The organism is Streptomyces sp. CB01201 (assembly GCF_002803085.1).
In the GTDB taxonomy this organism is placed as follows: domain Bacteria; phylum Actinomycetota; class Actinomycetes; order Streptomycetales; family Streptomycetaceae; genus Streptomyces; species Streptomyces hundungensis.
In genome coordinates, this window is record NZ_NNBJ01000003.1 from 213,798 (window position 1) to 271,468 (window position 57,671).

General features: G+C 70.5%; 48 protein-coding genes, 1 tRNA gene and 1 pseudogene (1 of these 50 only partly in view). 30 read left to right on the top strand and 20 right to left on the bottom strand.

Features of this window, described 5'->3' with window-relative positions; all coding sequences use genetic code 11:
* From CG740_RS40825 to polA, 4 genes are all read right to left on the bottom strand, one after another.
* On the bottom strand, nt 1-239 hold a 239-nt coding region (locus tag CG740_RS40825), incomplete at its 3' end, for a porin PorA family protein (protein ID WP_234376154.1).
* A gap of 79 nt (nt 240-318) precedes the next feature.
* Complete coding sequence (locus tag CG740_RS39450) at nt 319-474, bottom strand: SPW_0924 family protein (RefSeq protein ID WP_107488360.1); 156 nt, start codon at nt 472-474, stop codon at nt 319-321.
* 136 nt (nt 475-610) lie between these two features.
* On the bottom strand, nt 611-2,320 hold the full coding sequence (locus CG740_RS08960) for a lytic transglycosylase domain-containing protein (RefSeq protein ID WP_100574471.1): 1,710 nt from the start codon (nt 2,318-2,320) through the stop codon (nt 611-613).
* Nucleotides 2,321-2,612: 292 nt separating this feature from the next.
* On the bottom strand, nt 2,613-5,327 hold the full coding sequence (gene polA, locus CG740_RS08965; protein WP_100574472.1) for a DNA polymerase I: 2,715 nt from the start codon (nt 5,325-5,327) through the stop codon (nt 2,613-2,615).
* A 259-nt stretch (nt 5,328-5,586) separates the two neighbouring features.
* On the opposite strand from polA, the gene CG740_RS08970 reads away from it, so the two are divergent.
* From CG740_RS08970 to CG740_RS09005, 8 genes are all read left to right on the top strand, one after another.
* The gene (locus CG740_RS08970; protein WP_100574473.1) at nt 5,587-7,878 is read left to right on the top strand and encodes an FdhF/YdeP family oxidoreductase; all 2,292 of its coding nucleotides are present in this window, start codon (nt 5,587-5,589) and stop codon (nt 7,876-7,878) included.
* 98 nt (nt 7,879-7,976) lie between these two features.
* Nucleotides 7,977-8,444 (top strand): PaaI family thioesterase, encoded by a 468-nt coding sequence (locus tag CG740_RS08975; RefSeq protein ID WP_100574474.1) that lies wholly within the window; start codon nt 7,977-7,979, stop codon nt 8,442-8,444.
* Nucleotides 8,445-8,572: 128 nt separating this feature from the next.
* Entirely contained in the window at nt 8,573-9,034 is a 462-nt protein-coding gene (locus CG740_RS08980; protein ID WP_159030258.1) for a hypothetical protein, read from the top strand.
* Nucleotides 9,035-9,445: 411 nt separating this feature from the next.
* Nucleotides 9,446-10,663 carry a branched-chain amino acid ABC transporter substrate-binding protein gene (locus CG740_RS08985; protein WP_100574476.1) on the top strand — a complete coding sequence of 406 codons (1,218 nt, stop codon included), beginning with the start codon at nt 9,446-9,448 and terminating at the stop codon, nt 10,661-10,663.
* 97 nt (nt 10,664-10,760) lie between these two features.
* Nucleotides 10,761-11,690 (top strand): branched-chain amino acid ABC transporter permease, encoded by a 930-nt coding sequence (locus tag CG740_RS08990; RefSeq protein WP_100574477.1) that lies wholly within the window; start codon nt 10,761-10,763, stop codon nt 11,688-11,690.
* A 5-nt stretch (nt 11,691-11,695) separates the two neighbouring features.
* Nucleotides 11,696-13,489 (top strand): branched-chain amino acid ABC transporter permease, encoded by a 1,794-nt coding sequence (locus tag CG740_RS08995; protein ID WP_100574698.1) that lies wholly within the window; start codon nt 11,696-11,698, stop codon nt 13,487-13,489.
* A complete protein-coding gene (locus CG740_RS09000) occupies nt 13,486-14,355 on the top strand; it encodes an ABC transporter ATP-binding protein (protein WP_100574478.1) in 870 nt (289 codons plus the stop codon). Before CG740_RS08995 ends, CG740_RS09000 begins: the two co-directional genes overlap by 4 nt.
* The gene (locus CG740_RS09005) at nt 14,352-15,068 is read left to right on the top strand and encodes an ABC transporter ATP-binding protein (RefSeq protein ID WP_100574479.1); all 717 of its coding nucleotides are present in this window, start codon (nt 14,352-14,354) and stop codon (nt 15,066-15,068) included. The genes CG740_RS09000 and CG740_RS09005 overlap by 4 nt, the downstream gene beginning before the upstream one ends.
* A 90-nt stretch (nt 15,069-15,158) precedes the next feature.
* On the opposite strand, the gene CG740_RS09010 is transcribed toward CG740_RS09005, so the two are convergent.
* Nucleotides 15,159-15,812, bottom strand: a complete 654-nt coding sequence (locus CG740_RS09010; protein WP_100574699.1) for an ANTAR domain-containing response regulator — start codon at nt 15,810-15,812, stop codon at nt 15,159-15,161.
* Nucleotides 15,813-15,908: 96 nt separating this feature from the next.
* On the opposite strand from CG740_RS09010, the gene CG740_RS09015 reads away from it, so the two are divergent.
* A tRNA-Leu gene (locus CG740_RS09015) sits at nt 15,909-15,991 on the top strand.
* 83 nt (nt 15,992-16,074) lie between these two features.
* Nucleotides 16,075-16,603, top strand: a pseudogene (locus tag CG740_RS09020) (hypothetical protein).
* 67 nt (nt 16,604-16,670) lie between these two features.
* On the opposite strand, the gene pyk reads toward CG740_RS09020, so the two are convergent.
* Nucleotides 16,671-18,107, bottom strand: coding sequence for a pyruvate kinase (gene pyk / locus CG740_RS09025; RefSeq protein WP_100574480.1), 1,437 nt, complete (start codon nt 18,105-18,107; stop codon nt 16,671-16,673).
* Between the two features lie 166 nt (nt 18,108-18,273).
* Complete coding sequence (locus CG740_RS09030; RefSeq protein ID WP_100574481.1) at nt 18,274-18,966, bottom strand: SIMPL domain-containing protein; 693 nt, start codon at nt 18,964-18,966, stop codon at nt 18,274-18,276.
* A 179-nt stretch (nt 18,967-19,145) separates the two neighbouring features.
* On the opposite strand from CG740_RS09030, the gene CG740_RS09035 reads away from it, so the two are divergent.
* A complete protein-coding gene (locus CG740_RS09035) occupies nt 19,146-20,966 on the top strand; it encodes a bifunctional metallophosphatase/5'-nucleotidase (protein ID WP_100574482.1) in 1,821 nt (606 codons plus the stop codon).
* Nucleotides 20,967-21,006: 40 nt separating this feature from the next.
* Here CG740_RS09035 and CG740_RS09040 read toward each other — a convergent pair whose 3' ends face one another.
* From CG740_RS09040 to CG740_RS09060, 5 genes are all read right to left on the bottom strand, one after another.
* On the bottom strand, nt 21,007-22,416 hold the full coding sequence (locus CG740_RS09040; protein ID WP_100574483.1) for a lysine N(6)-hydroxylase/L-ornithine N(5)-oxygenase family protein: 1,410 nt from the start codon (nt 22,414-22,416) through the stop codon (nt 21,007-21,009).
* Nucleotides 22,413-23,996, bottom strand: a complete 1,584-nt coding sequence (locus CG740_RS09045; protein WP_100574484.1) for a pyridoxal phosphate-dependent decarboxylase family protein — start codon at nt 23,994-23,996, stop codon at nt 22,413-22,415. Before CG740_RS09045 ends, CG740_RS09040 begins: the two co-directional genes overlap by 4 nt.
* Before the next feature lie 277 nt (nt 23,997-24,273).
* The gene (gene pepN / locus CG740_RS09050; protein ID WP_100574700.1) at nt 24,274-26,802 is read right to left on the bottom strand and encodes an aminopeptidase N; all 2,529 of its coding nucleotides are present in this window, start codon (nt 26,800-26,802) and stop codon (nt 24,274-24,276) included.
* A gap of 116 nt (nt 26,803-26,918) precedes the next feature.
* Nucleotides 26,919-27,227, bottom strand: coding sequence for a chorismate mutase (locus tag CG740_RS09055; RefSeq protein WP_100574485.1), 309 nt, complete (start codon nt 27,225-27,227; stop codon nt 26,919-26,921).
* A gap of 5 nt (nt 27,228-27,232) precedes the next feature.
* On the bottom strand, nt 27,233-28,120 hold the full coding sequence (locus CG740_RS09060) for a helix-turn-helix domain-containing protein (RefSeq protein ID WP_100574486.1): 888 nt from the start codon (nt 28,118-28,120) through the stop codon (nt 27,233-27,235).
* A 126-nt stretch (nt 28,121-28,246) separates the two neighbouring features.
* Here CG740_RS09060 and CG740_RS09065 point away from each other — a divergent pair, with 126 nt between their 5' ends.
* On the top strand, nt 28,247-30,007 hold the full coding sequence (locus CG740_RS09065; protein WP_100574487.1) for a glycoside hydrolase family 35 protein: 1,761 nt from the start codon (nt 28,247-28,249) through the stop codon (nt 30,005-30,007).
* A gap of 177 nt (nt 30,008-30,184) precedes the next feature.
* On the opposite strand, the gene CG740_RS09070 is transcribed toward CG740_RS09065, so the two are convergent.
* Complete coding sequence (locus CG740_RS09070) at nt 30,185-33,277, bottom strand: endo-alpha-N-acetylgalactosaminidase family protein (RefSeq protein WP_100574488.1); 3,093 nt, start codon at nt 33,275-33,277, stop codon at nt 30,185-30,187.
* A gap of 1,241 nt (nt 33,278-34,518) precedes the next feature.
* Here CG740_RS09070 and CG740_RS09075 point away from each other — a divergent pair.
* From CG740_RS09075 to CG740_RS09100, 6 genes are read left to right on the top strand one after another with little or no spacing between them, the layout of a single operon-like run.
* Entirely contained in the window at nt 34,519-36,114 is a 1,596-nt protein-coding gene (locus CG740_RS09075; RefSeq protein ID WP_159030259.1) for a pyridoxal phosphate-dependent decarboxylase family protein, read from the top strand.
* A gap of 40 nt (nt 36,115-36,154) precedes the next feature.
* The gene (locus CG740_RS09080) at nt 36,155-37,711 is read left to right on the top strand and encodes a hypothetical protein (protein ID WP_159030260.1); all 1,557 of its coding nucleotides are present in this window, start codon (nt 36,155-36,157) and stop codon (nt 37,709-37,711) included.
* 47 nt (nt 37,712-37,758) lie between these two features.
* Nucleotides 37,759-38,307: a hypothetical protein gene (locus tag CG740_RS40275; protein WP_199846382.1), complete on the top strand. Its 549-nt coding sequence runs from the start codon at nt 37,759-37,761 to the stop codon at nt 38,305-38,307.
* Between the two features lie 43 nt (nt 38,308-38,350).
* Nucleotides 38,351-39,151: a hypothetical protein gene (locus tag CG740_RS09090; RefSeq protein WP_100574491.1), complete on the top strand. Its 801-nt coding sequence runs from the start codon at nt 38,351-38,353 to the stop codon at nt 39,149-39,151.
* A gap of 39 nt (nt 39,152-39,190) precedes the next feature.
* Nucleotides 39,191-39,628, top strand: a complete 438-nt coding sequence (locus CG740_RS09095) for a hypothetical protein (RefSeq protein ID WP_100574492.1) — start codon at nt 39,191-39,193, stop codon at nt 39,626-39,628.
* A 23-nt stretch (nt 39,629-39,651) separates the two neighbouring features.
* Entirely contained in the window at nt 39,652-40,206 is a 555-nt protein-coding gene (locus tag CG740_RS09100; RefSeq protein WP_100574493.1) for a hypothetical protein, read from the top strand.
* Between the two features lie 92 nt (nt 40,207-40,298).
* Here the strand turns inward: CG740_RS09100 and CG740_RS09105 are convergent, their stop codons facing one another.
* Nucleotides 40,299-41,459: a sensor histidine kinase gene (locus tag CG740_RS09105; protein WP_100574494.1), complete on the bottom strand. Its 1,161-nt coding sequence runs from the start codon at nt 41,457-41,459 to the stop codon at nt 40,299-40,301.
* A 7-nt stretch (nt 41,460-41,466) separates the two neighbouring features.
* Complete coding sequence (locus CG740_RS09110; RefSeq protein WP_100574495.1) at nt 41,467-42,120, bottom strand: response regulator; 654 nt, start codon at nt 42,118-42,120, stop codon at nt 41,467-41,469.
* A 182-nt stretch (nt 42,121-42,302) separates the two neighbouring features.
* Between CG740_RS09110 and CG740_RS09115 the strand changes: the two genes are divergently transcribed.
* From CG740_RS09115 to CG740_RS09145, 7 genes are all read left to right on the top strand, one after another.
* Nucleotides 42,303-43,199, top strand: coding sequence for a hypothetical protein (locus CG740_RS09115; RefSeq protein ID WP_100574496.1), 897 nt, complete (start codon nt 42,303-42,305; stop codon nt 43,197-43,199).
* A 427-nt stretch (nt 43,200-43,626) separates the two neighbouring features.
* The gene (locus tag CG740_RS09120; protein WP_100574497.1) at nt 43,627-44,847 is read left to right on the top strand and encodes an ABC transporter substrate-binding protein; all 1,221 of its coding nucleotides are present in this window, start codon (nt 43,627-43,629) and stop codon (nt 44,845-44,847) included.
* A 10-nt stretch (nt 44,848-44,857) separates the two neighbouring features.
* Complete coding sequence (locus CG740_RS09125) at nt 44,858-45,751, top strand: ABC transporter permease (protein WP_100574498.1); 894 nt, start codon at nt 44,858-44,860, stop codon at nt 45,749-45,751.
* Entirely contained in the window at nt 45,739-46,614 is an 876-nt protein-coding gene (locus tag CG740_RS09130; RefSeq protein ID WP_100574499.1) for an ABC transporter permease, read from the top strand. The genes CG740_RS09125 and CG740_RS09130 overlap by 13 nt, the downstream gene beginning before the upstream one ends.
* On the top strand, nt 46,614-47,663 hold the full coding sequence (locus tag CG740_RS09135) for an ABC transporter ATP-binding protein (protein ID WP_100574500.1): 1,050 nt from the start codon (nt 46,614-46,616) through the stop codon (nt 47,661-47,663). Before CG740_RS09130 ends, CG740_RS09135 begins: the two co-directional genes overlap by 1 nt.
* Nucleotides 47,660-48,307 (top strand): HAD family hydrolase, encoded by a 648-nt coding sequence (locus CG740_RS09140; protein WP_100574501.1) that lies wholly within the window; start codon nt 47,660-47,662, stop codon nt 48,305-48,307. The genes CG740_RS09135 and CG740_RS09140 overlap by 4 nt, the downstream gene beginning before the upstream one ends.
* Nucleotides 48,308-48,317: 10 nt before the next feature.
* Nucleotides 48,318-49,070 carry a GntR family transcriptional regulator gene (locus CG740_RS09145; RefSeq protein ID WP_100574502.1) on the top strand — a complete coding sequence of 251 codons (753 nt, stop codon included), beginning with the start codon at nt 48,318-48,320 and terminating at the stop codon, nt 49,068-49,070.
* A gap of 31 nt (nt 49,071-49,101) precedes the next feature.
* On the opposite strand, the gene CG740_RS40830 is transcribed toward CG740_RS09145, so the two are convergent.
* From CG740_RS40830 to CG740_RS09165, 5 genes are all read right to left on the bottom strand, one after another.
* Entirely contained in the window at nt 49,102-49,665 is a 564-nt protein-coding gene (locus CG740_RS40830; RefSeq protein ID WP_234376156.1) for a phosphonate degradation HD-domain oxygenase, read from the bottom strand.
* Nucleotides 49,662-50,732 carry a 2-trimethylaminoethylphosphonate dioxygenase gene (gene tmpA, locus CG740_RS09150; protein ID WP_234376157.1) on the bottom strand — a complete coding sequence of 357 codons (1,071 nt, stop codon included), beginning with the start codon at nt 50,730-50,732 and terminating at the stop codon, nt 49,662-49,664. Before tmpA ends, CG740_RS40830 begins: the two co-directional genes overlap by 4 nt.
* 159 nt (nt 50,733-50,891) lie before the next feature.
* On the bottom strand, nt 50,892-51,326 hold the full coding sequence (locus CG740_RS09155; RefSeq protein ID WP_100574701.1) for a ribonuclease domain-containing protein: 435 nt from the start codon (nt 51,324-51,326) through the stop codon (nt 50,892-50,894).
* A 190-nt stretch (nt 51,327-51,516) separates the two neighbouring features.
* Nucleotides 51,517-52,431: an SDR family oxidoreductase gene (locus CG740_RS09160; RefSeq protein ID WP_100574503.1), complete on the bottom strand. Its 915-nt coding sequence runs from the start codon at nt 52,429-52,431 to the stop codon at nt 51,517-51,519.
* A 12-nt stretch (nt 52,432-52,443) separates the two neighbouring features.
* Nucleotides 52,444-53,217: an SDR family oxidoreductase gene (locus CG740_RS09165; RefSeq protein WP_100574504.1), complete on the bottom strand. Its 774-nt coding sequence runs from the start codon at nt 53,215-53,217 to the stop codon at nt 52,444-52,446.
* A 56-nt stretch (nt 53,218-53,273) separates the two neighbouring features.
* Here CG740_RS09165 and CG740_RS09170 point away from each other — a divergent pair, with 56 nt between their 5' ends.
* The 5 genes in view from CG740_RS09170 to CG740_RS09190 are tightly spaced (at most 34 nt apart) and all read left to right on the top strand, a layout consistent with a single transcriptional unit that may run on beyond the window.
* Nucleotides 53,274-54,125 (top strand): enoyl-CoA hydratase family protein, encoded by an 852-nt coding sequence (locus tag CG740_RS09170; protein ID WP_100574505.1) that lies wholly within the window; start codon nt 53,274-53,276, stop codon nt 54,123-54,125.
* Nucleotides 54,122-54,988, top strand: a complete 867-nt coding sequence (locus CG740_RS09175) for a CoA transferase subunit A (RefSeq protein ID WP_100574506.1) — start codon at nt 54,122-54,124, stop codon at nt 54,986-54,988. The genes CG740_RS09170 and CG740_RS09175 overlap by 4 nt, the downstream gene beginning before the upstream one ends.
* On the top strand, nt 54,985-55,740 hold the full coding sequence (locus CG740_RS09180) for a CoA-transferase subunit beta (protein WP_100574507.1): 756 nt from the start codon (nt 54,985-54,987) through the stop codon (nt 55,738-55,740). The genes CG740_RS09175 and CG740_RS09180 overlap by 4 nt, the downstream gene beginning before the upstream one ends.
* Nucleotides 55,737-56,813: an NAD(P)H-dependent flavin oxidoreductase gene (locus CG740_RS09185; protein ID WP_100574508.1), complete on the top strand. Its 1,077-nt coding sequence runs from the start codon at nt 55,737-55,739 to the stop codon at nt 56,811-56,813. Before CG740_RS09180 ends, CG740_RS09185 begins: the two co-directional genes overlap by 4 nt.
* Before the next feature lie 34 nt (nt 56,814-56,847).
* Nucleotides 56,848-57,671 carry the 5' portion of a tyrosine-protein phosphatase gene (locus CG740_RS09190; protein ID WP_100574509.1) on the top strand. Its footprint extends 100 nt past the window's final position, so only the first 824 of its 924 coding nucleotides appear in the window; the start codon lies at nt 56,848-56,850; its stop codon lies off the right edge, out of view.

The following is a 57,671-nucleotide window of genomic DNA, read 5'->3' on the forward strand; positions in this document are numbered from 1 at the left end:
TCCTTGGCCGCCTCGACATTGCCCTTGAGCGTCTGGACCACGGTCACCTTGGGGACCGTCTTGGACTGCATGGTGGCGTAGTCGATGAGGGTGGCGTTCTTCGCTTCGAGGACCGCCTCCTGGTACTGGCTGGGCGGGATCTTCGCCAGCCGCGGGAAGGCGTACCAGCGCAGCAGCGGTGACAGGGCGCCGAAGAACACGGCGAGGGCGAGCAGGACGAGACTGGCTTTGCGTCGCATGGACCTGCTCTCCTTCTATGTGCTCTGCGTGGCGTGTTCCATGTGCTCTGCGTGGCGTGGCGTGGCTCTCGGTCCGGCTCTACTTGGTCTGGGTGATCTTCCCGGGGGCGCTGGGCACGGTGGTCAGCAGAGGCTTCGGCGAGGTCTTGCCCTCGGGAGCGCCGATGGCCGAGACCGTCAGGACGATGGCGAGGGCGGCGGCCAGCCCGATCGCGGCGGCTATCAGGGCACGCATGCTCGGCCTCCGGGAGCTGATGGGTCGTCAGGAGTGGGCACCGTAGCAACGCCGGGCCGAGATGAGAACACGTCGAACAGCCCCTCTGCCGTCGGACGGCAAAGGGGCTGCTGGGGAGCGCGGGACCGGCGGGCGCCTAGGAGGCGGCGGCCACCGTCAGTTCGAGGGTCAGCGTGCCGCCGCCCTCGGTGGTGAGGCGGAGCAGGAACGTGCCGGTCTGGGCGTCCGCGTACATCTTCGGCAGCACCAGGAGGCCGTTGGCGTCGGTCTTGAGGTCCTTCAGTTCGCGGACCGGGTTGCCCTTGGCGTCCTTGAAGTACGGGCCCTTGTCGTTGGCCTTGGGCGCGGCCTTCGGGTCGGCGTCGGCGGCCGGGGTCACGATCATGGCCGCGGAGGCCGCCACACCGGAGGCGACGCCGGTCTTGTAGGTCGCCTTGACCGAGACCTGGTTGGCGAACTCGCCGGACGGCGTGGCCGTCAGCGCCTTGGTGTCGGCGCGGACCAGCCGGTCGGCCTGCCGGGCGACGACCGTCGCCTTCCACTCGACGGCGGCCAGTGTGGAGGTGGCCAGAGTGGCCCGCACGGTGAACGTACCGGTCTTCTCGCCCGCCTTCAGGGCCGGGGCCGCGGCCGTGCCGTCGGCCGCGGTGGGCACCGTCACGGAGCCGGCGCCGCCGGCGAAGCGGGTGTCGGTGTCACCGACGATCTCGAACTTCACCGAGACCTTCGCCATCGCCTTGCCGGACGCGTCCTTCACCCGCGCCGTCGGCTGCCCGCCGAAGGCACCGCCCGCGAACGCGGTGAGCTCGTCGGCGCCGGCGTTCTCGAACGTCGTCGCCCGCGGCACGGGCGGCTTGCTGGGGTCGCCGCCGGGCTTGGTGGGCGGCACGGGCGGCTTGACCGGCGGGACCGGCGGCTTCGGCTTGGGGGCCGGAGGGGTGGGGGCCGGCTTGGTACTGGGCGGCGAAACCGGCGGGTGAGGCGTCTGCTGGGCGGGGGTGTGACCGCCGGACGTCCGGTCGCTGCGGCGGCTGGGCAGCGTGCCCGTGCCGTCGGGGACCTCATGGGTGCCGCGCCGGTAGAAGTCGAACCAGTTGGTGACCGTGGTCAGGTATTCCTGCGACTGGTTGTAGCTCAGGATCGCCTTGTCCAGGTCGGCCTTCACCGCGACATCGCGGCCGTTGCCGCACAGGTAGAACCCGGCCGCGAGGGCCGCGTCGTAGACGTTGTTGGGGTCCTTGACGCCGTCGCCGTTGCCGTCCTTGCCCGAGGACGCCCAGGTCGACGGGATGAACTGCATCGGGCCGACCGCACGGTCGTGCACCTTGTCGCCGTCGTAGACGCCGCCGTCGGTGTCGGTGATGTTCGCGAACCCGGCGCCGTTGAGCACCGGGCCGAGGATCGGCGTGAGCGTGGTGCCGTTGACGCTGACACGGCCGCCGTTGGCGTGCCCGGACTCGACCTTGCCGATGCCGCCGAGGAGTTCCCAGGGCAGGTGGCAGTTCGGCCGGTCCGTGGCGAGCGTGGCCGCAGCCTTCTTGTACGCGTCGAGAACGGTGGCGGGTATGCCCTGCTGGTCACCGGTGGGCAGCGTGCCCGTCGAGGTGTTCGGCGGCGTCGGCGACACCAGCGGCGGAAGGTCGGTGTAGTACGGGGAGTTGCCGGAGGCCGGGGCTTCCGGGGTGGGAGCGGGCGTCGGCGTCGCGTCGGAGGCCGCCTGGTCGATGGGGGTGCTCGCGTGCACGATCCCCGGCGCCTGCGATGCGGAAAGCGCCGCGACCGCCAACGCGGCCACCGCCGTGGTGCCCGCTCCCTTGCGCAGTCGTCGGCCCATGTGCGGTGCCATACGTCAAGTCCCTCCCCGTACTCGGCTGTCCGCGCTCCCCAGCGCGAGACTCACGTGACACTACGGCAACCGATGGCGCCATGACACCGTGGGCTGACCGGTTTTCACTGATTCGCCACCAGCGCGTTGCCGACGGGTGGGGAGGGGGCGGGCGCCGAATACCGAACGCCGCTGGTCGCTGACGAACAAGTGCCGGACATCAGCCGAAAGTTGAAATCGGTCATCTGTCATCCCACACCCTCCGGCTAACGCCCCGCTAACGGCCGCCCCACCCCGCACCCCTCCCCCACCCCTAGTGGGCCGCCGACTCCCAGTCGTGGCCCGCGCCCACCGACACGTCCAGCGGGGCGCGCAGTTCCACCGCACCCGCCATCTCTCGGCGGACCAGCTCCTCGACCTGCTCGCGCTCGCCCGGCGCGATCTCCAGCACGATTTCGTCGTGGACCTGGAGCAGCAGGCGCGAGGTGAGACCCGCTTCCGTCAGCGCGCGGTCCACGTTCAGCATCGCGACCTTGACGATGTCGGCGGCCGTGCCCTGGATGGGGGCGTTGAGCGCCATGCGCTCGGCCATTTCGCGGCGCTGGCGGTTGTCGCTGTTGAGGTCCGGCAGGTAGCGGCGGCGGCCCAGCATCGTCTCGGTGTAGCCGGTCGCGCGGGCCTCTTCGACGGCGCGCTGGAGGTAGTCGCGTACACCGCCGAAGCGCTCGAAGAAGGTGTCCATCAGACCGCGGGCCTCGCCCGCTTCGATGTTGAGCTGCTGCGAGAGGCCGAACGCGGACAGGCCGTAGGCCAGGCCGTACGACATCGCCTTGATCTTGCGGCGCATCTCCGGGTCGACCTGGGTCTTGTCGACGCCGAAGACCTGGGAGGCGACGGTGGTGTGGAGGTCCTCGCCGGAGGTGAACGCCTCGATGAGGCCCGCGTCCTCGGACAGGTGGGCCATCACGCGCAGTTCGATCTGGCTGTAGTCCGCGGTGAGCAGCGATTCGTAGCCCTCGCCGACGACGAAGCCCCGCCGGATGGCGCGGCCTTCGTCGGTGCGCACCGGAATGTTCTGGAGGTTGGGGTCGGTGGAGGACAGGCGGCCGGTCGCGGCGACGGTCTGGTTGAACGTGGTGTGGATGCGGCCGTCCGTCGCGATGGTCTTGATGAGGCCTTCGACGGTGACGCGCAGTTTGGCCTGTTCGCGGTGGCGCAGCATGAGGACGGGCAGTTCGTGCTCGGTCTGGGCGGCGAGCCAGGCGAGAGCGTCGGCGTCCGTGGTGTAGCCGGTCTTGGTCTTCTTCGTCTTGGGCAGGGCCAGTTCGCCGAAGAGGACCTCCTGGAGCTGCTTGGGCGAGCCGAGGTTGAACTCGTGGCCGACCGAGGCGTGCGCCTCCTTCACGGCCTGCTGCACCGCGCCGGCGAACTGCTGCTCCATGGCTTCCAGGTGGGCGCGGTCGGCGGCGATGCCGTTGCGTTCCATGCGGGCCAGGAGGAGGGAGGTGGGGAGCTCGACGTCCGTGAGCAGTTCGGCGGCGCCGACTTCCTTGAGGCGTTCGGTGAACGCGCCGCCGAGGTCGAGGACGGCTCGGGCCTGCGTCATGAGGGCGGCGGCCTCGGCCTCGTCGTCCGCGCCGAAGGCGAGCTGGCCGTCGGCGGCGCCGGCCGGGGCCAGTTCGCGCCCCAGGTATTCGACGGACAGGGCGTCGAGGGCGAAGGAGCGGCGGCCGGGCTTGACGAGGTAGGCCGCGAGCGCGGTGTCCATCGTGACGCCGGCGATGGTCCAGCCGTGCTCGGGGAAGACCCGCATGGCTGCCTTGGCGTTGTGCATGACCTTGGGCCGCTCCGTGTCGGCGATCCAGGCGGCGAAGGCCCGCTCGTCGGCCTCGTCGATCTGGGCCGGGTCGAACCAGCCGGCCGCGCCGCCGGCCGCGGCCAGGGCGATCTCGGTGACGCTGCCGGAGCCGAGGGCCCAGGTGTCGACGGTGGCGACGCCCAGGACCTGGGTGGCGTGCTCGGCGAGCCAGGGGGCGAGCTCGCCGGCGCCGAGCACGGTGCCTTCGACCTCGACGCCGGCGGCGGGCGCCGGGGCGGTCTCGGCGTCGGCCGCGCCCGGGTCGACGGCGAGCAGGCGCTCACGCAGCGAGGGGTTGCGGATCTCCAGGACGTCCAGGACGCCGGTGACCGCACTGCGGTCGTAGGGCGCGCGTTCCAGTTCGGCCGGGCCCTTGGGCAGCTCGACGTCCTTGACCATCTCGGTGAGCCGGCGATTGAGCTTCACCGCGTCGAGGTGGTCGCGGAAGTTCTGTCCGGCCTTGCCCTTGACCTCTTCGGCGCGCTCGACGAGCGAGGCGAACGAACCGAACTGGTTGATCCACTTGGCGGCGGTCTTCTCGCCGACGCCGGGGATGCCGGGCAGGTTGTCCGACGGGTCGCCGCGCAGGGCCGCGAAGTCGGGGTACTGCTGGGGGGTGAGGCCGTACTTCTCCTCGACCTTCTCCGGGGTGAAGCGGGTCAGCTCGGAGACGCCCTTGGTGGGGTAGAGGACGGTGACGTTCTCGGAGACGAGCTGGAAGGAGTCGCGGTCGCCGGTGACGATGAGGACCTCGAAGCCGGCCGCCTCGGCCTGGGTGGCGAGCGTGGCGATGATGTCGTCGGCCTCGAAGCCGTCGGTGGCGAAGCGGTCGACGTGCATCGCGTCGAGGAGCTCGCCGATCAGCTCGACCTGGCCCTTGAACTCGTCGGGGGTCTTCGACCGGTTCGCCTTGTAGTCGGGGAACTCGGTGGAGCGCCAGGTCTTGCGGGAGACGTCGAACGCCACCGCGAAGTGGGTGGGCGCCTCGTCACGCAGCGTGTTCGCGAGCATGGACATGAAGCCGTAGACCGCGTTGGTGGGCTGGCCCGTCGCGGTGGTGAAGTTCTCCGCGGGCAGCGCGAAGAACGCCCGGTACGCCAGGGAGTGCCCGTCCATGAGGAGCAGGCGCGGTCGGTTGTCCGGGGTCTTCTTCGATGCTGTCTCAGCCATGCCCACGATCCTGCCACGCCCCACTGACAATCCCGGCCAGTCCCACCCCCGGCCGCCCGTCCCCGGCCCCGGTGCGACCTGCCCGGTGCGACCTGCCCGGCGCGGCTGTCGGTGGCGCGTGGCAGGATCGGTGGTGTACGCATCCCGCGGCCGCACGCCTGCCCGCGGGTGCCCGCACCACAGGTCCGCACGCCGTGCCCGCCCGCAGTGTCCGATCGGCACAGCCGCACGACGTGTTCGCTCGAAGGGGAGCAGCGCCATGGCCAGCAAGCCGCCCACAGGTGATCCGGTCCAGGACGCGCCGCAGGTCGAGGCGCCCCAGCACGCGGCGGCCGGGCTGCCCGCGATCGGGCACACGCTCTTGATGGCGCAGCAGCAGATGGGGGTGCGGCGCACCGCGCAGACCCTGCTGAAGGTCAACCAGAAGAACGGCTTCGACTGTCCGGGCTGTGCGTGGCCGGAGGGCGACAAGCGGCACACGGCGGAGTTCTGTGAGAACGGTGCGAAGGCGGTGGCGGAGGAGGCGACGCTGCGCCGGGTGACGCCGGATTTCTTCGCGGCGCATCCGCTGTCCGACCTCGCCGCCCGCAGTGGGTACTGGCTGGGCCAGCAGGGCCGTATCACGCAGCCGATGTATCTGCCGGAGGGCGGCGACCGGTACGAGGCCATCACCTGGGAGCGGGCCTTCGGGATCATCGCCGAGGAGCTGACCGCGCTGGACTCCCCCGACGAGGCCCTCTTCTACACCTCGGGGCGTACCAGCAATGAGGCGGCGTTCCTGCTGCAGCTGTTCGCCCGCGAGTTCGGCACGAACAATCTGCCCGACTGTTCCAACATGTGCCACGAGTCGTCGGGTTCGGCGCTGACGGAGACCCTCGGCGTCGGCAAGGGCAGTGTGTCCCTGGAGGATCTGCACCGGGCCGATCTGATCGTGATCGCCGGCCAGAATCCGGGGACCAACCATCCCCGGATGCTGTCGGCGCTGGAGAAGGCGAAGTCGGCGGGCGCGAAGATCATTTCGGTGAATCCGCTGCCGGAGGCGGGACTTGAGAAGTTCAAGAACCCGCAGACGCCGCAGGGCATGATCAAGGGCGCCGCCCTCACCGACCTGTTCCTGCAGATCCGCATCGGCGGCGACCAGGCCCTGTTCCGCCTCCTCAACAAGCTGATCGTCGAGACGGAGGGCGCCGTCGACGAGCTGTTCGTGCGCGAACACACCCATGGCTTCGAGGAGTTCGAGGCCGCGGCCAAGGAGGCCGACTGGGACGCGACACTCGCCGCGACGGGCCTGACGCGCCCCGAGATCGAGCAGGCGCTCACGATGGTCCTCGCCTCGCGCCGCACCATCGTGTGCTGGGCGATGGGACTGACCCAGCACAAGCACTCGGTGCCGACGATCCGCGAGGTCGTCAACTTCCTTCTGCTGCGCGGCAACATCGGGCGGCCCGGCGCCGGAGTGTGTCCGGTGCGCGGCCATTCCAATGTGCAGGGCGACCGTACGATGGGCATCTTCGAGCGCCCCGCGCCCGCCTTCCTGGACGCGCTGGAGAAGGAGTTCGGCTTCGCCCCGCCCCGTCACCACGGCCATGACGTCGTACGGTCCATCGAGGCGCTGCGCGACGGCCGGGCGAAGGTGTTCTTCGCGATGGGCGGCAACTTCGTGGCCGCCACGCCCGACACCGACGTCACCGAGGCCGCGATGCGCCGGGCCTCGCTCACGGTGCATGTCTCCACCAAGCTGAACCGCTCGCATGCGGTCACCGGCCGCCGGGCGCTGATCCTGCCCACGCTCGGGCGCACCGACAAGGACGTCCAGAAGAGCGGCCGCCAGTTCGTGACCGTCGAGGACTCGATGGGCATGGTGCACGCCTCGCGCGGCAACCTCACCCCGGCCAGTCCGCATCTGCTGTCGGAGCCGGCCATCGTGGCACGGATGGCGCGAGCCACGCTCGGCCCCAAGTCGGCCGTGGACTGGGCGGAGTTCGAGCGGGACTACGCCGCGATCCGCGACCGCATCGCCCGGGTGGTGCCGGGCTTCGACGACTTCAACGCCAAGGTCGCACACCCCGGCGGCTTCCAGCTCCCGCACGCCCCGCGCGACGAGCGGCGCTTCCCGACGGCCACCGGCAAGGCCAATTTCACGGCCGCCGCGGTGGAGGCGCCCGAGCTGCCCGAGGGCCGGCTGCTCCTTCAGACGCTGCGCTCGCACGACCAGTACAACACCACCATCTACGGTCTCGACGACCGCTACCGCGGCATCAGGGGCGGTCGCCGGGTCGTCCTCGTCAACCCGGAGGACGCCCGTCAACTGGGCCTGGCGGACGGGGCGTACACGGATCTGGTGAGCGAGTGGAAGGACGGGGTGGAGCGGCGGGCGCCGGGCTTCCGCGTGGTGCACTATCCGACGGCGCGGGGCTGCGCCGCCGCCTACTACCCGGAGACCAATGTGCTGGTACCGCTGGGTTCGACGGCCGACGTCAGCAACACTCCGGCGAGCAAATCGGTGGTCGTACGGTTCGAGCCGGCGGCCGGGGCGGGGAATGAGAGCTGAGCCCTAAGCGTTTGCTCAGTCATCTGGTATGACGGTGCGGACACAGCCATGACGGGTGTGGACACAGCACAGTGACGCAGATGAACGGAGCCGGGCCCATGGGCGAGCAGCACAGCGTGAAGTTTCCGCAGGAAGTCGTCGAGGAGTACGCGGCCCTCGGCGTCGATCTGCCCGCCATGTTCTCCGCCGGGGACCTGGGCACCCGCATGGGCGTGCAGATCGTCGAGGCCTCCGCCGAGAAGGTCGTGGGCACCATGCCCGTCGAGGGCAACACCCAGCCGTACGGGCTGCTGCACGGCGGCGCCTCGGCGGTGCTCGCCGAGACGCTCGGCTCGGTCGGCTCGATGCTGCACGGCGGCAGCTCCAAGATCGCCGTCGGGGTGGACCTGAACTGCACCCACCACCGCGGGGCGCGCAGCGGCCTGGTCACCGGGGTCGCCACCCCCGTGCACCGCGGGCGCTCGACGGCGACGTACGAGATCGTCATCACCGACGAGCAGGACAAGCGGGTCTGCACGGCCCGGCTGACCTGCCTGCTGCGGGACGCGGAGGGCCTCAAGGGCTGAGACCGCGCCGCCCGCGCCCCGGACCGGCCAATTCCGTTCACGGGCGGGCGAGTTGAGCACGGCATGGCCGGCGAGTCGGGGACTCGCCGGCCATTGTCACGCCCGGGGGCGCGTTCTAACGTCGAGTCATGAGGACCCGGGCGCGACCTTGGGCACACGCACGGATCGCGCTGGCATGCGTGCTCGCCGCGGCGGGAGGCCTCACGGGCTGCTCGTCCGCCGGCGACACCACCGCCCGCGACACCCCCGCCCCGGCCACCTCCTCCCTCAACTCGCCGTCACCGCACACCACTTCACCGGCCGAGCTGTGCACGCACCTGATCACGTACTGGGCGAAGCAGGAGCTGGACGAGGGGCAGGGCTCGGGGCTCGACTACCAGGAGAAGGGCCTGTCCGACGGGCAGAACGCGATCCTCCTGACCACGCTGGCCGCGGCCCGCACCGAGCGCGCGGCCCACGGCGCGGCCGCCGGTGACCGGCTCATCGAGCAGCGGGCGCAGCGGGGTTGCGCCGAGCGCTATCGCAACGGGACGCCCACGACCGACCCTTGGGCGCAGACCAAACTGCCCACCCCCTCCAGCCCGTCGTAACACAGCGTAACGATCATCGGGGTCGCGACGGGCGGGAACCGGCCCCGGGACAGCGCTCTCCCGGCCACTGCCCGACTTCCGGACGCACCCCGGCCTGTCAGCAGCATGATCCCCTCAAGCCCCTTAGCGGAACAGGGCGTTCTCATCATGCGAGAAATCCCGCCGCCCCGAAATGTGCACATTGCCCGCACTGCACCACCAAGGTTTGGCCTTGGCATAACAAGAAAGTCACATCCTGTCCCGGCTGCTCCCCACCCCCCTCGGCTGCGCTTAGAGTCACGGCCAGTCACCGCGCCGCCGGGTGCGACTGCTGCACGGCCCTTACCGATCAGTACGGCCCGGCGACCGACACGGCACCTCACTCACGAGGAGGCCGCGCCAGGGAAAGGACCCATCGTGCGACACCGTTCCTTGCTCATCCTCACTACAGTGCTCACCACAGGCGCACTCACGCTCACCGCCTGTGGTTCGCGCGACAAAAGCAGCGGCGACGACAGCAGCGGCAAGAAGCAGACCGTCGTCATCGGCGTAGACGCGCCCCTCACGGGTGACCTGTCCGCCCTCGGCCTGGGCATCAAGAACTCCGCCGACCTCGCCGCCCAGACGGCGAACAAGCAGAACCTCGTCCCCGGCGTCGAGTTCAAGACCCAGCCGCTCGACGACCAGGCCCAGCCCTCCGTCGGCCAGCAGAACGCCACCAAGTTCATCGGTGACAAGAGCGTCGTCGGCGTCGTCGGCCCCCTGAACTCCAGCGTCTCGCAGTCCATGCAGAAGCCGCTGAACGACGCCGGCCTCACCCAGATATCCCCCGCCAACACGGGCACCGAGCTGACCCAGGGCGACGGCTGGAAGACCGGCAACAAGGTCCGCCCCTACAAGACCTTCTTCCGCACCGCCACCACCGACCAGGTCCAGGGCGCCTTCGCCGCCAACTACCTGTTCAAGAACGCCAAGATCGACACGGTCTACCTCATCGACGACCAGAAGACCTACGGCGCCGGGCTCGCCGCGTCCTTCAAGGACACCTTCACCAAGCTCGGCGGCAAGATCGTCGGCTCCGACCACATCAACCCCGACGACCGCGACTTCAACGCCATCGTCGCCAAGGTCAAGACCACCGGAGCCAAGGCCCTCTACTACGGCGGCGAATACCCCGCCGCCGGCCCCCTGAGCCAGCAGCTCAAGGACAGCGGCACCAACATCCCGCTCATGGGCGGCGACGGCATCTACAGCGCCGACTTCATCAAGCTCAACAAGAAGGCCAACGGCGACCTCGCCACCTCCGTCGGCAAGCCCGTCGAACAGCTCGACTCCGCCAAGAGCTTCATCGCCAACTACAAGACGGCCGGCTACAAGGACGCCTACGAGGCCTACGGGGGCGGCACCTACGACGCCACCTGGGCCATCATCCAGGCCGTCAAGGACGTCGTCACCGCCAACAGCGGCAAGCTCCCCAGCGGCGACCTGCGCGCCAAGGTCCTCGACGCCGTCGGCAAGGTCAAGTTCGACGGAGTCACCGGCCCCGTCTCCTTCGACCAGTACGGCGACACCACCAACACCATGATGACCGCCTACAAGGTCACCGACGGCGCCTGGAAGCCCGAGCTCAGCGAGGCCTACAAGCCGTAACCCGGCGACATCCCGCCACACGCACACAGGACCGCGCGGGAGCGCCACCAGCGCTCCCGCGCGGTGCCATATCCGATCACTTCACGGAGGCCCCGCGGTGCACGAACTGCCGCAACAGCTGGCCAATGGACTCATCCTCGGCGCGATGTACGGACTGATCGCGATCGGGTACACGATGGTCTACGGCATTGTCCAGCTCATCAACTTCGCCCACGGCGAGATATTCATGGTCGGGGGCTTCGGGGCTCTCACCGTGTTCCTCGCACTCCCCTCAGGCTTCTCCCTCCTCGCCGCCATCCCCCTCATGATCATCGGCGGCGTCATCGTCTCCGTGCTCGTCGCCACCGCCGCCGAACGCTTCGCCTACCGGCCCCTGCGCAACGCGCCCCGCCTGGCCCCCCTCATCACCGCCATCGGCCTCTCCCTCGCCCTCCAGCAGGCCGTATGGAAGTGGTACCCCGACGCCAAGAAGGACCGTTCCTTCCCCCAGTTCAACGGCGACCCCTTCCACGTCCTCGGCGCCAACATCCAGCGCGGCGACCTCTTCATCCTCATCGCCGCCCCCGTCTGCATGATCGCCCTCGGGTTCTACGTCACCAAAACCCGCACCGGCCGCGGCATGCAAGCCACCGCCCAGGACCCCGACACCGCCAAACTCATGGGCATCAACACCGACCGCATCATCGTCATGGCCTTCGCCATCGGCGCCGCGTTCGCCGCCATCGCCGCCGTCGGCTACGGCCTCCACAACGGCCAAGTCGGCTTCCGCATGGGCTTCATCATGGGCCTCAAAGCCTTCACCGCAGCCGTACTCGGCGGCATCGGCAACATCTACGGAGCCATGCTCGGCGGCATCGTCCTCGGCCTCGCCGAAGCCCTCGCCGTCGGCTACGTCGGCAACATCCCCAGCATGGAACTCTTCGGCGGCGGCGCCTGGAAGGACGTATGGGCCTTCGTCCTCCTCATCGTCGTCCTCCTCGTGCGACCCCAAGGGTTGCTCGGCGAACGCGTCGCGGACAGGGCGTGAACACCATGACCACCAACACCACCCACCGCGACAGCGGCACCCCGCTCATCCCGCTGCCCACCAGCCTCGCCCGGCACACCGTCACCGCCGGCGCCGCCATCGCCCTCATCGGCACCTTCATGGCCTGGACCTGGACCAGCGACTTCCCCGGCGACCTCACCGTCGACGGCTACCCCGGCGGCCTCCAACTCCTCACCCTCACCGCCGCCGCCCTCACCCTCCTGTTCGCCCTCTCCGCCTACGGCGTCCAAGGACTGCGCTGGCTCACCCCCGCAGGCACCAACGCCCCCCTGCGCCTCCTCGCCCTCGCCACCTTCGGCACCACCGGCTACACCCTCGGCGCCATATCCGACGAACTCGGCGGCATCGTCAACCTCGAACCCGGCGCCTACGTCTCCGGCATCGGCGCCCTCATCGCCCTCATCGCCGCCTTCGCCCTCCCCGGCGACACCCCCGGCACCGACACCACCGGCGACAACCCCTGGCGACGCATCCGCCACACCCTCGCCGCCCCCAGCGCCCGCCCCGCCCAACCCATCCCCGACTGGGCCGGCATCCTCGTCATCGTCGCCGCCTTCGCCATCGGCCTCTACGTCTTCGCCTACGGCATCGACACCGCCTACACCGAACTGTTCATCGGCTTCCTCATCACCGCCGGATTCACGTTCGCCGCCCTCACCCAAGCAGGCCTCCTCACCCGCCTCTCCGCACTCACCGCACAACACCGCACCGTCACCCTCAGCGCCGCCTTCGTCGCCGCCATCTGCTTCCCCTTCACCCAATCCAGCGACGAATACGCCCTCATCGGCGCCAACATCCTCATCTTCGCCACCGTCGCCCTCGGCCTCAACGTCGTCGTCGGCCTCGCCGGCCTCCTCGACCTCGGCTACGTCGCCTTCCTCGGCGTCGGCGCCTACGCCGCAGCCCTCGTCTCCGGCGCCAGCACCTCCAGCCTCGGCGTCCACTTCCCCTTCTGGGCCGCCATCCTCGTCGGCGCCGGCGCATCCCTCGTCTTCGGCGTCCTCATCGGCGCCCCCACCCTGCGCCTGCGCGGCGACTACCTCGCCATCGTCACCCTCGGCTTCGGCGAAATCTTCCGCATCACCATGAACAACCTCAACGGGAACAGCGGACCCAACGTCACCAACGGCTCCCGCGGCATCCCCGCCATCCCCGACATCACCATCTTCGGATGGGACCTCGGCATCAGCCACGACATCGCCGGCTTCACCCTCGGCAAACCCGGCAACTACTACCTGCTGATGCTCGTCATCACCCTCGTCGTCGTCACCGTCTTCCGCCGCAGCGCCGACAGCCGCATCGGCCGCGCCTGGGTCGCCATCCGCGAAGACGAAACCGCCGCCACCGCCATGGGCATCAACGGCTTCCGCGTCAAACTCATCGCCTTCGCACTCGGCGCCACCCTCGCCGGACTCGCCGGCACCGTACAAGGCCACCTCACCAGCACCGTCACCCCCGAGCAGTACCAATTCGCCGGATCCGTACCCCCCAACTCCGCCTTCCTCCTCGCCGCCGTCATCCTCGGCGGCATGGGAACCATGAGCGGACCCCTCATCGGCGCAGCACTGCTCTACCTCATCCCGGCCAAACTCCAATTCATGCAGGACTACCAGCTCCTCCTCTTCGGAGTAGCCCTCATCGTCCTCATGCGCCTGCGCCCCGAAGGCATCATCGCCGACCGCAGGAAAAAGCTCGAATTCCACGAGACCGGCCAACTCGACACACCAGAAACCAGCCTCACCGACACACCCGTCGGCGTCACCAAGGCGGGGGCGTGACCAGCATGACCACCACACCCAACACCGTCCTCCACGCCAGCGGCGTCACCATGCGATTCGGCGGCCTCACCGCCGTCCGAAACGTCGACCTCACCGTCAACAGCGGCGAAATCATCGGCCTCATCGGACCCAACGGCGCAGGCAAGACCACCTTCTTCAACTGCCTCACCGGCCTGTACGTCCCCACCGAAGGAAAAGTGACCTACAAAGGCACCGTCCTTCCCCCCAAACCCCACCTCGTCACCCAGGCCGGCGTCGCCCGCACCTTCCAGAACATCCGCCTCTTCCCCAACATGACCGTCCTGGAAAACGTCCTCGTCGGCCGCCACACCCGCACCAAAGAAGGCCTCTGGTCCGCACTCCTGCGCCTCCCCGGATTCAAAAAAGCAGAAAACGCATCCCGCGAACGCGCCATGGAACTCCTGGAATTCACAGGACTCGCCGACAAAGCCGACCACCTCTCCCGCAACCTCCCCTACGGCGAACAACGCAAGCTCGAAATCGCCCGCGCCCTCGCCAGCGAACCCGGACTCCTCCTCCTCGACGAGCCCACCGCCGGCATGAACCCCCAAGAAACCCGCGCCGCCGAAGAACTCATCTTCGCCATCCGCGACCAAGGCATCGCCGTCCTCGTCATCGAGCACGACATGCGCTTCATCATGAACCTCTGCGACCGCGTCTCCGTCCTCGTCCAAGGCGAAAAACTCGTCGAAGGCACCCCCGACATCGTCCAAGCCGACGAACGCGTCATCGCCGCCTACCTCGGCACCCCCTTCGAAGGCGCACCCGGAGACGAAGAACTCGCCGAAGTAGAAGCCGCCGAAACGGCGCAGAGCACCACCAGCACCGAGGGAGACACCCAGTGACCGCACTCCTCGAAGTCGAGGACCTCCGGGTCGCCTACGGCAAAATCGAAGCCGTAAAAGGCATCTCCTTCAGCGTCGAAGCAGGACAGGTCGTCACCCTCATCGGCACCAACGGCGCCGGAAAAACCACCACCCTGCGCACCCTCTCCGGCCTCCTCGAACCCCTCGCCGGAACCATCACCTTCGACGGCAAACCCCTCAAAAACGTCCCCGCACACAAAATCGTCGCCCTCGGAATGGCCCACTCCCCCGAAGGCCGCCACATCTTCCCCCGCATGACCATCGAGGACAACCTCCGCCTCGGCGCCTACCTCCGCGACGACAAAACCGGCATCGAAAAAGACATCCAACGCGCCTACGACCTCTTCCCCATCCTCGGAGAACGCCGCAAACAAGCAGCCGGCACCCTCTCAGGCGGCGAACAACAAATGCTCGCCATGGGCCGCGCCTTGATGTCCCAGCCCAAACTCCTCATGCTCGACGAACCCTCCATGGGCCTCTCCCCGATCATGATGCAGAAAATCATGGCCACCATCACCGAACTCAAAGCCCAAGGCACCACCATCCTGCTCGTCGAACAGAACGCCCAAGCCGCGCTCTCCCTCGCCGACCAGGGCCACGTCATGGAAATCGGCAAAATCGTCCTCTCCGGAACCGGACAAGACCTCCTCCACGACGAATCAGTCCGCAAGGCCTACCTCGGCGAAGACTGAACCCCGCACCACACAAAAGCGGCCCGCACCCGGAACTGCCTCCGGATGCGGGCCCTTTGCGTGCGCGTCGAGCTACGTGCGCGTCGGGAACTACTCCCCCTTCGCCGCCTTCTTCTCCTCGGCGTCCTCAATAACCGCCTCGGCCACCTGCTGCATCGACATCCGACGATCCATCGACGTCTTCTGAATCCAACGGAACGCCGCCGGCTCCGACAACCCGTACTGCGTCTGCAACACCGACTTCGCCCGGTCCACCAGCTTGCGCGTCTCCAGACGCTGCGAAAGGTCCGCGACCTCCTGCTCCAGCGCCTTCAACTCCGTGAACCGCGACACCGCCATCTCGATCGCCGGCACCACATCGCTCTTCGAGAACGGCTTCACCAGATACGCCATCGCACCGGCGTCCCGCGCCCGCTCCACCAGATCCCGCTGACTGAACGCCGTCAGCATCAACACCGGAGCGATCGACTCCTTCGCGATCAGCTCCGCCGCGGAGATCCCGTCCAGGACCGGCATCTTCACATCCAGGATCACCAGATCCGGCTGGTGCTCACGGGCCAGCTCGACGGCCTTCTGCCCGTCACCGGCCTCGCCGACGACCGCGTAGCCCTCTTCCTCCAGCATCTCTTTGAGATCGAGGCGGATGAGGGCCTCGTCCTCGGCGATGACGACGCGCGTCGTCATCGGCGGGACGTGCGTCGCGTCGTCGTCTGCGGTGGGCTGGGGCGACTCGGGGGCGGTCACGGGGGGCTCCTCGGTGCGGGGCATGATGCTGCTCTTCAGAAGGGTACCTAGCTGCTGTCGCGGCGGATGAACGGGTACACTCCTGCCAGCACCCTTGCCGGGTTGGCGGAACGGCATACGCGGATGTCTCAAACACATCTGTCCGAAAGGGCATGCGGGTTCGAATCCCGCACTCGGCACTCTCAGTAAGCGGAGCTTCACGTTCGCGTGAAGCTCCGCTTTTTGCTACCTGGAGCGACGGCACGTGACCCAGGGTGCTCGTATGAACTTTCATGGCACAGAGGTACGACTAAAGGCACTCGGGCTGCTGCGGGCGGGTACGAGGAACGCGGACGTGGCGCGCCAGTTGAACGTGCCGCTCGGCACGGTCTCGTACTGGCTGCACATGGACCGCTCCAAACGGGGCGAATGCCCTGGCTCGCACGACCCGAAGTGTCCGCGCTGCGACGACCGCCCCTTGGATGCTGCGGCGTATGCGTACCTGCTGGGCCTCTATCTCGGCGACGGTCACATCAGTCAGTACGCCGCGCACCGAGTGCCGAACCTGATGATCACCCTCGACGACGCCTGGCCTGGTGTGCAGGCGGAGGCCGAGACGTCGATACTACGAATATCCCCGGTACTTCTTCACCAACAAGTCCGACGACATCCGCGCCCTCTGCGGCGCAGCACTCGATCTCGTCGGCGTCGAGTGGACCACCCTCGCGCGCGGCAGCGATCCGTTCAACATCTCCATCGCCCGCAAGGCATCCGTCGCCCTCATGGACCAGCACATAGGGCCCAAGTACTGAGCCGTGGGAAGCCAAGTAACCCAGGGGCCCCCTGCGAAGGGGTGGGGCAAGGGGCCGTGGCCCAGGGTTACTTGGGGCTGTCGTCCTCGCCGATGTGGTGGACGCGGACCAGGTTCGTCGAACCGGGGACGCCCGGTGGGGAGCCCGCCGTGATGACGACGACGTCGCCCTTCTGGCAGCGGCCGACCTTCAGGAGCATCTCGTCGACCTGCGCCACCATCTCGTCGGTGGATTCGACGTGCGGGCCGAGGAACGTCTCCACGCCCCAGGTGAGGTTGAGCTGGGAGCGGGTGGCCGGCACGGGGGTGAAGGCGAGGAGCGGGATCGGGGAGCGGTAGCGGGAGAGGCGTTTGACGGTGTCGCCGGACTGGGTGAAGGCGACGAGGAATTTGGCGCCGAGGAAGTCGCCCATTTCGGCGGCGGCTCGGGCGACGGCGCCGCCTTGGGTGCGGGGTTTGTTGCGGTCGGTGAGGGGCGGGAGTCCCTTGGCGAGGACGTCTTCTTCGGCTGCTTCGACGATGCGGCCCATGGTTTTGACGGTTTCGATGGGGTATTTGCCGACGCTGGTTTCGCCGGAGAGCATGACGGCGTCGGTGCCGTCGATGACGGCGTTGGCGACGTCGCTGGCTTCGGCCCTGGTGGGGCGGGAGTTGTCGATCATCGAGTCGAGCATTTGGGTGGCGACGATGACGGGTTTGGCGTTGCGTTTGGCGAGTTTGATGGCTCGCTTCTGGACGATGGGGACTTGTTCGAGGGGCATTTCGACGCCGAGGTCGCCGCGGGCGACCATGATGCCGTCGAAGGCGGCGACGATGTCGTCGATGTTGTCGACGGCTTGGGGTTTTTCGATTTTGGCGATGACGGGGAGGCGTCGGCCTTCTTCGTCCATGATGCGGTGGACGTCGTGGATGTCCTGGCCGCTGCGGACGAAGGAGAGGGCGATGATGTCGGCGCCGGTGCGCAGGGCCCAGCGGAGGTCTTCTTCGTCCTTGTCGGAGAGGGCGGGGACGGAGACGGCTACGCCGGGGAGGTTGAGGCCTTTGTGGTCGGAGACCATGCCTCCTTCGATGACGAGGGTGTGGACGTGGGGGCCGTCGACGCCGGTGACTTGGAGGGTGACTTTGCCGTCGTCGACGAGGATGCGTTCGCCGGTGGTGACGTCGGCGGCGAGGCCTTGGTAGGTGGTGCCGCAGTGGTGTCGGTCGCCTTGGGTGTCGGGTTCGACGGTGATGGTGAATTCGTCGCCGCGTTCAAGGAGTACGGGGCCTTCGGTGAAGCGACCGAGGCGGATCTTCGGGCCTTGAAGGTCGGCGAGGATGCCGATGTTGTGGCCGGTTTCTTCGGAGGCTTTGCGGACGTGGTGGTAGCGCTGTTCGTGTTCGGTGTAGGTGCCGTGGCTGAGGTTGAAGCGGGCTACGTCCATTCCGGCTTCGACCAGGGCTTTGATCTGGTCGTATGTGTCGGTGGCGGGGCCCAGGGTGCAGACGATTTTGGCTCGGCGCATGGTTCGAGCCTAGGGCTTACCGGTGGGTAGAGATTTGGACTGGGGTTACTGCTCAACAACCTTTGCGTGAAGGGTGGTTGACAAGTGTTGAATTGTGCGCGGGGGCGCTCCGATGAGCGTGTCGGGGCGCCCGGCGCGGGTGGGCGTCACTGGCTGTGTTCGGGGGTTACAGCTTGGGCGGGGTCATGAGGAAGCGGGCGTTGACGCGGGCGTGGACGGATTGGCGTTGGGGTTCGAGGTCGAGGGTGGGGGCGGGTTCGGGGGCGCCGGGGGCTGCGGCGCGGAAGGCCATGCCGCCTGCGGCGGGGAGTCCGTAGGGGGTGGGGTTTTCGGCGCCGGGGTCGGAGAGTTCGACGAGGGCGGCGAGGGTGGTGCCGAGGGCGTCGGCGTATTCGCGGGCGCGTGCGACGGCTTGGTGGACGGCGCGGCGGCGTACTTCGCTGTGGGCGGGTGAGTCGGGGCGCAGGGACCACCAGGGGCCGTCGACGCGGGTGAGTTCGAGGTCGGCGAGGCGGGTGGTGAGTTCGCCGAGGGTGGTGAAGTCGGTGAGTTCGGTGGTGATGTGGACGGTGCCGTGGTAGGTGCGGACGCGTTCGCCGCGGCCGTGGCGGGTGAGTTCGGGGGTGAGGGTGAAGGCGCCGGTTTCGAGTTTTTCGATGGTGTCTCCGTAGCTTTTGATGAGGTCGATGACGTGGGTGTTGCGGCGGGTGAGGTCGTCGAGGGTGGCGCGGCGGTCGGTGCCGCGGGTGGTGATGGTGATGGTGATGCCGGCGATTTCGGGGTCGACTTCGAGGTGGGCTTCGCCGTGGACGGCGAGGCGTGGCTGTTCGGGGGTTCCGTAGGGCTGGGTGTCGGTCATGGGTCCACTGTGGCATCGGTGGGCGTGGTCGGCGGGGAGCTTGCTGTCAGGGTCCGGTCATCAGATCGCAACCTGCGGGGGGTGTTGCGGGTGGCCGGTTCTGGGTCAGAATCCCTGGGTCTACGCGCGTCACGGTTCGCACAACTGCCGCGCGTGTCATACGACTTCAGGGAGAGAGCATGCCGCTGAACCGCAGGACGTTCCTGGGCACTACGGCCGCCGCCGGGGCCGGTGTGGCCGTGGCGGGGGGTGTGGTGTCGCCCGCCGAGGCGGCGCCCCGGGGTCAGGATCCGGGTCATGGGCACGGGCGTGAGCCGAAGCGGTACGCGTTCTCGGTGATGGGCACGACGGATCTGCACGGTCATGTCTTCAACTGGGACTACTTCACGGACGCGGAGTACGACGACGCGGCGCACAACGACGTGGGTCTGGCGAAGATCTCGACGTTGGTGGATCAGGTCCGTAAGGAGAAGGGCCGTCACAACACGTTGTTGATCGACGCGGGTGACATCATCCAGGGCACGCAGCTGTCGTACTACTACGCGCGGGTCGAGCCGATCACGGGTTCGGGCGGCAAGCGGGGTCCTGAGCATCCGATGGCGCTGGCGATGAACCACATGCGTTATGACGCGGCGGCGCTCGGCAATCACGAGTTCAACTACGGCATTCCGACGCTGCGGGCGTTCCAGGACCAGTTGGACTTTCCGCTGCTGGGTGCGAACGCGCTGGACGCGAAGACGTTGAAGCCGGCGTTTCCTCCGTACACGGTGCGGCGGTTGAAGGTGCCGCACGGTCCGGATGTGAAGGTGGGGATCCTGGGGCTGACGAATCCGGGGATCGCGATCTGGGACAAGGCGAACGTGCAGGGGAAGATGACGTTCCCGGGTCTGGTGGAGCAGGCGAAGGTCTATGTGCCGAAGCTGCGGGCGCTGGGGTGTGACGTGGTGATCTGTACGGATCACTCGGGTCTGGACGGGGGCACGTCGTACGGGGACGCGTTGCCGTATCCGGAGAACGCGTCGTCGTTGGTGGCGGAGCAGGTGCCGGGGATCGACGCGATTCTGGTGGGTCATACGCACAAGGAGGTGGCGTCGCGGACGGTGGTGAACAAGGAGACCGGTAAGTCCGTGGTGCTGTCGGAGCCGTACATGTGGGGCATGCGGCTGAGTGTCTTCGACTTCGCGCTGGAGTTCTCGCGGGGCCGCTGGCATGTGACGTCGGTGACGGCGGATGTGCGCAATGCGAACGCGGTGGCCGAGGACCCGGTGGTGAGGCGTCTGGTGAAGGCGGAGCACGACAAGGTCGTGGCGTATGTGAACCAGGTGGTGGGTACGAACGCGGCGGAGATGCGGTCGACGGAGGCTCCGTACAAGGATGTGCCGATCATCGATCTGATCAACCGCATTCAGACGGACACGGTGAAGGCGGCGCTGGCGTCGTCGCCGTATGCGTCGTTGCCGGTGCTGTCGCAGGCGGCGTGTTTCTCGCGGACCGCGGTGATTCCCGCCGGCAAGGTCACGATCAAGGATGTGGCGGGTTTGTATGTGTACGAGAACACGTTGGAGGCACGGCTTCTGACGGGTGCTCAGGTGAAGGCATATCTGGAGTTCTCGGCGAACTACTACGTGCAGACGACGGGTCCGGTCGACCCTGCCAGGATCACGAACGCCAACAACACGCCGGACTACAACTACGACGTGGTGAGCGGTGTGTCGTACGAGGTCGACATCGCGAAGCCGGCCGGTTCGAGGGTGTCGAAGGTGTTGTTCGACGGGAAGCCGTTGGACGACGCGGCGCAGTTCGTGCTGGCGGTGAACAACTACCGGGCCAATGGTGGCGGCAACTTCCCGGGGGTGGCGACCGCCAAGCAACTGTGGGCGAACTCCGATGAGATCCGCAACACGATGATCGCGTGGGTGAAGGCGAAGGGTGTCATTGATCAGGCGGAGTTCGCTTCGGTGGACTGGAAGCTGACGCAGAACGGTGTGGCCGTGTTCTGAGTCGTGTCCTGGGCCTTGCGGCCCTGGTTCTGACGGTGTGTCACGGTTGTTCGACGAGTGGGATCAGGCCCTCCGGTTGCTGTGGGACCGGGCGGGCCTGGTTCTTTTTGTCGAGGCCGAAGGTGGTGAAGGCGGTGCGGGCCGGCTGGGGGTAGGGCTCCTTGCCGGTGAGGGAGTTGAGGATGGTGGCGCTGCGCCAGGCGGCGAGGCCGAGGTCGGGGGCGCCGACGCCGTGGGTGTGCCGTTCGGCGTTCTGGACGTAGACGTTTCCGGTGACGGAGGCGTCGAGGACGAGTTTGAACTCGGCGTCGATGCGCGGGCGTTCGGCGCTGTCGTAGCGCATGTAGGGGTCGAGTCCGGCGAGCATGCGGCCGAGGGGGCGTTCGCGGTAGCCGGTGGCGAGGACGACGGCGTCGGTGGTGATGCGGTCGCGTACGCCCTGCTGGGTGTGTTCGAGGTGGAGTTCGACCTTGGTGGTGGCGACGCGGCCCGCGGTGCGCACCGAGACGCCGGGGGTCATGGTGATGTCGGGCCAGCCGCCGTGCTGGGTGCGGCGGTAGAGCTCGTCGTGGATGGCGGCCATGGTGTCGGCGTCGATGCCCTTGTGGAGCTGCCATTGCCGGGGCAGGAGCTGGTCGCGTACGGGTTCGGCGAGGGCGTGGAAGTAGCGGGTGTAGTCGGGGGTGAAGTGTTCGAGGCCGAGTTTGGAGTACTCCATGGGCGCGAACGCTTCGGTGCGGGTGAGCCAGGCGATCTTCTCGGCGCCGGCGGGCCGGTTGCGCAGGAGGTCGAGGAAGACTTCGGCGCCGGACTGGCCGGAGCCGATGACGGTGATGTGCTCGGCGGTGAGCAGTCGGGCGCGGTGGTCGAGGTAGTCGGCGGAGTGGATGACGGGGACGGTGGGGGCGTCGGCGAGCGGTTTGAGGGGTTCGGGTACGTGGGGCTGGGTGCCGACGCCGACGGCGAGGTGGCGGGTGTAGGAGCGGCCGAGTGCTTCGGCTTCGCCGTGGAGGTCGAGCTGGGTGAAGTCGATCTCGAACAGGGCGCGTTCGGGGTTCCAGCGGACGGCGTCGACCTGGTGGGAGAAGTGGAGGTCGGTGAGGTTTTCGCTGACCCAGCGGCAGTAGGCGTCGTATTCGGTGCGCTGGATGTGGAATTTTTCGGCGAAGTAGAACGGGAAGAGCCGTTCGCGGTGCTTGAGGTAGTTGAGGAAGGTCCAGGGGTTGGCGGGGTCGGCGAGGGTGACGAGGTCGGCGAGGAAGGGGACTTGGAGGGAGGCGCCTTCGATGAGGAGGCCGGGGTGCCAGTGGAAGGCGGGGCGTTGTTCGTAGAAGGCGGTGTCGAGTCCGCCGGGTACGCCGTGGGCGAGGGCGGCGAGGGAGAGGTTGAAGGGGCCGATGCCGATGCCGACGAGGTCGTGGGGTTGGTCTTCGGGGGTGTGGGTGGTCATCGGTGGGTGCCTTCCGTGGGGGGTGGGGTGGTGGCGCGGGCGGTGGTGGGGCGGACGCTGACGGCGTGGAGTGTGCTGTCGAGGAGGGTGTGCAGGTCGTGGGGGGTGAGGTGGGGGTTGAGGAGGGTGGCTTTGAGCCAGAGGCGGCCGTCGGCGCGGGCGCGGCCGAGGACGGCGGTGCCGTGGTGGAGCAGGGTGCGGCGGATGTCGGCGACGGTGGTGTCGTCGGCGCCGCGGGGACGGAAGAGGACGGTGGAGATGGCGGGGGTGGCGTAGAGCTCCAACTGGGCGTGCCGGTCGATCAGTTGGGCCAGTTGCCTGGCGTGGTCGCAGACGCGGTCGACGAGGTGGGCGAGGCCGTCGCGGCCGAGGGCCCGGAGGGTGACGGCGATTTTGAGGGCGTCGGGGCGGCGGGTGGTGCGCAGGGAGCGGCCGAGGAGGTCGGGCAGGCCCGCTTCGGTGTCGTCGTCGGCGTTGAGGTAGTCGGCGCGGTGTCCGAGGGGGGTGAGGCGGCTGGGGTCGGCGACGGCGATGAGGCCTGCGGCGACGGGTTGCCAGCCGAGTTTGTGCAGGTCGAGGGTGACGGTGTGGGCGCGTTCGAGGCCGGCGAGCTGGGGGCGGTGGCGGTCGCTGAACAGGAGGGGCCCGCCGTAGGCGGCGTCGACGTGGAGTTCGGCGTGGTGGCGGGTGCACAGGTCGGCGATGGCGGGCAGCGGGTCGATGGCGCCGGTGTCGGTGGTGCCGGCGGAGGCGACGACGAGGGTGGGCCGGGCCCGCAGTTCGGTGAGGGCGGCGTCGAGGGCGGCGAGGTCGGTGGTGCCGGTGGGGGCGGGGACGACGACGGGGTCGGGCAGGCCGAGGAGCCAGGCGGCGCGGTGGATGGAGTGGTGGGTGTGGGCGCCGCACACGATCTGGACGGGTCCGTGGTGTTCGCGGGCGAGCAGGAGCGCGAGCTGGTTGGATTCGGTGCCGCCGGTGGTGACGAGGGCGTCGCCGCCGTGGGGCCAGATCTCGTGGGCGATGGCGCGGGTGAGGAGGGCTTCGAGCGCGGAGGCGGCGGGGGCCTGGTCCCAGGAGTCCAGGGACGGGTTGAGCGCGCCGGCGGCGAGGTCGGCGGCCGCGGCGAGGGCGAGCGGCGGGGTGTGCAGATGGGCCGCACAGCGGGGTTCGGCGGGGTCGGCGGAGCCTTCGGCGAGGGCGCGTACGAGGGTGGTGAGCGCCTCTTCGGCGCCGGTGCCGTGGCTGGGGAGGAGGGTGGCGGGGGGCGCCTCGGTGCGGGGGCCGCGCTGGGCGGGGCAGGTGCTGGTGCGGGCGCCTGCGCTCGTGCCGGTGCCGGTGCCGGTGCCGGTGTCGGTGTCGGCGACTGCGTCCGTGCCTGTGCCTGCGCCTGTGCCGGAGGTCTGGGTGGGGAAGGTCGTCGCGGCGTGGTGGACGCGCTGGGCGACCGCTTCGGGTCCGCCGGGCGGTAGCGGTCCGCCTCGGGTCTTCGCCCCTTGGTGGAGGGCGTCGAGTACGACGTCGAGCAGGGGGCGCAGGGCCGCGGGTCCTGCGGTTCCTCCGGCGAGGGGCGGGCTGTGCATGGGGTTCCTTCGGGGGTGCGGGCAGCGACTTCACCAGCGTGATCCTGGTTGGGCCGGTGAAGCCGCTGTGCACAACGATCTCAACCCGAAAGTGGTACTGCCTTGCGGTGGGGGCGAGTTGGGGAGGGCGGTTGCTGGTATGGCGCCCGGGCCGGTTCCCCAACTCGCCTGCCACCAGGCGGAGTTCGGCCGCTCCCCAGTGGACTCGGTCGAATGTGCGGTGGGCGGACGCTCGGCACCCGGGCGCTCAGCACGCGGGTGCCTGGCACGCGGGTACTCAGCTCGTGGTGCGGCCCCTTACGTACAGGGCGCGGCGCAGGTCGTCGACCTGGTCGGTGAGCTTGCGGCGCAGGGCGGGCAGCAGGTCGGTGCGGGTGAGGGCGGCTTCGCCCTGGTGCAGGGCGTCGGTGTCGACGGGGCCGGGGAAGGCGTGGCGGCCCACGGCGTCGGCGATGGCGGGGCCGCGGCGGTCGGCGAGCGGGGGCGCGTCCTGGTAGTAGCGGGCGGTGTAGGGCCGCAGGAGTTCTTCCTGTTCGGGTTGCCAGAAGCCCTGGGCGGTGGCGGTGAGGAGATAGTTGGACAGGGTGTCGCCGTGGAACATGGCGTTCCAGGCGGCTTCCTTGGCGGCGGGGGTGGGCAGTGCGGCGCGGCAGCGGGCGGCGCCCTCTTCGCCGGTGGCGCTGGGGTCGGCGGTGAGGTGGGCGGCGATGTCCTGGTCGTCGGTGGCGCCGAGGACGGCGAGTCGGGTCAGGATGCGCCAGCGCAGCTCGGGGTCGAGGGCGGGTCCGCCGGGGACGTGGCCCTCTTCGAGCCAGCCGCGGATGGTGTCGGGCTGGGTGGCCGCGTCGATGAAGTGGCGTACGGCGGTGAGGCGCAGCCCCGGGTTGGTGCCGTCCTCGGTGCGGCGGATGAGGTCGCGGGTGAGGTCGCCGAGCAGGGCGAGGGCGGCGGGGCGTTCGATGGGGGTGAGGTAGCGGTCGGTGATGTGGGCGGCGGCGAAGGCGAGGACGCCCTGGACGATGGCGAGGTCGGCTTCTTCGGTGAGGTGGGCGCGGGCGGTTTCGAGGTAGGCGGCGGGTTCGAGTTCGCCGTCGCGGACCATGTCGCGCAGGGAGTTCCACAGGACGGCGCGGGTGAGGGCGTCGGGGATGCCGGACAGGGAGCGCAGGGCGGTCTCGGTGGAGGTGGCGTCGAGGCGGACCTTGGCGTAGGTGAGGTCCTGGTCGTTGAGGACGAGGAGTGCGGGGCGGCGGCCGGGCCGTACGGTCGTCTCGTCCTGGGGTACGTCGATGTCGATGTGTTCGCGCGGGACGAGGGTGTTGCCGTGGCCGGGGGCGTGGTCGTAGGCGCCGACGGTGAGGCGGTGGGGGCGCTCGCCCTGCCGGGTGACGGTGAGGTGCCAGGCCCCGTCGGTTTCCTCGACGGTGGGGGTGAGGGTGTCGACTCCGGTGGTGCGCAGCCATTGTTCGGCCCAGGCGTGGACGTCGCGGTCGGTGGCGCGGGCGAGGGAGTCGATGAAGTCGGCGAGGGTGGCGTTGGCGAACTTGTGCCGGGCGAAGTGGGTGTTGATGCCGGCGAGGAAGTCCTTCTCGCCGAGCCAGGCGACGAGTTGGCGCAGTGCGGAGGCGCCCTTGGCGTAGGAGATGCCGTCGAAGTTGAGCATGGCGGACGCGGTGTCGGGGACGGCGTCGGCCGGGGGTGCGACGGGGTGGGTGGAGGGGCGCTGGTCGGCGTCGTAGCCCCAGGATTTGCGGGTGATGCCGAAGTAGACCCAGGTGTCGGTACTGCTCCAGGCGGGGAGTGCGCCCGAACTGGCTTGCTGTGCGGCCTCGTTGAGGGTGTGGTAGCCCATGTATTCGGCGAAGGACTCGTTCAGCCAGATGTCGTCCCACCATTGGAGGGTGACGAGGTCGCCGAACCACATGTGGGCCATTTCGTGGGCGATGACCATGGCGCGGGTCTGGCGTTCGGTGTCGGTGACGGCGGAGCGGTAGACGAACTCGTCGCGGAAGGTGACGAGTCCGGGGTTCTCCATGGCGCCGGCGTTGAATTCGGGGACGAAGGCCTGGTCGTAGGAGTCGAAGGGGTAGGGCTCGTCGAACTTCTCGTGGTAGCGGTCGTAGCAGTGCCGGGTGACCTCGAAGAGTTCGTCGGCGTCGGCGTCGAGGTGGGGGGCGAGTGAGCGGCGGCAGTGCAGGCCGAAGGGAAGGCCCGCGTGTTCGGTGGTGACCGAGTGCCAGGGGCCCGCGGCTACGGCGACGAGGTAGGTGGAGATGAGGGGGGTGGTGGCGGCTGTCCAGCGGCCGTCCTCCTGTGGGGTGGTGATGCCGTTGGCGAGGACGGTCCAGCCGTCGGGGGCGCGCACGGTGAGGTCGAAGACGGCTTTGAGGTCGGGCTGGTCGAAGGCGGCGTAGACGCGCTGTACGTCGTCCATGAACAGCTGGGTGTAGGTGTAGGTCTCGCCGTCGACGGGGTCGGTGAAGCGGTGCAGTCCCTCACCGGTGCGGGAGTACGCCATGTCGGCGTCGACCCGCAGTTCGTGCGGGCCTTCGGTGAGGCTCAGTGCGAGCCGGTTCTCATCGAGGGCCTCGGGGTCCAGGGGCGTTCCGTCGAGGGTGACCGAGCGCAGCACGGCGGGTTTGAGTTCGACGAAGGTGTCGCCGGCGGTGTGTGCGGTGAAGTGGATGGCGGTGCGGGAGGTGAAGGTGTCGTCGCCGCCGGTGGTGAGGTCCAGGTCGATCGCGTACCGCTGTACGGAGAGGAGTCGGGCTCGGGTCTGCGCTTCGTCGCGCGTCAGTACGGACATGGGGCCATGCTGCCCGATGCGCTGCGGGGCGCGGGCCGGGGTCACGGGGTCACTGTCCAGCGCGGCTGGTCGCTCGTGCAGTTCCCCGCGCCCCTGGCCCTACCGGTGCTGGGGCATCACGCCGACTTGGCGATGGTTTCGTGGTGCCTGATGACCTCGGCGATGATGAAGTTCAGCAGCTTCTCGGCGAAGGCCGGGTCGAGCTTGGCGCTCTCGGCGAGCCGGCGCAGGCGGGCGATCTGTTCGGCCTCGCGCGAGGGGTCGGCCGGGGGCAGGCTGTGTTCGGCCTTGAGGTGGCCGACCTGCTGGGTGCATTTGAAGCGCTCCGCCAGCATGTGCACGACGGCCGCGTCGATGTTGTCGATGCTGTCGCGGAGCCTGCCCAGCTCAGCCTGCACGGAGGGGTCGATCGTGGTCATGGTCATCGAGCTTACGTGGCCGGGCCCGCGATGGTCGGAGGGTGTTCAGGATCCGGAATCCGGTGGCTCCAGCCGCCGGGTACGGCCCGGCCCTGCTGGGCGCGGAAGCGTACGGGGGCGATGCCGACGCGGCGGGTGAACAGTCGGGAGAAGTAGGCGGGGTCGTCGTAGCCGACGCGGCGGGCTATGGCCGCGACCGGCAGTTCGGTGGCGGCGAGGAGTTCCTTGGCGCGGCCGAGGCGGATGCCGAGCAGGTAGTCCTTGGGGCTGCATCCCGCGGACCGGCGCACGGCGGTGCGCAGCTCGGCGGGGGTCATGCCGTGCCGGGCCGCGTGTTCGGCCACCGAGAGGGGCTGGAAGGCGTCGCGGGCCAGGGCGTCGAGCACCGGGTCGCCGTCGGGGGCGACGTCGGCGCGGGCGCGGCGCAGCGCGACGAGGAGTTCGTGGACGGCGGCGGCGGTCTCGACCTCCAGGAGGGGGTTGCCGCGGCGGGCGGCCCTGGCGATGCGGCCGACGGCGGCGCGGGCGCCGACGGTGTCGCTGAGCGGCACGACGGGGTGGTCGGGGTCGATGTAGCCGAGTTCGGTGTACGTGGTGGTGGCGGGCCCGTCGAAGTCGACGAACGACTCGTCCCAGCCGGTGGCGGGGTCGGGACCGTAGTGGTGGGGGACGCCGGGGGTGAGCCAGAGCAGGGCGGGTGCGGTGACGGTCTGCCTGCGGCCGTCGGGGCCGCGGAACCAGCCGCTGCCCGCGCCGATGACGACGGCGACGTGGTGGTCGAGGGTGCGGGGTCCGACGGTGGGCAGCAGGCCGTGCTGGAGGCCCACTCCCAGGCAGACCAGGCCGAGGCGGTGGTGGGCCGGGCTGGGGGTGAAATACCGCATCCAGGTGTGATACATGCCCATGTCCGTTCTGTGCCGTCCCCCTTGCGTCCAATCAGCGCCGATCTTTGTCCATGGACCGGCGGCGCGCCAGGGGCGAGAGTGGCCGGGCACAGTGACCGAGACAGATGGGCGGGGCGGCCGGTGGGCGACTTCACCGTGGGGGACGAGGACTTTCTGCTCGACGGGCGGCCGGTGCGCCTGCTGTCGGGGGCGCTGCACTATTTCCGGGTGCACGAGTCGCAGTGGGGGCACCGCCTTGCGATGCTGCGGGCGATGGGCCTGAACTGCGTCGAGACGTACGTCCCGTGGAACCTGCACGAGCCGCGGCCGGGGGTGCACGAGGACGTGGCGGCGCTCGGCCGGTTCCTGGACGCGGCGGACGCGGCCGGGCTGTGGGCGATCGTGCGGCCGGGGCCCTACATCTGTGCCGAGTGGGAGAACGGCGGGCTTCCGCACTGGCTGACGGGTCCGCTCGGCCGGCGGGCGCGCACGAACGACGCGGAGTATCTGGCGCACGTGGACCGCTGGTTCGGGGTGCTGCTCCCCCAGGTCGCCGAGCGCCAGATCGACCGGGGCGGGCCGGTGCTCATGGTGCAGGTGGAGAACGAGTACGGCAGTTACGGCACCGACCGGGGCTATCTGGCGCACTTGGCGGGGCTGCTGCGGGACTGCGGCATCACGGTGCCGCTGTTCACCTCGGACGGCCCCGAGGACCACATGCTGACCGGGGGTTCGCTGCCCGGGGTGCTCGCCACGGCGAACTTCGGCAGCGGGGCGCGCGAGGGCTTCGAGGTGCTGCGCCGCCACCAGCCGTCGGGGCCGTTGATGTGCATGGAGTTCTGGTGCGGCTGGTTCGACCACTGGGGCGCGGAGCACGTGGTGCGGGACGCGGGGGACGCGGCGGCGACGCTGCGGGAGATCCTGGAGTGCGGGGCGTCGGTCAACATCTACATGGCACACGGCGGCACCAACTTCGCCGGCTGGTCCGGGGCGAACCGGGCGGGCGAGCTGCACGTGGGCGCCCTGGAGCCGACGGCGACGTCGTACGACTACGACGCGCCGATCGACGAGGCGGGGCGGCCGACGGAGAAGTTCTGGCGGTTCCGTGAGGTCCTCGCGGAGTACCAGGACGGCCGAACGCTGCCCGAACTCCCGCCCGCGCCGGTCGAGTTGACGGGCTCGTACGTGGTCGGCGCGGACGGCTGGACGTCCCTGCCGGAGGTGATGGACGTCTTGGGCGGCGAGGAGCGGGAGGGGCCGGTGCCGCCGACGTTCGAGGAGGTGGGCGTCGATCGGGGGGTGGTCCGCTACCGGGTCGACGTCCCCGGGCCGCGTCAGCCGTACGCCCTCGGGGTGCTCGGGCTTCGCGATGTGGCGACGGTGTACGTCGACGGCGTACGCGCCGGGGTCCTGGACGCCGAGGACGCGACGCTGCCCGCGCCGGTGCCGGGGGGTGTCGCGGTCGAGCTGTGGGTGGAGTCCCTCGGCCGGGTCAACTACGGGCCGCGCGGCGGGGAGTCGAAGGGGATCACGGGCGGGGTGCTGCACGAGCGGCAGTACTTGCACGGGGTGCGGGCGCGGGGCCTGCGCCTGGACGCCCTCTCCGTCCCCGGGGTGACGAAGGTGCCCTTCGGGCCGGCGGGCTCGGCGGGTTCCGCCGGGCTGCACCGGGGTGCCGTGGACCTGCCGTCGGCGGGGGCCTCGTTCGCGTGGCTTCGGCTTCCGGGGTGGGGGCGGGGGTTCGTGTGGGTGAACGGGTTCTGTGTGGGCCGGTATTGGGAGGTCGGGCCGCAGCGGGGGCTGTACGTGCCGGGGGCGGTGTTGCGGGGTGGGGGCAATGAGGTGTGGGTGCTTGAGCTTGCGGGCGCGGAGGGGGCGGGGCCCGTCACTTTGGGCGCGTGACGCGTCCCGCCCCGGCGGGGCCGGTGCGGCCTCGTTCGGCTGCGGGCCGGGTGTGCTCGCGCGGTTCCCGGCGCCCCTAGCGGCGCCGGGTGCTGGGGCATCTTCAGCCCGTCCGGCGTTTGAGGACGAGCGCCCTTAAGGCGCGAACGGGGGTCTGGGGGCGGAGCCCCCAGGGGGTTACAGTTCGCGGGCCTCGAACGTGTCCAGGACGCATTCCGCCGACCCGTCGTCCCCGACCTTCCGCAGCCCCACCCACGCCACCCCCGCATCCGGCGCCGTGAACTCGTACGCGAACAGCGACGGCTCCGACACCGGGGCAAGCGCGACGCGGTTCAGTTCGCGGGGAGCCGGGACGTCCACCCCGGTGATCCAGGCGTACTGGCCGGCCCGTTCGCACTCGTACCGGAAGGACACCCGGTACCGGCGCCCGGGCAGGAAGCGGACCGTGTGGTCCACCGTCCGGTAGACCAGGCCCTCGTTCTCGCCCCGCGACTTCAGCGACTGCGTACCGTCGACGACGTCGTCGATCGCCTTGCCGTTCCAGCCCCGCTGGGTGAACCGCCCGTGCCGCTGCGCGATGTGGGTGCGCGGGTCCGTGGAGCCCCCCGCGTCGCCCTTGACGAAGACGCCCCAGCCGGACGGCACGTCCTGGAAGTCCTCGTGGGCGAGCACCCCCGGCCTCGCCGCCCCCCGCGCCCGTACGACGCGGACGTTGTCGAAGCGGACCCGGGCCTGCCCCGCGTCCGCCCGCAGCGTGAGGGTGACCGGGCCGCCGCCGGCCGGGACCGTGAAGGGCACCGACATGCGCTGGAAGCGGGTGTCGTGCTTGCGGTCGGCGGCGACGTAGTTGCCCGCGGTGGAGGCGTCCGTCCAGTTCGTGGCGGTGGCCCCGTCCGCGGTGCGCACGTCGAGCGCGGCCCGGCGCCGCTCCCCCGCCCGCTCGCCGACCTCGACCTGCACGGAGGCCGAGTACGTGCCGGGGGCGAGCCGGGCCAGACGCTGGGCGACGGCGGCCGCTCCGCCGCCGGGCAGGACGAGTTCGTAGTCGCCGAGCGTGCTCGGGACGACCTTCGCGGAGCCGCTGACCTGCCACCCCTCCAGCGTGCCCGAGTTGAATCCGGGGTCGCGGACGGGCGTGAACTGGCCCCAGACGGGGTCGCGTTGGGGGCGGACCCGCTCGCGGTAGATCACATACGGCCGGCCCGCCGCCGCGTCCGGGACGGTGACCGCGCCGGCACGGACCGGGAGGTCGGCGACGTGTACGCGGCCCTGGTCGGTCAGCCGGTAGAGGGCGACCGTGCGCAGGCGCGACCAGCCGCGGGGCAGCCGCCAACTGGTGCTGCCTCCGGCCGGGTTGTAGTGGTAGAGCTTCGCCGGGTCGGTGGCGTCGCGGGGCTCCCAGGGCAGGAGGTAGGTGCCCGCGTCGTACACGAGACGGCCGTCGGTGGTGATGCGGCGCGCGCCGGTCGCGTCGGAGACCGAGGTGGGGACGGGCCCGGCGAAGGTGATCTCGTTCTCGCTCCAGCGGGCGACGGGGTGGGCCTGGAGGTATTTGGCGGGCAGCGACTCCGTCCAGATGAGGTCGTAGAACGTCTTCCAGTCCGTCTTGCCGGTCCAGCCTTCGAAGTTGCCCATGTGGGCGTGGCCGAGCAGGGTGGGCCACTTGTTGGCGAAGACGTCCTTCTGGTGGTGCCGGACGAAGCGGATGAGGCGGGAGTTGATGCCGCGCGAGGTGTCGGGTCCGTAGTCCGTCTCGTTGGCCCAGTGCGACCACAGCGAGGAGCGTTCCAGGCCGTGGCCCCATTCGGAGGCGACGAGCCAGCCCTGGTCGCGCAGGGCTCGCTGGAGGCGGTCGGAGGTCCAGCCGGATTCCCGGAACACGTCGAGGTAGATCGCGTTCAGGCCGCGGTCGGTGTCGCGGCGCAGATCGGCGAAGCGCTTGATGATGTCGCCCGAGACCAGGTCACGGCGCTGGTCGATGCGGTAGGACTGGTCGAGCCAGTCCCACTGCCGGTTGGTCTTGTCGACGAGGGTCTCGGAGAAGGCGTTCGCGACCGGGTAGGACTCGGTGGCGTTGACGTGGACGGCGAAGTCGCTGTTCCACTTCCTGCCTTCGCGGACAAGGGAGTTGAGGTCTTCGAGGCCGCCGGCCCGCTGGTTGTAGTTGCCGGCGTAGTCGGGGTGGGCCGAGTCGTGGCCCTCCGACTGGTAGCCCTTGAGCAGGGTGTACTGGCGCAGTCCGTCGGTGGCGAGCGAGATCCGCTTGACGTTGTCGAGGGTGGCCAGGAACGGGTTGGTGGCCTGGGACGCGAAGTTGAAGGGGATGTGCGGGACGACCCGCAGGTGCTGGTCGTCGGCGCCGAGCGGGGTGACCATGATGTCGCGGAACGCGATGGCCGCGTCCTGCCAGTCGACGGTGCCGTCGCCGTTGCGGTCGCCGGTGACGATGACGGTGGCGTACGGCAGGGGCTCGGTGGCGCCGGTGGGGGCGGTCGCGGCGCGGTGGGTCCACTGGCCGGGTGCCAGCTGCGCCTTGACGTAGCCGTCGCGCTTCAGGGTCTGGCGCCACAGCCGGCCGTTCTCCCAGGTGGCTCCGGGAGTGGTGTCGGGCCTGTCGTAGACGGTGTTGGTCTCGATGGCGCCGCCGAGGCCGTGGTGGGCGAGGACCGCGTAGGCGCAGCCGGCGGGTTTGGCGTCGGGGGCGGTGTCGGCGGTCGGGGTGATCAGGGTGTCGCCGCTCTTGGCCTTGTCCAACTGGATCTGCGCGGCGAGGAGTTGGGCGCCCGGCTGGTCGCTGCGTACGGACAGCAGGGCCAGTCCGGGGATCTGCAGGGTGCCGACGCGCAGGGCGGGGGTGTCGTCGATGCGGGTGATGCGCCAGTCCACGCGGTGGCCGCTCACCCGGATCTCGGCGCCGATCTCGGTGCCGCCGTCGAAGGCGAGGGTGTAGGTGATGCGGTCGCGGGCCGTGCGCGAGGTCACCTTGGGGGTGTGCGGGGTGTTGTCGATGAGGACGTCGGTGACGGGGTCCTCCTGGCCGTGCAGGACGGCGCCGCTTTCGCGGTCGGTGTACGACGCGATACGGGGGAAGGCGGTGTCGACGCGGACGTCGAGTGCGGTGGAGCGCAGCACCGCCTCCCCCGTCGGCCGGGGGGCGGCGAGCGCCGCCGAGGGGATGCCCAGGGCGGCTCCGGCCCCCGCGAGGGCGGTGGCCGCGACCACCGTCCTGCGGTTCGGTCCGTGCTGGTCCCCGTGCTGTTCGGCGTTCACGCTCGCTCCTTGTCGTGGGGGCTTTCGGTGCGGGCCACGATGTTCCGCCGGGTGCGGGTGGGCCCATGGACAAAGGGGTGGGAGGTGTTGGACTAACGGGTCACGGTGGCGGGTGGGACCGGGCCCGTCCGGGGCGGGCCGACGGATACCGGCCGCACCGGTGGCGTCCGGCGGTCGCGCGGCACGGCGTAAAGGATCTGCCGTTGGCCTATGCCACCGGCGAACCGCCTGCTTCCCGCCGCGCACCCCGGACAATTGCGGATTCGGCGCCGTCCGTAATGCGTTGCGGGCGTCATCGAGCGCCTTGCTCCTTTTCGGACAGACTCCCCGAAACGACACGACTGGCGAATGCGAGCCCCTACTGTTGTTTCTGCGAAGCGCTGACCAGGGCAGGATCAGGGCGCGGTCGGACCACCGCACACCTGACCGAACAAGAATTCGGTAAACGGCCGTGGAGTACTTCGCCTTCGGCGAGCGCTAGGGGGTGGGAGCCGGTGGTACGGGTGAAACGGAAGGGCACGAATGGGGGCGTTGCCCGGCAGGGCGCAAGGTGGCTCGGGGTTCGCGAATGCCCCACGGACAGATGTCGCACCACGGCACTGCCCGGTCCGGCCGCCTGTAGGTGAGTGCGAGGACTTTCCACCTCATCAGGCCGTGATTTCCTCCGCCGCACGAGCAGCACGAGCAGCACGAGCAGCACGCCCCGGACGAACTACCTGACCTGCCCGGCCTGTCCGACCTTTCGCGCCTGGACGCAAGGCGCGCCCCGTGCGAACTGCACAGCGCCTACGAGCCGCACAGAATTCACCGGCATGTGGCCCGTCGCACCATGGACACGTGACGGTCCACCGGAGCGGACCGACCCTTTCTCCCCGGCGGGGCACCCGCCGGATTCCACAGATTCCACGGATACCACGGACTCGACGGCGTCATTTGCGCCGCCCAACGACCCTCCGCTTCCGTTCGTTCTTCCGTTCCGTTCCCGCTCTCCCGCTCCTCCTCCCCTTCCTCTTTCCCTGCCAGCCGCTTTCCCTTTCCCTTTCACATTCCTGCCGCGCCGTGCCGGCCCGCGGTCCCGCCTCCACCCCGCGGGCCCCGCGCATCGTCCCGCGACCGCGTCTCGACCAGACGCGCCCGGACCTTCCGGCCCTTTCCCGCGATCCTCGACGTTTCTCATTCGTCCCGTCAGTCTCTGGCCATCGCCATGCCCAAAAACGTCACCTTCTTCAGAGGAGATCCCGTTGACGGAATACCGGTCGGAGTATCCCTTCGGTGTGCGGCACGACGGCACGGAGCCCGCTTCCGCGCAGGCGGAGCCCGGGTCCTCGCCGCCGTGTGCGACCGGAACGCTCGAAAGCGGCCTGCTGCTCGACGCGTTCGACGCCCAGCTCTTTCGCGAGCAGTCCGAGACGGTCGTGGCCAAGCTGGAGAAACATCTGTCCGACGTGTCCATCAGAGGGCTCGACCTGACCGATCCCGCGGCGCTCACGGACGCGGCACGGGCGCTGATGACGACGGAGCGCACCAGGATCGCGGCGTTCGACGAGCGCAAACTCGCCGGGATCGTCGACCTGTACATCAAGACCGGCATCCAGGTGCATTCGCCCGGCTACATGGGGCGGCAGTTCTCGGGCGTCGTGCCGCTGTCCGGGGTGATCGACTTCGTGAGCTCGGTCGTCAACCAGCCGTCCTCGTTCTACGAGGCCGCCCAACTCCCCAGTGTGGCCGAGCGGATCATGGCGGAGGAGCTGAACGCCTTCATCGGCTGGGAGCGGGACGGCTTCGCGATGGTGACCACGTCCGGGGGCTCGCTCGCCAATCTCACGGCACTGCTCGCGGCCCGCAACCAGGCCTTTCCCGGATTCTGGTCCGAGGGCGGGGCGGGGCTCGCGGGCCGGCCGAGGCCCGCCGTCGCGGTAGGGGACGACGTCCACTACAGCGTGGCGCGGGCCGCCGGCGTGATGGGCATCGGCGATGCGGGGATCGTGCGGCTCCCCCTGAACGAGCGGCACCAGATCTGTGTGGAGCGGGCGCCCGGGGTGCTGGACGCGGCCGAGCGGCGGGGCCTGAAGGTGTTCTGCCTGGTGGCTTCGTCGGGCACCACCGCGATGGGCGCCTTCGACCCGCTGGACGAGCTCGGTGACCTCGCCCGCGAACGGGGCCTGTGGCTGCACGTGGACGGCGCCCACGGAGCGAGCCTGCTGGTGTCCGACGAACTGCGGCACAAGCTGCGCGGGATCGAGAAGGCGGACTCCCTGACCTGGGACGCGCACAAGATGCTGTTCACGCCCGCGCCGTGCACGCTGCTGTTCTACCGGAACAAGGAGAACAGCCTCGGAGCGTTCCGCCAGCGGGCGAGTTATGTGTTCGACGAGGAGCCGGACGTCTATACGGCGCTCGACAGCGGCGAGAAGAACTTCGAATGCACCAAGCGCCCGATGATCATGCCGTTGTGGACGCTGTGGGCCGTATACGGCAGAGCACTGTTCGCGCGGAAGATCGAGTATCTGTGCCGGCTGACGGCCGACGCCCATCACCTCCTCGTACGGGAAAGCGACTTCGAGACGCTGCACCGCCCGGAGGCGAACATCCTGTGCTTCCGCTTCCGGCCCCCGGGGCTCGCCGAAGAGGACGTGCACGCATTCCAGGTGGAGATCCGCAACCGGATCAAATCCGAGGGGAACTTCCTCATCTCCAAGGTCGACGTGGGCCAAGTCGCGGCTCTGCGCGTCGTGATGATGAACCATCAGATCACTTCCGAGCACTTCGGCATGCTGCTCGGCGAAATCCGCAGGGTCGGACGGGATCTGCTCCGCCAGAACCGGCCGCCCCGGTGAAGAGGAACGGAAAGGCAACCGCGAGGAAGGAAGGCCGTCAATGACATCAGTGTACGAGCCGCAGTCCCAGGTGGCGCCCTCGGATGCCGCCGAGCTGGCGGGCCGGCTCATACCGGACTGGGAAGTGAAGCCGGGATCCGCGGCGGTCGTTCCGCATCTCGACTCGTTCGCCGGGAAGATCCGCGCATGCGAGCAGATCTGCCGGACCCCGTACAGCGAGATCTCGCACGATGTGCAGAACGCGTTGACGCTGCGCCGGCTCCAGCAGATGGTCAACACGTGTCTGCTGAATCCGCTGTGGCGGGACCGGCTCACCGAGGGCGGGGTCACGGGCGCGCCGGCCACCTTCGAGGAATGGCAGCGCATTCCGCTGTCCGACAAGGACACCCAGCGCGACTTCTTCATGGGAGAGCGGCCGGGAATGGTGGTTCCGCTCGGCCACGGCGGATTCGAGGTCGTGGCGAGCGGCGGCACCAGTGGCGGCCGCCCGCTGGAAATCGTGTACTCCTTGAGGGAGTTGCGCGACACCTATGAGATCGCCGGCCATTTCATGGGGACCTATCAGCTCGCCGCACATCTGCGGGGCACCGACCCCAAGTGGCTGTACACCACGCTGGCCGACTACCAGATGTGGAGCAGCGGCACCATGGTCGGCGGTGTTCTGCAGAACGTGCCGGGCGTCAACTACATCGGGGCGGGGCCGGTCTCCGCCGGGGTGCTTGAGCACATGTTCTCCTACCCCGGGCCCAAGGCCCTGATGGGCATCACGGCGGGCATCGCGATCCTCGCCGAACTGGGCGCGGGTCTGAGCCGTGAGGCCCGGGACAGCTTCCGGGTGGCCCTGTACGGCAGCGGGGTGCTGCCGCAGCGCAAGCGGGCCGAGCTCCAGGCGATGTATCCGAACCTGGCGATCCTCAGCTATTTCGCGGCCACCCAGGCCGAGACCATCGGCCTCCAACTGCGCTCCGAATCACCGTACTTGGCGTCGGTCCCGGGCCTGCACCTGGTGGAGATCGTGGACGAGGAGGGCCGCTGTGTCGGCGACGGCGAGGAGGGGGAACTCGTCGTGACGCGGCTGCACGCCCATGAGGCGCCGCTGCTGCGGCTCAAGCTCGGCGACCGGATGATCCGCCGGCCCCGCCTGGACGGGCCGGGGCTCAAAACGTCGCAGTTCGAGTTCGCGGGGCGCACCGGTGACGTGCTGCACCTGGCCGACAGCCAGTACTCGGCGGCCCGCGCCTATGACGCGCTGTGCGAGGAGCTGAGTGCGGCGACCGGGGTCGACCTGGACGAGGCGGCGCACGAGGTGCAGTTCGTCAACCACCGCGAGGAGCGGCTCATCACGCTGTTCGCCGCGGTGGACGACGTGCCGGGGCTGAGCTTCCGGTTCGACCGGGCGCTCGGGCCGTACGGGCTCCAGCGCGTGTTCGTCACCGCGGTGCCGCGGGCGCTGTCCCTCTTCAACCAGGGCGAGGCGAACCCGCTGTCGGTCGAGCGGACCGGCTACCGCTTCCAGGTCGTGTTCGTCCCGCGCTCCTCCCCCGAGATCGAGCGGACGGCGGTCGGGAAGGTGCCGCTGGTGCGGGACCGGGGCTAGGGCGCGGCGCACGGACGTATCGGCAGGACACGAGAACAGGAGTGAGGATGAACCCGAAAGTCAGCATCGTCGTGGTGGTGGACGTCATCGGGGCGCTCTCGGACGGCACCCTGCGCAACGGCAACCTCTGCATGATCGACGACGGTGAGCAGAGCACCGGTCAGGGGACGCCCGAGCTGTGCACGGTCGTCCAGCCCGGCCAGGTCGTCACCTGGTCCGCCCTCGCGGTCGACCTCCAGACCCCGGTCGAGATCAAGAGCATCACGTTCCTCGACCCGGATGCGGAGGCCGGGGATGCGGAGGCCGGGGATGCGGAGGCCGGGGATGCGGAGGCCGGGGACGCCGCCCATGCCCCGGAACGCACGGAAGGCGCGGCGGGCACCGGGAACGCGGGCGCCCGAAGCGAGCGGAACGGGCCCGGCCCCGAACGGAACGGGCACGCCCCCGGGCGGCACAACCCCGAGCTGGAGGTGTGGAGCGGGGTGGTGCCCCATCTGGCGCCGGGGGTGGCCCACCAGTACCGCCTGGAGGTGCAGATGTACGAGGGCGAGCACAGCACCCTGCACATCGCGTCGCCCGCACTGATGTGTCAGTGACCGAGGGCCCGGCGAGCGGAAACCCAACGAGGAAGGTGGGCTCATGCCCCAGCAGTTAGCGGTCATCGTGCTCGTGGACGTCGGCAACGCGCTGGAGTCCAGGACGCTGGAAGGCAACACGTACCTGTTCGACAACATGAAGTTGCAGGGCTCCGAGAACCAGGGCACCGGCGAGCTGGTCACGGCGATCAACGGCTCCTACTGGAGCGACGGTTCACAGGCCAGTGAGCAGGTCCTCAACTGGCTCCCCTACAGCCTGGGTTCGATCCCGCCGACCGTACCGCGCGGCTACGAGGCGGAGCGGGCCCGGCAGACGGACGAGCAGGCGCTGACCGAACTCGACCACTTGGCGGCCACCTCGGGCACGACCGGTGTGGACGCGGCGAGCGAGCTGAGCCGGATCCGGCAGAGCGCGGGCCGGCGCGTGAAGACGACCCGGCGCACCCGGGGCCGGCTCTCGGGCCAGAAGGTCCTGGACGTGACGGGCAACGTGGTGTCCGACGGGGGCACGCAGGCGCACAGTTACCCGGCTCCGGTGATCACCGACATCTGCGGGCAGGCCGTCGACGAGAAGGTCATCTATCCCGCCGAGTACGGCTCCCCGGACCTGGTGACCGACGGCTGGTACTGGTCGGCGACGGTCGACACCTCCCGGCCGGGCACCTACGCGTACACGATGCGGATCCAGCTCCACCAGCTGGTGGAGCAGGGCGGCGAGTCGCTGTGGGAGCCGGTGAACCTGACGTGCGAGTCGAAGATCCGGGTCACCACGGAGCCCAAGCGCAACGCCTTCACCCAGGCGGGCCTCGGTCTGCTGCCGGTGCCGCCGCGCGCGTTCTCGTAGACACCCCTGACCGGCAAGGACGAGTACGAGGAGGAGCGGATGACGACGAAACCGAGGCCGCGGCAGAGCCTGGCCACCGCCGGGCGGCCGATCTCCATCACCGCCGTGGTGGACTGCGTGGGGGCGCTGGCCTCCCACAGCGTGCACGGCCACCTGTATCTGTACGACACCAACAAGGCGGGCGGCTCGACCGGGTTCGGCACCGAGGAGCTGCGCACCAAGGTGCGCCGCGGTGACCGGCTGCTGTGGAACGTGCTGGCCCTGGAGTGCGAGGCGTTCGTCAGCATCGACGACATCGTGATCGACCGTGCGGTGGTCGAGCCGGAGCGCAGGACCTATCCGGGCACCGATGTCGCGTACTGGATCGGCACGGTGAAACGGGACGCCGTCCTGGACACGCCGTACCGGATCAAGTTCCGGGTGGGCACGAGGACCGAGCCCATCACGACCACGCTGTCGCCGGCCCTGTTCGGCTGAACGCCGTGTCCGAAGGAGGAGCGTTGAGCACCAGTACGCGCACCAGCGAGGTGGAGAAGCAGAACCCCGGCCAGCTGAACTCCGTGCAGCTGAACATCGTGACGCTCGTGAACATGGAGCGGGCCGTGCGGACGGGTTCGCTGAAGGACTCCCTGTTCATGATGGACAACAGCGTGGGCGGCACCGGCCAGGGCACCCACCAGCTGGAGACCGTCTGCAAGCAGGGCCAGGTCCTGAACTGGATCATCCGGCCGATCGACATGGAGAAGCGCATCGACGGCACCTGGCCGCCGATGCCGAAGATCAGCAGCCTGGTCTTCCTCGACACCGAGAAGGGGGACGAGGAGGACGTCAGCGAGCGGAAGATCTGTACCGAGCTGAAGATCTACGGGATGCCGGACCGGATGCGCGACCCCTTCACGCCCGTCTACTACTACTGGGCCGGCACGGTCCTGAGCACCACGCGGCCCGGGGTGTACCGCTACCGGCTCGTGGTGGAGCTGGAGCAGGACGGCAAGAAGGAGAAGGTGTATCTGAACACCGTCGAGCATCCTTCGATCCGGGTGCTCGCGGTCTGACCGGCCCCTTCGACGCCCCGGCCGCCTCCGCACCGGTGGCCGGGGCAGGGCGGGTGCGGCGGGTCCGGTCGCCCCGGCCCGCCGGGCCTGCCCTAGAGCCGTACGCGGGGATCGTCGTCGAGCGGGAGGACGGCGATGACCTGCCAGCCGCCCTCGGGTGCGGGGCCGGTGGCGAGCGTGCCGCCCATCGCGGTGACGCGTTCGGTCAGGCCCGCGAGGCCGAAGCCGCCGCCGCGGGCCTGTTCGGCGAGGGCGACCGCGCTGGATCCGTCGTCGGACACGCGCACTTCGAGGCCGCTCCCGGTGGTGCGGATGCCGATGCGTACGGCGGTGGCGTCGGCCGCGTGTTTGCGGACGTTGGTCAGCGCTTCGCGCACCACGCGGTGGGCGAGGGCGGCGGCGTCGCCCGGCAGCCGTTCCTCCAGGCCGGTCTCGATGGAGAGGACGGCCGGGGGGCCTGCCCGGGAGAAGCGGGCGGCGAGTTCACGGACCTGGGCGATCCCGGCGACCGGTTCGGTCTCGGGGTCGCCCTCGCGCAGTACCCGCACCAGGCGGCGCATCGCGCCGAGCGCCTCGCCGCCGGCCTCCTCGATGCGGGCGAAGGACTCGGCGGCGCGTTCGCCGGAGAGGGCGGTGAAGCGGGCGGCCTGGGCCTGGACGACGATGCCGGTGACATGGTGGGCGATCAAGTCGTGCAGTTCCCGGGCGAGTTCGATGCGCTCGGCGGTCCGTACGGCCTCCAGGTCGCGCATGCGCTGGCCCGACTGGGCCCGCATCAGGAGCGAGAACGCGCTGACCACCACGGCGAGGACCGCGAAGAGCAGGGTGAACCGGCCGGGGTCGGCGTCGCGTACCGGGGCGGCCGCACAGCCGAGGCCGAGGACCGGGCCGAGGACGGCGGCGGTGCGGGCGGGTGCGTACAGCAGGACGGAGGAGAGCAGCACCAGCAGGGCGATCGCCTCGCCCATCCCCCAGACGGCCTGGGGCCGGTCGGCAAGGAGCAGCGCCGTAGCGGTCCAGCTGACGGCGGCCGCGGCCCAGGCGCGCGGGACCAGCGGGATCCTCGCCCAGGGCACCGCGCACACGCACACCACGATTCCGGCGCACCACACGATGGCGTGCGGCGGGGTGGGCTGGCGGGCCAGCGCCACGCCTTCGTAGGTGACGAGGGCCACGAGGACGGCGGCGAGCAGCGGGCGGGCGCAGGCGGCGGCCCGGGGGTGGCGGCGCAGCCAGCTGCGTACGGGACTCACGCCTGCCTCACGCGGCGCTCGTGGCCAGTCCGCTCTCCCAGGCCCAGGCGGCGATCTCGACGCGGTTGCGGGCGCCGAGCTTGCCCTGGACGTTGGCGAGGTGGGTCTTCACGGTGGACAGGGAGACGTACAGCTCGGCGGCGATCTCGGCGTTGGTGGCGCCACGGGCCAGGCAGCGGACGACATCGCGTTCGCGTTCGGTGAGCGGCTCGGTGGGTTTGCGTACGCCGTCGGCGGGGCGGGCGGTGGCGAGTTCTTTCAGCAGCCGCACGGTGATGGCGGGCGAGACGAGGGAGTCCCCGGCGGCCGCGGCGCGTACCGCTTCGACGAGCATTTCGGGGCTGGCGTCCTTGAGGAGGAATCCGGAGGCGCCGCCGTGCAGGGCCGCGTGGACGTATTCGTCGAGGTCGAAGGTGGTGCAGATGACGATGCGGGGGCGCTCGCGGCCGGCCAGGCGGCGGGTGACTTCGAGGCCGTCGAGGCCGGGCATCCGGATGTCGAGGAGCAGCACGTCGGGCTTCAGGCGCTCGACGGCTTCGAGGGCGGCGTGCCCGTCGACGACGTCGGCGAGGACCTCGATGTCGGACCTGCTCTCCAGGATCATGCGGAATCCGGTCCGGACCATTTCCTGGTCGTCCGCGATGACCACTGTGATCGACATGCCCCTATATGAGCAGGTTCGGCCGGAGGCCCGCAAATTCGGGGCGCCCGGCCGGGCCGGGTCGGGCGCCGGACGGTCCCTTCGCACGGACGGTCCCCTGCGCGGACGGCCCCCTTACAGTGGAATCCGGTCCGTGGTTGTTCCGTGGGTGTTCCGTGGCCGTCCGGAACGGGGGTGTCGGAGTGGGCGTCGCGTCGAGCCCGGTCGTGCACGGCTATCCGCACCTGGCCACCGTGCGCGCGGCCATCACCGCGCTGCACCGGCGGCTCTCCTACGACGGGCTGCACGGGTACGCGACGAGCGTGCTGCCCGTCGATGTGGCCTTCGCCGATCACGACGACCTGCATCTGGGCGCTCAGCGGGTGGCCCGTGCGCTGGTCCAGCACCTGCGGCTGCCGGATGCCCGGATGGTCGTGGGCTTTCGCGAGATGCAGCACGCGGCGAGCGTCGAACTGGCCGCGGGCCCCGAGTACTTCATCGAGCTGAACGACCGGTTCCGCGGCCACCGCCGTGACATCGGGGCGGCGCTCGCGCACGAGATCACGCACGTACTGCTGCACCGCCTGGACCTGTCGTTCCCGGGGACCCGGGACAACGAGATCCTCACCGACACCGTGACGACGTATCTGGGGGCGGGCTGGCTGCTGCTCGACGCGTTCCGCGAGGACGCGATGACCAGCCAGAAGCTGGGGTATCTCACGCCGGAGGAGTTCGGGTACGTCCTGGCGAAGCGGGCGGAGCTGTTCGGTGAGGATCCGTCTCCCTGGTTCACCAGCCCGCAGGCCTGGCCCGCGTACACGGCGGGTGCGGCGCTGGCCCGCCGGGACGGGCAGCAGCCGCCGCTGACCGCGGCGGGCTGGGCGGGCCGACGGCGCTACGCCAAGGACCGCCGCCACGCGCAGGAGCACGGCGGCGCCTGGGCGGACGCCGGCTCCCCCTACGCCTTCGAGCCCGGCCCGGACGGGCTGCGGGTCCGCTTCCCGTGCCCGACCTGCCACCAGCGGATCCGGGTCCCGGTCCGCGGCCGGGTCCGGGCCCGCTGCGGTCTGTGCCGCACGGTCCTGGAGTGCGACACGTAGCCCTTCGCAGGGTGCGGGGCCCGTGCGGGGTGCGGGGCGGTACGGGGTGCGGGGCCCCTGCGGGGTGCGGGGCGGTACGGGGTGCGGGGCCCCTGCGGGGTGCGGGTCCGCTATTTGCGCAGTTCCCCGCGCCCCCGGGCTTTCCCCCACCCCGCCCCTTCCCGAGACCCTCCGGGGGTGAGTGCGTCGGCTGCGGACCGTGCGTGGCTGGTCGCGCAGTTCCCCGCGCCCCTAAATGCCTGGTGCGGGATAGCACCGGAGCATTTCAGCCCGTCCGGCGTTTGAGGACGAGCGCCCTTAAGGCGCGAACGGGGTCTGGGGCGGAGCCCCAGGGGTTGGAACCGGCCAAGGCGTGACCGGATCCGCCTGCCAACCGCATCGCCCCGGCCGCCCGGCGTTAACCGGCCAGACATCCACCCCCTTCGTAATGGAGTTGTCTGTACAACAGTTGTCCGTACAACTTGGAGCTCCCGTGATCGCCCCCCGTATACGCACCGCAGGCCTCGCCGTGACCCTGGCCGCCTCCGCGCTCGCCCTCGCCGCCTGCGGCGCCAAGTCCGGGGCGTCCAGCGCCGCGGCCGACTCCGGCAAGGACGGCAAGGACGGCAAGAGCCTCGCGACCGCCGCCTCCCTCCAGGACGCGGGCGGCATGGACGCCCTGGTCGCCGCCGCGAAGAAGGAGGGCACGCTCAACGCGATCGCCATCCCGCGCGACTGGGCCAACTACGGCGCGATCATCGACGGCTTCCAGAAGAAGTACGGCGTGAAGGTGTCCGTCGAGAACCCGGACGGGGCCAGCGCGGACGAGATCAACGCCGTCAAGACCCGCAAGGGCCAGGACCGCGCCCCCGACGTCCTCGACCTCGGCGCCTCGTTCGCGCAGTCCGCGGGCGAGCAGGGCCTGACCGCCCCGTACAAGGTCGCCGGCTTCGACAAGATCCCCGCGGCCCAGAAGGACGCGCAGGGCCGCTGGTTCAACGACTACGGCGGCTATGTCTCCATCGGCTGCGACGCGGGCCGCGTCAAGGTCTGCCCGACGACCTTCGCCGATCTGCTCAAGCCCGAGTACAAGGGCCAGGTCGCGCTCAACGGCAACCCCACCAAGTCCGGTTCGGCCTTCGCCGGGGTGTACGCGGCCTCCCTCGCCAACGGCGGCTCGCTCGACGACATCCAGCCCGGCCTCGACTTCTTCGCCAAGCTCAAGAAGGCCGGGAACTACAACCCGGTGGAGTCCACCCCGGCCACGGTCGAGAAGGGCGAGACCCCGATCAGCATCGACTGGGACTACCTGAACGCCGGCTACGCCGACCAGTTCAAGGGCAAGGGCCTGAACTGGAAGACCGCGGTGCCCTCCGACGGCGTCTACGCCCAGTACTACTCCCAGGCCATCAACAAGGACGCCCCGCACCCGGCGTCCGCCCGCCTGTGGCAGGAGTACCTGTACTCGGCCGAGGGCCAGAACCTGTGGCTGAAGGGCTACGCCCGCCCCGCGCTCATGGCCGCCATGGACAAGGACGGCACGCTCGACAAGGCGGCCGCCGCCAAGCTCCCGCAGGTCTCCGGCACCCCCACCTTCCCCACCGAGGCGCAGAACACCAAGGCGAAGACCGCCCTCGCCGGCGGCTGGGCCAAGGCGATCTCGGGCTGATCACTCCATCATGACTGTCGCCACCACCTCAACGCCCGCCGCAGCGGCGGCAGTTGAGCGGCCGAAGGAATGCCGGGGCCGCAAGCGCCCCGGCGCCTGGCTCGCCGCGCTCCCGCTGCTCGCCTTCGTCGCGCTCGCCTTCGGGCTTCCGGCGCTCGCCATGCTGAACGGCGCGCTGTCCGTCGACGGCTCGTACGGGCTCGGCAATCTGAGCCAGTCCGTGCAGGGCGCCTACTGGACCGCCCTGCTCGGCAGCGTGAAGCTCGCGGCCACCACGGCCGCCATCGCGGCCGTGCTCGGGCTGCTGCTCGCACAGGCCGTCGTCACCTCGCGCGGCAGGGCGCTGCGCGAGGCCGTGCTCACCGCCTCCGGCGTGCTCGCCAACTTCGGCGGGGTGCCGCTCGCCTTCGCGTTCGTCGCCACCCTCGGCAACGCGGGCGTCCTCACCACCAAGCTGGGCCTGGCCGACCACGGCTGGAGCCTCTACAGCTTCTGGGGGCTCGCCCTGACCTATCTGTACTTCCTCATCCCGCTGATGGTGCTCACCGTGGCGCCGGCCCTGGACGGGCTGCGCCCGCAGTGGCGCGAGGCCGCCCAGAACAGCGGGGCGAGCGCCTGGCAGTACTGGCGCCATGTCGGCATCCCGGTGCTGCTGCCCACGCTGCTCGGCGGCTTCGTGCTGCTGTTCGGCAGCGCGTTCGCCGCATACGCCACGGCCGCCTCGATGGTGGGCAGTTCGGTGCCGCTGGTCACCATGCAGATCGCGGACGCGCTGTCCGGGAACGTGCTGGTGGGCCAGGAGAACGTGGCGCTGGCCCTCAGCCTCGACATGGTGATCGTCGCGCTCCTGGTGATGGCCGTCCATCTGCCCCTCCAGCGAAGGAGCGCCCGATGGCTCGCCTGACGCATCCGCTGCGCCCCTGGCGCGGCGCGGTCCTCATGATCGCCGGCGCCTACTTCGCGGTGCCGCTGCTCGCGTCCCTGGTCTTCACCGTGGATGTGCCCGGGCAGGGCTTCACGCTGGACTCGTACACGCAGATCTTCGGCGCCGACGGGTTCACCGCGGCCCTGCTCAGATCGCTCGGCCTCGCGCTGGCCACGGTGGCGCTCGCCCTGCTCCTGACCCTTCCGGCCGCGCTCGCGGTGCGTCTTTCCGGCTCGGGGCGGCTGCGGGCGGTGCTCGAAGTGGTGTGCACGCTGCCGCTGGTGGTGCCGCCGGTCGCGCTGGTCGCGGGTCTGGGCACGGTCCTCAAATGGGGGCCGGACCATTTGGCGACGACGCCGCTGTACGAGACGTTCGTGGCGATCCAGAACCCGTCGTTCCCGTTGGTGCTCGTCTTCGCGTACGTCGTGATGGCGCTGCCGTTCGTGTACCGCTCTCTTGAGGCGGGTTTGCGGGCGGTGGATGTGCGCACCCTGGTGGAGGCCGCCCGCGATCTGGGGGCGTCCTGGCCGCGGGCGCTGCTCACGGTCGTGCTGCCCAATCTGCGCACCGCGCTGCTCAACGCCTCGTTCCTGGCGCTCGCCCTGGTGCTCGGCGAGTTCACGGTGGCCTCGCTGCTCGGGTTCCAGCCGTTCGCGGTGTGGATCGTGCAGGCCTCCGGGGCCAACGCCCAGCTGTCGGTGGCGGTTTCGCTGCTCAGCCTGCTGCTGACCTGGGGGCTGCTGCTCGTCCTGACCGGCCTCGCCCGCACCCGGGGCGGCCGCACCGGCCGTATCCGCGCCCTCCGCGGCACCCGCACGATTCGTAAGAAGGAAGCCGTCTGATGACCACCGCACCGCCGCGTACCGGCACCGCCCTCACGATCCGGGGCCTGCGCCGCACGTTCGGGCCGACCGTGGCCCTCGACGGGCTCGACCTGGAGGCCGCGCCCGGTGAACTCCTGGCGCTGCTCGGCCCGTCCGGCTGCGGCAAGACCACCGCGCTGCGGGTCCTCGCCGGCTTCGAGCGTCCGGACGCGGGTGAAGTGCTGCTCGACGGCGAGGACATCGTGCCGGTGCCGGCCAACCGGCGCGACACCGGCATGGTGTTCCAGTCCTACAGCCTCTTCCCGCACCTGAGCGCGGCCGACAACGTGGCGTTCGGGATGCGGATGCGCAAGGTTCCCGCCGCCCAACGACGTTCGCGGGCAGCCGAGTTGCTGGAACTCGTCGGTCTGCCCGAGCACGGCGGCCGCTTCCCGCACCAGCTGTCCGGCGGTCAGCAGCAGCGCGTCGCGCTGGCCCGCGCGCTCGCCCTCCAGCCGCGGCTGCTGCTCCTGGACGAGCCGCTCTCGGCCCTGGACGCCAAGGTCCGCGTCCAGCTGCGCGAGGAGATCCGACGGCTCCAGCTGGAGCTCGGCATCACGACCGTGTTCGTCACCCACGACCAGGAGGAGGCGCTGTCGATGGCCGACAAGGTCGCGGTGATGCGCGGCGGACGGCTCGAACAGTGCGCCGCCCCGGCCGAGTTGTACGACCGTCCGGCGACCGCGTTCGTGGCGTCCTTCATCGGGACGATGAACCGCGTCCCCGGCACGGTCGCCTCCGACGGGCTGGCCGAGGTGCTCGGCGTACGCCTGCCGGTGGACGGCCCGGCGACCGGGACGGTGTTCCTGCTGCGCCCGGAGGCCCTTGAGGTGACCGAGGGCGGACCCGACACCGTGCTCAGCAGCGCCTTCCACGGCGCGAGCACCCGCCTCTCGGTGCGCCTCGCGGACGGCACCGAGGTCAAGGCCGATCTGCCCTCGCACGCCGCCGGTTCCTTCGGCGCGGGCGCCCGCGTCACCGTCACCCCGCAGCGCCGGCCCGTACTCGCGGCGGGTGAGGCGGCATGAGCGGGCTGCGCGCGGTCCTGTTCGACATGGACGGCACCCTCGTCGACACCGAGGAGGCCTGGGTCGAGGTGGTCGAGCAGGTCGCGGCCCGCCACGGACACACCCTGGCCGGCGAGCGGCGCCGGTCGGTGTACGGGCGCTCGGTGGAGGACACCGCCGAACTGCTGCACTCCTTCCTCGGCGCCTCGCGCGAGCACCTGGCCGACGAGCTGGGCGCGGACTTCGCCGCGCGCCTCGCGGACGGCGCCGAGCCCCGGCCGGGCGCCCTCCAACTCCTGGGCGCGCTGCGGGAGTCGGGGGTGCTCACCGCACTGGTCTCGGCGTCCCCGCGGGCGATCGTGCGCCGGGTGGCGACCTCGCTCGACGGCCATCGCTTCGACGCGGTGTACGGGGCCGAGGACACCGAGCGGACCAAGCCGGCGCCCGACCCGTATCTGGCGGCGGCCGCGGCGCTCGGCGCGGACCCGGCGCGCTGTGTGGCGGTGGAGGACACCGCGACGGGCGTCGCCTCGGCGGAGGCGGCGGGCTGCGCGGTCCTTGCGGTGCCGTCGGTCGAGCCCATCGCGCCCGCCCGGGGACGGACGGTGGTGACTAGTCTGGAGGAGGCGGACCTCTCCTTGCTCCGCTCACTGATTGCCAGTTGAGGGGGCCGGAGTGTCCAGCAAGTCGCCGCTCTACCGGAAAGTGGCCGGGGATCTGCGGACCGCCATAGCGGCGGGCGAGTACGGTTCGGGCGCGCGACTGCCCGCCGAGGACGAACTGGCCCGCCGATACGGCGTGTCCAGGGGTACGGTCCGCCAGGCGCTGGCGGCGCTGCGCGCGGACGGCCTGGTGACCTCGCGGCGCGGCGCCCGGCGGGTGGTGCTCGGCGGGGCGGCCCGGTTGCAGAGCTTCGCGGAGCTGAGGTCGTTCTCGCGCTGGGCGCGCTCACTGGGCGAGGAGCCCGGTGGGCGCACCGTGGCCGTCGACCCGGCGCGGGCCACCGAGGAGGAGGCGCACCACCTCCAAGTGCCGCAAGGGGCACGGGTGTTCAGGGTGCGCCGGGTGCGTACGCTGTCCGGCGCTCCGGTGATGGTGGAGCGCACCACGTACCCGGAGCGGATCGGTGAGCTGGTCGCCGCGCTGCCGGTGGACGCGGTGTCGCACTCCGAGCAACTGGAGCTGCACGGCGTCCTGTTCACCGACGCCCATCACACCATCGACGTGGTGCCCGCGGACCGGGACGACGCGGGGCTGCTCAACTGCCCGGCCGGACAGGCGCTGCTGCGCGAGCGCCGCCGCTCCACGGACCCGGCGGGCACGCCGGTGGAGTGGTCCGAGGACCGCTATCTGCCGGGGACGGTGGCGTTCACGGTGCACAACTCGACGGCGACCAGCGCGCTCGGGCGCCGGCTCGGCGAGGACTGAGCCGGCGCCGGGCCGGGCGGGCGCGGGCCGTTCAGGCCGCCGCGTGGTCCGGCTTGAGGAGGCCTTCGAGCAGCGGCCGGAAGTGCGCGAAGCCGGGCGTCTCGCGGTCCGGGTCCTTGGCCTGTTCGTCCCAGCGCCGTACGGCGACGGCGTCCCTGGCACCCGGGTGCGCCGCGAACTCGCGGGCCTGCTCGGGCGACATGGGGCCGCCCTGCACCCGGAGGGTGTGCACGGACGCCTCGGACAGCAGCGCGAAGTAGCCGGGTTCGACGGTGCACAGATAGCGCTTGGCGGCGACGTGCAGCCGTACGGGTTCGGTGACCTCGGGCCCGAAGAACCGCGCCAGCCAGTCGGCGCCGGTGTGGCTGTGCCGGTTGTCGTGGCCGCCCTCCATCAGGTCGCGTCCGGTCACGGCACCGTGGAAGTGCCCGATGTCGTGCAGCAGGGCCGCCGCCACCAGGTGCGCGGGAGCGCCCGCCTCCTCGGCGAGCGCTCCGGCCTGGAGCATGTGCTGGGCCTGGGTGACGGCCTCGCCGAGGTATTCGGCGCTGCCCTCGCCGTCGAAGAGGTCCGCGAGCCGGTCGAGCGGGTTCACGCGGCGGCCTCCTCGCGGCGCAGCACGGCGAGCGTCGAGGCGAGGCCGTCGAGGTCGGCGTAGCTGCCCTGGAGGTGGCGCTGCCCGGACTCCTCGAAGGCCGTACGGGCGTGCAGCAGGCGGGTGTTGTCGAAGACGAGGCAGTCGCCGGGGGCGAGGCGGAAGTCGAGCTGGAGCTCGGACCGCAGCAGGATCTCGCCGAACCGGCGGTAGGCGGCGTAGAACGCGTCGAGCCGTTCGGGCCCGTAGGAGAGTGTGGCGATGGACCGGTTGTTGAAGCGGATCTCCCGGATCCGGCCGAGCGGGTCGGTGGCGATCAGCGGCCGGTCGGCGCGCAGCTCGGTGCGCGCGTCGGCGAACGCGAACGGGACGGGTGTGCTGGTCAGCACGGCGAAGTCCGCGGGTGACTCCGCGCGCAGCAGGGCCGCGGCCCGGAAGCCGTCGACGAGCCCCGAGTCGCCGCCGCGGGCGTCGTTGGCCAGGCAGTGCAGGAGCTGGAGGGTGGGCACCGGGTCGCGGTAGGGGTTGTCGGTGTGCGGGGTGATGCGGGCGCCGGTGAAGGCGAGGTTGTTGGGGTCGGCCGCGACCCGGACCTCGAAGAGTTCGCCGTAGTTCGTCTCGCGCACGTAGCCGAACGTGCGGACCACGTCCAGGACTTGGCGGTCGCGGCGCGGTACGTCGCGCAGCAGCACGAAGCCGAGCCGGACGACCTGCTCCAGGGCGCGGGCCCGCACGCGCGGGTCGGCCGTGTAGGCGCCCCACTCGGCCTCGGGGAGCCGGCCGTGCAGTTCGGCGGCGGTCCACAGGTCCTTGGCGTCCTCGGTGCGGCCGTCGCCGCCCGGCCCGGCGGGTTCGTCGAGCCAGGCCTGTTCGTAGACCGAGACGTGCCCGTCCGGTGCCCAGACGATCTCTCGTGCCGGGGTTCCGTCGGAGGTGTGCACCGGGCGTTCGGCAGCGATGGCGAGGGCCGCCGGGAGCTCGGTGATCTGGAAGAGCTTCTGGCCGGTGCGCGGGTCCCTGCATCGGGTGCAGGGGCAGTTGTCGCGCAGCCAGACGGGGTGGCGCATGGGTGGTCTCCTGCCGGACTCGGCAAAGTTGTACAGACAACTTCGGACGCGTCCGAGCCTGGCAGTCGGGGGTGACGCGCCGGTGGCCGAGAGGTGGACAGCCGAAAACCCGCGCTCCCGGGGAGGGAACGCGGGTTTTCGGTGCGGTCGAGTGCCGTGTCAGCAGCCGAAGTCGACCAGCCGGAACGTGGCGTAGTGGTCGGCGGTGTAGTAGTCCTCCTGGGACTTCTCGCCCGTGATGATCCGGCGGGTGCCGCGCGTCGGCGCACCCGGCGTGATCACGGTGTACTCGTGGTAGTAGCCGCTGCTCTGCTGGGGCAGTACGCCCTCGCGGTTCTGGAAGACGACGCCGTCCTGCGAGTACGGGAACGGGCCGCCCTGGTCGATGAGGTTCAGGGTGTCGTGCGCCTGCGAGGGCAGTGCGGAGTAACAGACGCTGCCGACGGACTGCACGGACACGGAAGCGGCGGCGGTGACGGCCGTGGGGATGGCCGTGGGGGTGGCCGACGCGGTGCCGGCGACGGGGCCGGCGATGAGGGCTGCGGCGACGGCGAGGGCTCCGCCGAGGGCTTTGAAGCGTGGGGGGATCGTCATGTCCGCCATGATGACGCGCGTAGAGCGGGGCCCGTCAACGCCAACTCGGCTGATTTTCCCACCTGTTAACCCGATCCGGCGGACGCGTAACGAGGGGGCCACGAGCGGTTAAGGCACCCGCAACCCAAGATCGTCCGACGCCCCGTCAGGACCCGGCAGACCCGTGCGCGGATGCCTACCGGGACCATGCCTACCGGGATCCGTACACCACCCCCGGAGTCTGCGAGTCCGCGAGGAGTTTCAGGGCCGCCTCGCCCGCCTCGCGCGGGGTCCAGCGGGAGCCCTTGTCGCTGGTCGGGCCGGGCCGCCAGCCCTCCATCACGGTGATGCGGCCGGCCTCCGCCTCGAAGACCCGGCCGGTGACGCCCTCGCTCGCGGCCGAGCCCAGCCAGACCACGAGGGGCGAGACGTTCTCCGGAGCCATCGCATCGAAGGCGTCCGGGTCGGCCGGCGCGGCCATGGTCTCGGCGAAGGTCCCCTCGGTCATCCGGGTGCGGGCCGCCGGGGCGATGGCGTTGACCTGGACGCCGTAGCGGCCCATCTCGGCGGCGGCCACCAGGGTGAGCCCCACGATCCCGGCCTTCGCGGCGCTGTAGTTGCCCTGCCCGACCGAGCCCAACAGCCCTGCTCCGGAGCTGGTGTTGACCACGCGTGCCGCGATCTCGCGCCCCGCCTTCGCCTCGCCGCGCCAGTACGAGGCCGCGTGCTTCAGGGTCAGGAAGTGGCCCTTGAGGTGGACGCGCATCACGGCGTCCCAGTCGTCCTCGCCGAGGTTGACCAGCGTCCGGTCGCGCAGGAACCCGGCGTTGTTGACCAGGGTGTGCAGCGCGCCGAACTCCTCGACCGCCGCGCGGACCAGCGAGGCGGCGCCCTCGGTCGTGGCGATGTCTCCCCCGTGCGCCACCGCCTCGCCGCCCGCCGCGCGGATCTCGTCCACCACCGCCTGCGCGGGCCCGCCACTGCTGCCCGCGCCGTCCAGGGCCACCCCCAGGTCGTTGACGACGACCCGCGCGCCCTGCTCCGCGAACGCCAGCGCGTGTGCCCGGCCGAGGCCCCGCCCCGCGCCCGTCACGACCACGACCCGTCCCTCGCACAACCCGCTCATCTCCGGTTCTCCTCAGGCTCGTTGATCACTTCGGTTGACGGTGGCCGCGTCCAGGAAGGCGGGGCGTTCGCCGCCGCCGTGGACGAGCAGACAGGCGCCGCTGATGTAGGCCGCCCCCGGCGACGCGAGGAAGACGGCAGCCGCGCCGACCTCCTCGGGCTCGGCGAGCCGGCCGAGCGGCACGGTCGCGCCGACCCGTGCGAGGCCTTCCGCGTCGCCGTAGTGCAGCGCGCTCAGTTCGGTGCGGACCATGCCGAGCACCAGCGTGTTGACGCGCACCTCGGGCGCCCACTCGACCGCCATCGAGCGGGCGAGGCCCTCCAGGCCCGCCTTCGCGGCGCCGTAGGCGGCCGTCCCCGGCGAGGGACGCCCCCCGCTGACGCTGCCGATCATCACGACCGAGCCGCGTGCGGCCCGCAGGAACGGCCGGGCGGCCAGGGACGCCGTGAGCGGGGCCACCAGATTCAGCTCGACGACCCGTGCGTGCCGCTCGGCCTCGCCCTCGTCGAGCAGCCGGTAGGGCGTGCCGCCCGCGTTGTTGACCAGGACGTCCAGACGTCCGTGGTCCGCCGCGACACCGGCGAAGAAGTCCCGTACGGCGGCGCCCTCGCGCAGGTCGAGCGGGCGGAACTCGGCCTGCCGGCCGCCCCGTTCGACCGGTTCGTCGGGCGGTCTGCGGGCGCACACCACGACGTCGGCGCCCGCCGCGAGGAAGGCCCTCGCGATCCCCGCGCCCACGCCCCGGGTGCCACCGGTGACGACGACTGCCTTCCCGGCCAGCTCCATCCGCTGCTACCTTCCTGACCTAACAAATGTTTGGTGGAAAGGTAGCTGATCCGCCCATGGGTGTCTCCACCGCAAGCCCCGCGAAGGGCATGTGCCTCGTCACGGTCGACTTCCCACCCGTCAACGCCCTGCCGGTCCAGGGCTGGTACGACCTCGCCGACGCGATCCGCGCCGCGGGGCGCGACCCCGGCAACCGGTGCGTGGTGCTCGCCGCCGAGGGCCGCGGCTTCAACGCCGGGGTGGACATCAAGGAGATGCAGCGCGACCCCGGCCACACCGCCCTCATCGGCGCGAACCGGGGCTGCTACGAGGCGTTCGCCGCGGTGTACGAGTGCGAGGTGCCGGTCGTCGCGGCGGTCGGCGGGTTCTGCCTCGGCGGCGGCATCGGCCTGGTCGGCAACGCGGACGCGATCGTGGCGAGCGAGGACGCCGTCTTCGGCCTGCCCGAACTGGACCGGGGCGCGCTCGGCGCCGCCACCCACCTCGCACGCCTGGTCCCCCAGCATCTGATGCGCGCGCTCTACTACACCTCGCGGACCGTCACGGCCCGGGAGCTGCACGCCCACGGCTCGGTGTGGAAGGTCGTGCCGCGCGAGCAACTGGCCGTCGAAGCAATGGAGTTGGCGGCCGAGATCGCCCGCAAGGACGGCACCCTGATCCGCCTCGCGAAGGCCGCCATCAACGGCATCGACCCGGTGGACGTACGCCGCAGCTACCGCTTCGAGCAGGGCTTCACCTTCGAGGCGGGCCTCAGCGGCGTGGCGGACCGCGTCCGCGACACGTTCGGCACGGGCGGCAGGTCCGGCACGGGCGGCCCGTCCGGCGCCCCCGGCCCGAGCGGGCCGCCCGGGACATCCGGCGCACACCCAACGACGACAGCGGCGGCCACCGAGGAGGCCTCTTCGTGACGGACAAGACCATGACGCCGGAGGACGTCGTCGCCCGGCTGAGCAGCGGCATGACGCTCGGCATCGGCGGCTGGGGCTCGCGCCGCAAGCCGATGGCGCTGGTACGCGCCCTGCTCCGCTCGCCCGTCACCGACCTGACGGTGATCTCGTACGGGGGTCCGGACGTCGGCCTGCTCGCGGCCGCCGGACGGATCCGCAAGCTGGTCGCGCCCTTCGCCACGCTCGACTCGATCCCCCTGGAGCCGCACTTCCGCGCCGCGCGCCAGGCGGGCGCCTTCGAGCTGATGGAGGTCGACGAGGCGATGTTCATGTGGGGGCTGCACGCGGCCGCGAACCGGCTGCCGTTCCTGCCGGTGCGGGCGGGCCTCGGCTCGGACGTGATGCGGGTCAACCCCGGCCTGCGGACGGTGAGTTCACCGTACGAGGACGGCGAGACCCTCGTCGCGATGCCCGCCCTGCGCATGGACGCGGCGCTCGTCCACCTCAACCGCGCCGACCGGCTCGGCAACGGCCAGTACCTGGGCCCCGACCCGTACTTCGACGACCTGTTCTGCGAGGCCGCCGACAGCGCGTACCTCTCCTGCGAGCGGATCGTGGACGCCTTCGGGGACGACGGCGGGGGTGGCCCGGAGGGCGTGGTGCCGCAGTCGCTCCTGGTCGGCAGGTACGCGGTCACCGGCGTCGTGGAGTGCCCGAACGGCGCGCACTTCACGTCCTGCGTACCCGACTACGGGCGCGACGAGCCGTTCCAGAAGCTCTACGCGAGCACCCCCTGGGCGGAGTTCGCCGAACGCTTCCTGTCCGGGCCGGACGAGAAGTCCTACCAGTCGGCGGTGCAGAGCTGGCACGAGGAGCAGAAGTGACACCTCCAGCGACGAGTGCCGTGCGGGTGACCCGCGCCGAGTACTGCGTGATCGCCTGCGCCGAGGCCTGGCGCGACAACGGGGAGGTGCTGGCCAGCCCCATGGGCCTGATCCCCTCGGTCGGGGCCCGGCTCGCGCGGCACACCTTCTCGCCCGACCTGCTGCTCACCGACGGCGAGGCGATGCTCGTCGGGCTGGACGGGAGGCCCGAGGGCTGGCTGCCCTACCGCCGGCATCTGGCGATGGTGACCGGCGGCCGGCGGCACGTGATGATGGGCGCGAGCCAGATCGACCGGTTCGGCAACCAGAACATCTCCTGCATCGGCGCCTGGGAGCGGCCCGCCCGCCAGCTCCTCGGGGTCCGCGGCGCACCGGTCAACACCCTGAACAATCCGGTGAGTTACTGGGTGCCGAAGCATTCGACGCGGGTGTTCGTGCCGAGGGTCGACATGATCAGCGGCGTGGGCTACGACAGCGCGGCGGCCGCGGGCCCCTCCGCGACCCGCTACCACCGCATCCCGCGGGTGGTGAGCAATCTGGGCGTCTTCGACTTCGCGACCCCGGACCACTCGATGCGGCTCGCCTCCCTGCACCCCGGGGTTACGCCGGACGAGGTCCGCGAGGCGACGGGGTTCGAGCTCGCGGTGGCGGACGGCCCGGCGTACACCCGGGAGCCCACGCCCGAGGAGCTCCGCCTGATCCGTGAGGTCATCGACCCGGACGGGCTGCGCGAACGCGAGGTGCGGCCGTGACCACCGCCCCCGGGGAGCCCCGTATCGAGACGGCCCTGACCAAGCTGGTGGGCGTGCGGCATCCGATCGTGCAGACCGGCATGGGCTGGGTCGCGGGCCCCCGCCTGGTCTCGGCCACCGCGAACGCGGGCGCCCTCGGCATTCTCGCCTCCGCGACGATGACGACGTCGGAGCTGCGGGGGGCGGTCCGCGAGGTCAAGTCCCGTACCGGGGAGGCGTTCGGGGTCAATCTGCGGGCCGATGCCGCCGACGCCCGCGAGCGGGTGCGGATCATCGTCGAGGAGGGCGTGCGCGTGGCGTCCTTCGCGCTCGCCCCCTCCCGCGAACTCATCGCCGAGCTGAAGGACGCGGGGGTCGTCGTGATCCCCTCCATCGGCGCCCGCCGGCACGCCGAGAAGGTCGCGGCGTGGGGTGCGGACGCGGTGATCGTGCAGGGCGGCGAGGGCGGCGGCCACACCGGCGAGGTGGCAACGACCGTGCTGCTGCCCCAAGTTGTGGACGCCGTGGACATCCCGGTGATCGCGGCGGGCGGCTTCCACGACGGCCGGGGCCTGGTGGCGGCGCTCGCCTTCGGCGCGGCGGGGGTCGCCATGGGCACCCGCTTCCTGCTGACCTCCGACTCGACGGTGCCGGACGCGGTGAAGGCGAAGTACCTGGAGGCGACGGTGAAGGACATCACGGTGACCACCGCCGTGGACGGCCTGCCGCACCGCATGCTCCGCACGGAACTGGTCAGGTCCCTGGAGGCCGCGGGCCGCACCCGCGCCCTCGTGCAGGCGGTGCGGCGGGCCTCCGGATTCCGCAGGATCTCCGGTCTGTCCTGGTCCCGACTGGTCCGGGACGGCCTCGCGATGAAGCACGGCAAGAACCTGACATGGAGTCAGACACTGCTCGCGGCGAACACGCCGATGCTGCTGCGGGCGTCCATGGTCGAGGGCCGCACGGACCTCGGGGTCATGGCCTCGGGCCAGGTGGCCGGCCTGATCGAGGACCTGCCGAGCTGTGCGGAGCTGGTCGGCCGGGTGATGGACGAGGCGGCGCGCACGCTGGGCGCGTTGCGGAGCACGCAGTAACTGCCGTACGCCACAGAGGAGTCGAGGAGGCACCATGAACCGCTCCACCCGAACGGTGACACGAGTAGCCAGAGGGGCCGTCGCCGCGGTCGCCGCGGCCCTGGCGCTGGGTGCGCTGCCCGCGACCGCGCCGGCGGCAGCAGCCGCCGCGCAGCACCGCACCGCCGCACCGATCCACCAGGTCGTGCTCCAGGGCGCGGTGAACGTCCGCGACCTGGGCGGCTACGGGACGTACGACGGCGCGCGGGTCCGGTACGGGGTCGCCTACCGGGCGGACGCGCTGAACAAGACGACGGACACGGACGTCGCCACCCTGGGCCGACTCGGCCTGCGCGAAGTGGTCGACTTCCGGACGCCGTTCGAGCTTCAGTACGACGGCCCCGACCGGCTGCCGTCCGGGCTCACCCCGACCTCGCGACCGGTCACCGACAGCGGTCTGTACGCGCAGATGCTGACCGCGATCGGGTCGCGGGATCCGGCGACGCAGGACGCGATGCTGGGCCACGGCAAGGCGGAGGCACTGATGCGCACGGTGTACGGCGCCTTCGTCACCGACCCCGCCGCCCGCACTCAGTTCGGGGCGACCCTGAAGGACCTGGCCGCCGCCCCCGGCCCGCTGCTCTTCCACTGCACATCGGGCAAGGACCGTACGGGGTGGCTGAGTTACGTACTGCTGCGCGCGGTGGGCGTACCGGAGGCGACGGCGCGGGGGGACTACCTGGCGTCCAACACCTTCCGGGCGGCGGCAGACGCGGCGCTGCGGGTGAACCTGAAGCAGTCCGGGGTGATGCAGAACCCGGATCTGCTCATCCCGCTCCAGGAGGTACGGGTCGACTACCTTGACGCGGCTCTGTCCCA

Bases quoted from the DNA above. Each gene is read 5' to 3' on its own strand.
- CG740_RS39450 (WP_107488360.1), bottom strand. From the start codon at position 474: ATGCGTGCCCTGATAGCCGCCGCGATCGGGCTGGCCGCCGCCCTCGCC.
- CG740_RS08960 (WP_100574471.1), bottom strand. From the start codon at position 2,320: ATGGCACCGCACATGGGCCGACGACTGCGCAAGGGAGCGGGCACCACG.
- polA (WP_100574472.1), bottom strand. From the start codon at position 5,327: ATGGCTGAGACAGCATCGAAGAAGACCCCGGACAACCGACCGCGCCTG.
- CG740_RS08970 (WP_100574473.1), top strand. From the start codon at position 5,587: ATGGCCAGCAAGCCGCCCACAGGTGATCCGGTCCAGGACGCGCCGCAG.
- CG740_RS08975 (WP_100574474.1), top strand. From the start codon at position 7,977: ATGGGCGAGCAGCACAGCGTGAAGTTTCCGCAGGAAGTCGTCGAGGAG.
- CG740_RS08980 (WP_159030258.1), top strand. From the start codon at position 8,573: ATGAGGACCCGGGCGCGACCTTGGGCACACGCACGGATCGCGCTGGCA.
- CG740_RS08995 (WP_100574698.1), top strand. From the start codon at position 11,696: ATGACCACCAACACCACCCACCGCGACAGCGGCACCCCGCTCATCCCG.
- pyk (WP_100574480.1), bottom strand. From the start codon at position 18,107: ATGCGCCGAGCCAAAATCGTCTGCACCCTGGGCCCCGCCACCGACACA.
- CG740_RS09030 (WP_100574481.1), bottom strand. From the start codon at position 18,966: ATGACCGACACCCAGCCCTACGGAACCCCCGAACAGCCACGCCTCGCC.
- CG740_RS09035 (WP_100574482.1), top strand. From the start codon at position 19,146: ATGCCGCTGAACCGCAGGACGTTCCTGGGCACTACGGCCGCCGCCGGG.
- CG740_RS09040 (WP_100574483.1), bottom strand. From the start codon at position 22,416: ATGACCACCCACACCCCCGAAGACCAACCCCACGACCTCGTCGGCATC.
- CG740_RS09045 (WP_100574484.1), bottom strand. From the start codon at position 23,996: ATGCACAGCCCGCCCCTCGCCGGAGGAACCGCAGGACCCGCGGCCCTG.
- pepN (WP_100574700.1), bottom strand. From the start codon at position 26,802: ATGTCCGTACTGACGCGCGACGAAGCGCAGACCCGAGCCCGACTCCTC.
- CG740_RS09055 (WP_100574485.1), bottom strand. From the start codon at position 27,227: ATGACCATGACCACGATCGACCCCTCCGTGCAGGCTGAGCTGGGCAGG.
- CG740_RS09060 (WP_100574486.1), bottom strand. From the start codon at position 28,120: ATGTATCACACCTGGATGCGGTATTTCACCCCCAGCCCGGCCCACCAC.
- CG740_RS09080 (WP_159030260.1), top strand. From the start codon at position 36,155: ATGACATCAGTGTACGAGCCGCAGTCCCAGGTGGCGCCCTCGGATGCC.
- CG740_RS40275 (WP_199846382.1), top strand. From the start codon at position 37,759: ATGAACCCGAAAGTCAGCATCGTCGTGGTGGTGGACGTCATCGGGGCG.
- CG740_RS09090 (WP_100574491.1), top strand. From the start codon at position 38,351: ATGCCCCAGCAGTTAGCGGTCATCGTGCTCGTGGACGTCGGCAACGCG.
- CG740_RS09095 (WP_100574492.1), top strand. From the start codon at position 39,191: ATGACGACGAAACCGAGGCCGCGGCAGAGCCTGGCCACCGCCGGGCGG.
- CG740_RS09110 (WP_100574495.1), bottom strand. From the start codon at position 42,120: ATGTCGATCACAGTGGTCATCGCGGACGACCAGGAAATGGTCCGGACC.
- CG740_RS09120 (WP_100574497.1), top strand. From the start codon at position 43,627: ATGGAGTTGTCTGTACAACAGTTGTCCGTACAACTTGGAGCTCCCGTG.
- CG740_RS09125 (WP_100574498.1), top strand. From the start codon at position 44,858: ATGACTGTCGCCACCACCTCAACGCCCGCCGCAGCGGCGGCAGTTGAG.
- CG740_RS09130 (WP_100574499.1), top strand. From the start codon at position 45,739: ATGGCTCGCCTGACGCATCCGCTGCGCCCCTGGCGCGGCGCGGTCCTC.
- CG740_RS09135 (WP_100574500.1), top strand. From the start codon at position 46,614: ATGACCACCGCACCGCCGCGTACCGGCACCGCCCTCACGATCCGGGGC.
- CG740_RS09140 (WP_100574501.1), top strand. From the start codon at position 47,660: ATGAGCGGGCTGCGCGCGGTCCTGTTCGACATGGACGGCACCCTCGTC.
- tmpA (WP_234376157.1), bottom strand. From the start codon at position 50,732: ATGCGCCACCCCGTCTGGCTGCGCGACAACTGCCCCTGCACCCGATGC.
- CG740_RS09155 (WP_100574701.1), bottom strand. From the start codon at position 51,326: ATGACGATCCCCCCACGCTTCAAAGCCCTCGGCGGAGCCCTCGCCGTC.
- CG740_RS09160 (WP_100574503.1), bottom strand. From the start codon at position 52,431: ATGAGCGGGTTGTGCGAGGGACGGGTCGTGGTCGTGACGGGCGCGGGG.
- CG740_RS09165 (WP_100574504.1), bottom strand. From the start codon at position 53,217: ATGGAGCTGGCCGGGAAGGCAGTCGTCGTCACCGGTGGCACCCGGGGC.
- CG740_RS09170 (WP_100574505.1), top strand. From the start codon at position 53,274: ATGGGTGTCTCCACCGCAAGCCCCGCGAAGGGCATGTGCCTCGTCACG.